The sequence below is a fragment of the Paraburkholderia sp. SECH2 genome, assembly GCF_030464795.1.
GTDB classification, from domain to species: Bacteria; Pseudomonadota; Gammaproteobacteria; order Burkholderiales; family Burkholderiaceae; genus Paraburkholderia; species Paraburkholderia aspalathi.
In genome coordinates this window covers 1-50,460 of the sequence record NZ_JALPRH010000038.1, presented here as the reverse complement: position 1 = coordinate 50,460, position 50,460 = coordinate 1, and the positions used below count along the sequence as shown (strand labels likewise).

At 61.8% G+C, this 50,460-nt stretch carries 47 protein-coding genes; 22 read left to right on the top strand and 25 right to left on the bottom strand.

What is annotated here, in order from left to right; all coding sequences use genetic code 11:
• Positions 1-76: 76 nt before the first annotated feature.
• Positions 77-271: a DUF2905 domain-containing protein gene (locus M0D66_RS35460; RefSeq protein ID WP_256455917.1), complete on the bottom strand. Its 195-nt coding sequence runs from the start codon at positions 269-271 to the stop codon at positions 77-79.
• Positions 272-293: 22 nt separating this feature from the next.
• The gene (locus tag M0D66_RS35455) at positions 294-1,484 is read right to left on the bottom strand and encodes a class I SAM-dependent methyltransferase (protein WP_266212719.1); all 1,191 of its coding nucleotides are present in this window, start codon (positions 1,482-1,484) and stop codon (positions 294-296) included.
• A 13-nt stretch (positions 1,485-1,497) separates the two neighbouring features.
• Between M0D66_RS35455 and M0D66_RS35450 the strand changes: the two genes are divergently transcribed.
• From M0D66_RS35450 to glmS, 5 genes are all read left to right on the top strand, one after another.
• On the top strand, positions 1,498-2,316 hold the full coding sequence (locus tag M0D66_RS35450) for an SDR family oxidoreductase (RefSeq protein ID WP_266212718.1): 819 nt from the start codon (positions 1,498-1,500) through the stop codon (positions 2,314-2,316).
• A gap of 46 nt (positions 2,317-2,362) precedes the next feature.
• On the top strand, positions 2,363-2,758 hold the full coding sequence (locus M0D66_RS35445) for a dihydroneopterin aldolase (RefSeq protein ID WP_093641011.1): 396 nt from the start codon (positions 2,363-2,365) through the stop codon (positions 2,756-2,758).
• Between the two features lie 3 nt (positions 2,759-2,761).
• Positions 2,762-3,760 (top strand): tRNA 2-thiocytidine(32) synthetase TtcA, encoded by a 999-nt coding sequence (gene ttcA, locus M0D66_RS35440; protein ID WP_266212717.1) that lies wholly within the window; start codon positions 2,762-2,764, stop codon positions 3,758-3,760.
• A gap of 134 nt (positions 3,761-3,894) precedes the next feature.
• Entirely contained in the window at positions 3,895-5,256 is a 1,362-nt protein-coding gene (gene glmU / locus M0D66_RS35435) for a bifunctional UDP-N-acetylglucosamine diphosphorylase/glucosamine-1-phosphate N-acetyltransferase GlmU (protein ID WP_256455921.1), read from the top strand.
• A 60-nt stretch (positions 5,257-5,316) separates the two neighbouring features.
• Positions 5,317-7,134: a glutamine--fructose-6-phosphate transaminase (isomerizing) gene (glmS, locus tag M0D66_RS35430; protein WP_266212716.1), complete on the top strand. Its 1,818-nt coding sequence runs from the start codon at positions 5,317-5,319 to the stop codon at positions 7,132-7,134.
• Positions 7,135-7,208: 74 nt separating this feature from the next.
• Here the strand turns inward: glmS and M0D66_RS35425 are convergent, their stop codons facing one another.
• The 3 genes from M0D66_RS35425 to M0D66_RS35415 form a co-directional block, all read right to left on the bottom strand.
• A complete protein-coding gene (locus M0D66_RS35425; protein ID WP_266212715.1) occupies positions 7,209-7,805 on the bottom strand; it encodes a hypothetical protein in 597 nt (198 codons plus the stop codon).
• Positions 7,806-7,903: 98 nt separating this feature from the next.
• Positions 7,904-8,164 (bottom strand): DUF6723 family protein, encoded by a 261-nt coding sequence (locus M0D66_RS35420; protein WP_093641155.1) that lies wholly within the window; start codon positions 8,162-8,164, stop codon positions 7,904-7,906.
• A 217-nt stretch (positions 8,165-8,381) separates the two neighbouring features.
• A complete protein-coding gene (locus tag M0D66_RS35415; protein WP_211706184.1) occupies positions 8,382-9,029 on the bottom strand; it encodes a glutathione S-transferase family protein in 648 nt (215 codons plus the stop codon).
• A gap of 101 nt (positions 9,030-9,130) precedes the next feature.
• Between M0D66_RS35415 and M0D66_RS35410 the strand changes: the two genes are divergently transcribed.
• From M0D66_RS35410 to M0D66_RS35395, 4 genes are all read left to right on the top strand, one after another.
• A complete protein-coding gene (locus M0D66_RS35410; protein ID WP_266212714.1) occupies positions 9,131-10,114 on the top strand; it encodes a YafY family protein in 984 nt (327 codons plus the stop codon).
• 193 nt (positions 10,115-10,307) lie between these two features.
• Positions 10,308-10,934, top strand: a complete 627-nt coding sequence (locus M0D66_RS35405; RefSeq protein WP_093641032.1) for a lytic transglycosylase domain-containing protein — start codon at positions 10,308-10,310, stop codon at positions 10,932-10,934.
• A 173-nt stretch (positions 10,935-11,107) separates the two neighbouring features.
• Positions 11,108-11,794 carry a DUF2242 domain-containing protein gene (locus M0D66_RS35400; protein WP_093641035.1) on the top strand — a complete coding sequence of 229 codons (687 nt, stop codon included), beginning with the start codon at positions 11,108-11,110 and terminating at the stop codon, positions 11,792-11,794.
• 777 nt (positions 11,795-12,571) lie between these two features.
• A complete protein-coding gene (locus M0D66_RS35395; protein WP_093641038.1) occupies positions 12,572-12,823 on the top strand; it encodes a hypothetical protein in 252 nt (83 codons plus the stop codon).
• Positions 12,824-12,859: 36 nt separating this feature from the next.
• Here M0D66_RS35395 and M0D66_RS35390 read toward each other — a convergent pair whose 3' ends face one another.
• The gene (locus M0D66_RS35390) at positions 12,860-13,795 is read right to left on the bottom strand and encodes a DMT family transporter (protein WP_266212713.1); all 936 of its coding nucleotides are present in this window, start codon (positions 13,793-13,795) and stop codon (positions 12,860-12,862) included.
• Between the two features lie 280 nt (positions 13,796-14,075).
• Here M0D66_RS35390 and M0D66_RS35385 point away from each other — a divergent pair, with 280 nt between their 5' ends.
• The 4 genes from M0D66_RS35385 (at position 14,076) to M0D66_RS35370 (ending at position 17,327) form a co-directional block, all read left to right on the top strand.
• Positions 14,076-14,768: a MipA/OmpV family protein gene (locus M0D66_RS35385; RefSeq protein WP_266212712.1), complete on the top strand. Its 693-nt coding sequence runs from the start codon at positions 14,076-14,078 to the stop codon at positions 14,766-14,768.
• Between the two features lie 81 nt (positions 14,769-14,849).
• Positions 14,850-16,028 (top strand): SDR family oxidoreductase, encoded by a 1,179-nt coding sequence (locus M0D66_RS35380; protein WP_266212711.1) that lies wholly within the window; start codon positions 14,850-14,852, stop codon positions 16,026-16,028.
• A 107-nt stretch (positions 16,029-16,135) separates the two neighbouring features.
• The gene (locus tag M0D66_RS35375) at positions 16,136-16,888 is read left to right on the top strand and encodes an IclR family transcriptional regulator C-terminal domain-containing protein (RefSeq protein ID WP_093641050.1); all 753 of its coding nucleotides are present in this window, start codon (positions 16,136-16,138) and stop codon (positions 16,886-16,888) included.
• Between the two features lie 226 nt (positions 16,889-17,114).
• Positions 17,115-17,327 carry a hypothetical protein gene (locus M0D66_RS35370; RefSeq protein WP_054040885.1) on the top strand — a complete coding sequence of 71 codons (213 nt, stop codon included), beginning with the start codon at positions 17,115-17,117 and terminating at the stop codon, positions 17,325-17,327.
• A 154-nt stretch (positions 17,328-17,481) separates the two neighbouring features.
• Here M0D66_RS35370 and M0D66_RS35365 read toward each other — a convergent pair whose 3' ends face one another.
• Positions 17,482-17,760 carry a hypothetical protein gene (locus M0D66_RS35365; RefSeq protein ID WP_091798267.1) on the bottom strand — a complete coding sequence of 93 codons (279 nt, stop codon included), beginning with the start codon at positions 17,758-17,760 and terminating at the stop codon, positions 17,482-17,484.
• Between the two features lie 124 nt (positions 17,761-17,884).
• The gene (locus M0D66_RS35360; protein WP_200653054.1) at positions 17,885-18,655 is read right to left on the bottom strand and encodes a Mut7-C RNAse domain-containing protein; all 771 of its coding nucleotides are present in this window, start codon (positions 18,653-18,655) and stop codon (positions 17,885-17,887) included.
• 94 nt (positions 18,656-18,749) lie between these two features.
• On the opposite strand from M0D66_RS35360, the gene M0D66_RS35355 reads away from it, so the two are divergent.
• Positions 18,750-19,619 carry an NAD(P)-dependent oxidoreductase gene (locus M0D66_RS35355; protein WP_200620583.1) on the top strand — a complete coding sequence of 290 codons (870 nt, stop codon included), beginning with the start codon at positions 18,750-18,752 and terminating at the stop codon, positions 19,617-19,619.
• 162 nt (positions 19,620-19,781) lie between these two features.
• On the top strand, positions 19,782-20,417 hold the full coding sequence (locus M0D66_RS35350; RefSeq protein WP_200661105.1) for a LysE family translocator: 636 nt from the start codon (positions 19,782-19,784) through the stop codon (positions 20,415-20,417).
• 287 nt (positions 20,418-20,704) lie between these two features.
• On the opposite strand, the gene M0D66_RS35345 is transcribed toward M0D66_RS35350, so the two are convergent.
• The 6 genes from M0D66_RS35345 to M0D66_RS35320 form a co-directional block, all read right to left on the bottom strand.
• A complete protein-coding gene (locus M0D66_RS35345) occupies positions 20,705-21,529 on the bottom strand; it encodes an OmpW family protein (protein WP_093641061.1) in 825 nt (274 codons plus the stop codon).
• Between the two features lie 172 nt (positions 21,530-21,701).
• On the bottom strand, positions 21,702-22,952 hold the full coding sequence (locus M0D66_RS35340) for a DUF2957 domain-containing protein (protein ID WP_093641064.1): 1,251 nt from the start codon (positions 22,950-22,952) through the stop codon (positions 21,702-21,704).
• Positions 22,953-23,052: 100 nt separating this feature from the next.
• Entirely contained in the window at positions 23,053-24,480 is a 1,428-nt protein-coding gene (locus tag M0D66_RS35335; protein ID WP_093641068.1) for a DUF2957 domain-containing protein, read from the bottom strand.
• A gap of 488 nt (positions 24,481-24,968) precedes the next feature.
• Entirely contained in the window at positions 24,969-25,916 is a 948-nt protein-coding gene (argC, locus tag M0D66_RS35330; RefSeq protein WP_093641072.1) for an N-acetyl-gamma-glutamyl-phosphate reductase, read from the bottom strand.
• Positions 25,917-26,206: 290 nt separating this feature from the next.
• Positions 26,207-26,779 (bottom strand): flavodoxin family protein, encoded by a 573-nt coding sequence (locus M0D66_RS35325; protein ID WP_093641076.1) that lies wholly within the window; start codon positions 26,777-26,779, stop codon positions 26,207-26,209.
• A gap of 275 nt (positions 26,780-27,054) precedes the next feature.
• The gene (locus M0D66_RS35320) at positions 27,055-27,657 is read right to left on the bottom strand and encodes a YbhB/YbcL family Raf kinase inhibitor-like protein (RefSeq protein ID WP_200620579.1); all 603 of its coding nucleotides are present in this window, start codon (positions 27,655-27,657) and stop codon (positions 27,055-27,057) included.
• Positions 27,658-27,919: 262 nt separating this feature from the next.
• On the opposite strand from M0D66_RS35320, the gene M0D66_RS35315 reads away from it, so the two are divergent.
• Positions 27,920-28,609 (top strand): response regulator, encoded by a 690-nt coding sequence (locus M0D66_RS35315; protein ID WP_200653057.1) that lies wholly within the window; start codon positions 27,920-27,922, stop codon positions 28,607-28,609.
• A 112-nt stretch (positions 28,610-28,721) separates the two neighbouring features.
• On the opposite strand, the gene M0D66_RS35310 is transcribed toward M0D66_RS35315, so the two are convergent.
• Positions 28,722-29,408, bottom strand: coding sequence for an orotate phosphoribosyltransferase (locus tag M0D66_RS35310; protein WP_054043249.1), 687 nt, complete (start codon positions 29,406-29,408; stop codon positions 28,722-28,724).
• Positions 29,409-29,810: 402 nt separating this feature from the next.
• Between M0D66_RS35310 and M0D66_RS35305 the strand changes: the two genes are divergently transcribed.
• Together M0D66_RS35305 and M0D66_RS35300 are read left to right on the top strand one after the other, a co-directional pair.
• Positions 29,811-31,043, top strand: a complete 1,233-nt coding sequence (locus M0D66_RS35305; RefSeq protein WP_266212709.1) for an MFS transporter — start codon at positions 29,811-29,813, stop codon at positions 31,041-31,043.
• Between the two features lie 335 nt (positions 31,044-31,378).
• On the top strand, positions 31,379-33,649 hold the full coding sequence (locus tag M0D66_RS35300; protein ID WP_266212708.1) for an NADP-dependent malic enzyme: 2,271 nt from the start codon (positions 31,379-31,381) through the stop codon (positions 33,647-33,649).
• 676 nt (positions 33,650-34,325) lie between these two features.
• Here the strand turns inward: M0D66_RS35300 and M0D66_RS35295 are convergent.
• A complete protein-coding gene (locus M0D66_RS35295) occupies positions 34,326-37,925 on the bottom strand; it encodes an indolepyruvate ferredoxin oxidoreductase family protein (protein WP_266212707.1) in 3,600 nt (1,199 codons plus the stop codon).
• A gap of 356 nt (positions 37,926-38,281) precedes the next feature.
• Here M0D66_RS35295 and M0D66_RS35290 point away from each other — a divergent pair, with 356 nt between their 5' ends.
• Positions 38,282-38,488, top strand: a complete 207-nt coding sequence (locus M0D66_RS35290) for a hypothetical protein (RefSeq protein WP_211706194.1) — start codon at positions 38,282-38,284, stop codon at positions 38,486-38,488.
• 145 nt (positions 38,489-38,633) lie between these two features.
• On the opposite strand, the gene hppD is transcribed toward M0D66_RS35290, so the two are convergent.
• Positions 38,634-39,731, bottom strand: a complete 1,098-nt coding sequence (gene hppD, locus M0D66_RS35285; RefSeq protein ID WP_093641104.1) for a 4-hydroxyphenylpyruvate dioxygenase — start codon at positions 39,729-39,731, stop codon at positions 38,634-38,636.
• A 158-nt stretch (positions 39,732-39,889) separates the two neighbouring features.
• Between hppD and M0D66_RS35280 the strand changes: the two genes are divergently transcribed.
• Positions 39,890-40,387 (top strand): Lrp/AsnC family transcriptional regulator, encoded by a 498-nt coding sequence (locus M0D66_RS35280; protein WP_054043236.1) that lies wholly within the window; start codon positions 39,890-39,892, stop codon positions 40,385-40,387.
• Positions 40,388-40,469: 82 nt separating this feature from the next.
• Here M0D66_RS35280 and M0D66_RS35275 read toward each other — a convergent pair whose 3' ends face one another.
• The 8 genes from M0D66_RS35275 to paaA all read right to left on the bottom strand — a co-directional run bounded on the left by M0D66_RS35275 (position 40,470) and on the right by paaA (position 46,793).
• On the bottom strand, positions 40,470-41,138 hold the full coding sequence (locus tag M0D66_RS35275) for a GNAT family N-acetyltransferase (RefSeq protein WP_093641109.1): 669 nt from the start codon (positions 41,136-41,138) through the stop codon (positions 40,470-40,472).
• A gap of 242 nt (positions 41,139-41,380) precedes the next feature.
• On the bottom strand, positions 41,381-41,989 hold the full coding sequence (locus tag M0D66_RS35270; protein WP_093641112.1) for a TetR/AcrR family transcriptional regulator: 609 nt from the start codon (positions 41,987-41,989) through the stop codon (positions 41,381-41,383).
• Between the two features lie 14 nt (positions 41,990-42,003).
• Positions 42,004-42,816 carry a DUF1835 domain-containing protein gene (locus tag M0D66_RS35265; protein ID WP_211703922.1) on the bottom strand — a complete coding sequence of 271 codons (813 nt, stop codon included), beginning with the start codon at positions 42,814-42,816 and terminating at the stop codon, positions 42,004-42,006.
• 154 nt (positions 42,817-42,970) lie between these two features.
• Positions 42,971-44,059, bottom strand: a complete 1,089-nt coding sequence (gene paaE, locus M0D66_RS35260; protein ID WP_175053923.1) for a 1,2-phenylacetyl-CoA epoxidase subunit PaaE — start codon at positions 44,057-44,059, stop codon at positions 42,971-42,973.
• 1 nt (position 44,060) lies between these two features.
• The gene (paaD, locus tag M0D66_RS35255; protein WP_211703923.1) at positions 44,061-44,603 is read right to left on the bottom strand and encodes a 1,2-phenylacetyl-CoA epoxidase subunit PaaD; all 543 of its coding nucleotides are present in this window, start codon (positions 44,601-44,603) and stop codon (positions 44,061-44,063) included.
• 55 nt (positions 44,604-44,658) lie between these two features.
• The gene (gene paaC, locus M0D66_RS35250; protein WP_093641123.1) at positions 44,659-45,462 is read right to left on the bottom strand and encodes a 1,2-phenylacetyl-CoA epoxidase subunit PaaC; all 804 of its coding nucleotides are present in this window, start codon (positions 45,460-45,462) and stop codon (positions 44,659-44,661) included.
• Between the two features lie 8 nt (positions 45,463-45,470).
• The gene (gene paaB / locus M0D66_RS35245; protein WP_007179854.1) at positions 45,471-45,755 is read right to left on the bottom strand and encodes a 1,2-phenylacetyl-CoA epoxidase subunit PaaB; all 285 of its coding nucleotides are present in this window, start codon (positions 45,753-45,755) and stop codon (positions 45,471-45,473) included.
• A 39-nt stretch (positions 45,756-45,794) separates the two neighbouring features.
• Positions 45,795-46,793: a 1,2-phenylacetyl-CoA epoxidase subunit PaaA gene (gene paaA, locus M0D66_RS35240; protein ID WP_256455938.1), complete on the bottom strand. Its 999-nt coding sequence runs from the start codon at positions 46,791-46,793 to the stop codon at positions 45,795-45,797.
• Between the two features lie 216 nt (positions 46,794-47,009).
• Here paaA and M0D66_RS35235 point away from each other — a divergent pair, with 216 nt between their 5' ends.
• Together M0D66_RS35235 and M0D66_RS35230 are read left to right on the top strand one after the other, a co-directional pair.
• Positions 47,010-48,635 (top strand): NAD(P)/FAD-dependent oxidoreductase, encoded by a 1,626-nt coding sequence (locus M0D66_RS35235; RefSeq protein WP_200653065.1) that lies wholly within the window; start codon positions 47,010-47,012, stop codon positions 48,633-48,635.
• Positions 48,636-48,968: 333 nt separating this feature from the next.
• Positions 48,969-50,237 (top strand): SGNH/GDSL hydrolase family protein, encoded by a 1,269-nt coding sequence (locus tag M0D66_RS35230; protein ID WP_266212706.1) that lies wholly within the window; start codon positions 48,969-48,971, stop codon positions 50,235-50,237.
• Positions 50,238-50,460 lie beyond the last annotated feature (223 nt).

The following is a 50,460-nucleotide window of genomic DNA, read 5'->3' as shown; positions in this document are numbered from 1 at the left end:
ATTCAAGGAAAGGCACCAAAGCCAGATCAAGGAAAGGCCAACGCCCTAAGAACACAGACAAAAAGCGCCGCGAAGGCTACAACACCCTCGCGATCAGCGACAAAACCATCGAAAGAACAAGCGTCGACATAAACGGAAACGGATACTCCCGCCCGAAGAGGCGCAAAGTGACATCCCCAGGCATCCGCCCAATCCCAACCTTCTTGAGCCACGGCCAGCAGGCCGACAACACCGCCACCGCAACAAACGTAGTCAACAGCCAGCGGATCATCGCCAACCCCTAAGGCAAAAAATCACAACGTATGTGACCGGTCGCCGCTCGAAAACGCCTGCAGCGTGTCATCCAGCCCGCGCGAAAACGCGATCACCTTGAACAGCTCACCCATCTCCGCCTCGGACAACAACTTCTGGACCGCATTCGCCGCCGGCAAAAACTTCGCCGTGTCCGAAGGATCGAGCGCCGATAACGTCTCGGTAATCCCCGCGTTCAACAAGAACCGCGCTTGCGAAGTGAAGCCCAACAAATCGGCGCCAGCCTCGACACCGGCTTCGGCAATGCCGGTAAATTCCACGTGCGCGGTAATGTCCTGCAATCCCGGATAAACAAACGGATCACCATGCGCCCGGTGCCGGTAATGGCACATCAACGTGCCCTGCGCACGCTGCTCATGGTAGTACTCGTGGCGCGGAAAACCATAATCGATGAAGAACGCCGCGCCACGCGCAAGCATCGTGCAAATGGTCCGCGTGAATGCCCGGGCGGCGTCGTGCGTTTCGGTCACGTAGTCGTCGCCGGCAGTCTCAATCTCAGCCAGAAGCGCAATGTCCGCAGCCTCCGATACCAACCGGTCGTCGAACGCAAAGGCCTCGTCGCGCCACGTCACGCCGCGTTCATGCCAGGCGCCGTCGGTAAATGCGAACAGCCGCACCGGCATCGCGTCCAATACCTCATTGCCGATCACCACGCCTTCGAATTGCTCCGGCAATGCGTCCAGCCAGCGCACTTTCGCGGCCAGCGCCGGTGCCGCGGCTTCGATCGTCTCGCGTTGGCGTTCGCGCAATTCACCGGACAAATCCACGATCGAGTAGCTGTCGAATTCGACGCCCAGCGCGTCGAGCGCATTCAGCAAGCCGGCGGCGAGTTTGCCCGTGCCGGCGCCGAATTCCATCAGATCGCGCGTGCCGCTCGCCTCCAGGGCCTCGGCGAGCGGGCGCGCCAGCGTCGCGGCGAAGAGAGGCGACATTTCCGGCGCGGTGACGAAGTCGCTGCCGTCGTCACCGCGCAGGCCGAATTTGCGGGCGCCGCCGCTGTAATAGCCGAGTCCCGGCGCGTAAAGCGCGCGCTCCATGTAGCGGTCGAATGGCAGCCAGCCGCCGGCTGCTTCGAGCTCCGCGCGGACCTGTGCGACCAGCGCTTCGGACTGCGCAAGCGCGCTCGGGCCGGGAGCAGGTAAACTATCGGGTTGGTGAGCTTTCGGATTCATCCCCGCATTGTAAATGACCGCCTCTATGGACAACGCCGCCGCCCGCGCGCCTGAAACGCCGCGCATCGTGCTGATTACCGGCGCCGCCCGCCGCATCGGGCGCTCGCTCGCGCTCGGCTTCGCCGCGCGTGGCTGGGACGTGGCGGTCCATTACGGCGCGTCGCGGGAGGAGGCTGACGAAGTAGTCGCGGAAATCGTCGCCCTAGGCCGCCGGGCGGTGGCTTTGCACGCTGAATTGGGCGACGAGGGCCAGGTCGAGCAGCTTCTGCCCGCCTGTATGGCCACGCTGGGTCGCCCGTCGTGTATTGTCAACAACGCCTCGCGCTTTGAGGAAGACACGGCGCAGAACGTCGGTTACGACCTGCTGCTGAAGCTGACCGCGATGAATCTCGGTGCGCCGCTCGTGCTGGCGCGTATGCTGTTCGAGGCCACGCCGGAAGCCGCGCGCACCGATGAAAGCCAGCGCGGCGTGGTCATCAATGTGCTGGACCAGAAGCTGTACAACATGAACCCGGACTACCTGTCCTACACGCTGTCGAAGGCAGCGTTGCAGACAGCGACGGTCGCGCTGGCGCAAGCCTTGGCGCCGAAAGTGCGCGTGGTCGGGCTTGCCCCTGGTCTGACGATGCAATCCGGCGATCAAACGCCGGCCGGTTTTGAAGAAGCTCACCGTGCCACACCTTTGGGCCGCGCGTCGCGGCCGGAGGATATTGTCGCCGCCGCGTTGTATCTCGCCGATGCAGCGGGCGTCACCGGAACGACGCTGGTGGTCGACGGCGGGCAGCACCTCGTGCCGCTGCCGCGCGACGTTATGTTTTTGACGGGCGCCTGAAGCGCCCACTTGAGTGCTCCGCACTCTTTTTTCGACTGGAACGAACATGTTTGCCGCTCTTTCGCATCCCCGGCTCGCCGATTGCCGCCGGCTCTTTCTGCGCAATTACGAAGTGCACATCAACATCGGCGTGCACGACTTCGAAAAGCGCGGCGAACAGCGCGTCGTGATTAACGTCGAACTGTTCGTGCCGCTCGCGCTGTCCACGCCGGTTCAGGACAAATTGAACGAAGTGGTCGACTACGACTTCATGCGCTCGACCATCGCGCGCCGCGTCGATCAAGGTCATATCCACCTGCAGGAAACCCTCTGCGATGACCTCGTCAAGGCGCTCCTCGATCATCCGCAGGTGCGCGCCGTGTGCGTGTCGACCGAAAAGCCGGACGTTTATCCCGACTGCGACGCCGTGGGCGTCGAAGTCTTCCGTATCAAAGAGGATTGAGCCATGAATGCTCAGGAAATCCTGAACGACACCGCGGCCCCAGGGGCCGCACAAGCTGCGCAGGCCTCGGCGGTAAAAGCGCCGCTCACGCGCCGCGAGCAGAAAGAAGCCTACGAGAACAACAAGCTGTTCAAGCGGCTCGCGCGCCAGGTCGGTGAGGCGATCGGCGACTTCAACATGATCGAGGAAGGCGACAAGGTGATGGCGTGCCTGTCGGGCGGCAAGGACAGCTACGCGATGCTCGAAATCCTGATGCGGCTGCGCGAACGCGCGCCGATCAACTTCGACATCGTCGCGGTGAATCTCGACCAGAAGCAGCCGGGCTTCCCGGAGCATGTGCTGCCCGAATACCTGAAGCAACTCGACATTCCGTTTCACATCGAGAACCAGGACACCTACAGCATCGTCAAGCGGCTGGTGCCGGAAGGCAAGACCACCTGCTCGCTGTGCTCGCGGCTGCGTCGCGGCATTCTGTATCGCGTGGCAGGCGAGCTCGGCGCGACCAAGATCGCGCTCGGCCATCATCGCGACGACATTCTTCAAACGCTGTTGCTGAACATGTTCTACGGCGGCAAGCTGAAGGGCATGCCGCCCAAGCTGCAATCGGACGACGGCAAGAATATCGTGATCCGTCCGCTCGCCTACGTGAAGGAAACCGATCTGGAAAAGTACGCGGAGCTGCGCGAATTTCCGATCATTCCGTGCAACCTGTGCGGCAGCCAGCCGAACCTGAAACGCACGGAAATGAAGGCGCTGATCCGCGATTGGGAGAAGCGCTTCCCGGGCCGCATCGAGAACATGTTCAACGCGTTGTCGAACATCGTGCCGTCGCATCTGATGGATCACAAGCTGTTCCCGTTCGCCGGCCTGCGTGCAAGCGGCGAGGCCGATCCGCAAGGCGATATCGCCTTCGACGAAGAGCCGTGTTCGACCGATTCCGGTGACGGCGCAACCTTCAACGGATCGAAGCCGATCTCGATCGTTCAGTTCGACGATATGTAATCAGGCCGTGAAGTGCCCTGAAATCAAAGGTTTCCGGGAGTTTCAGCAAGGTAATAAGGCCGCGTGAGCGGCCTTATTCGTTATGGCCTGCATGATAGAATCGTCGGCTCCAAACTTGTCTGATTGCCGACGCCATGAACATCGTGATTTTGGCGGCAGGCACCGGTAAGCGCATGCGGTCCGCGCTTCCCAAGGTGCTCCATCCCCTGGCCGGCCGGCCGCTCCTCGCTCATGTCATCGACACTGCTCGTGCGCTCAAGCCCACGCGTCTGGTCGTGGTGGTCGGTCATGGCGCCGAAGCCGTGCGCCAGGCGGTAGCCGCGCCGGACGTCCAGTTCGCCGCGCAGGAGCAGCAACTCGGCACGGGCCACGCGGTGCAACAGGCGCTGCCGCTGCTCGATCCGTCCGAACCTACGCTTGTGCTGTACGGCGATGTGCCGCTTACGCGCGCCAGCACGCTGCAGACGCTGACCGATCGCGCGGGCCGAGGCGGCTACGGCGTTCTCACCGTCACGCTTGACGACCCCAGCGGTTACGGGCGCATCGTGCGCGATCAGCACGGCAAGGTGTCGCGCATCGTCGAACAGAAAGACGCCACGCCCGAGCAGCTCAAGATCGCCGAGATCAACACCGGCATCATCGTCGCGCCGACCGAGCGTCTTGGCGGCTGGCTCGCTGCGTTGAAGAACGACAACGCGCAAGGCGAGTTTTATCTGACCGACGCGGTCGAGATGGCGATCGAAGCCGGACTCGAAGTCGTCACCACGCAGCCTGACGAAGAGTGGGAAACGCTCGGCGTGAATAGCAAGCAGCAGCTTGCCGAACTCGAACGGATTCATCAGCACAATGTCGCCGAGACCTTGTTGGTGGCCGGCGTAACGCTTGCCGATCCGGCTCGAATCGACGTGCGCGGCACGCTCGAATGCGGCCGCGACGTCTCGATCGACGTGAACTGCGTGTTCGAAGGCCGCGTCACGTTGGCTGACAACGTGACGGTCGGGCCGAACTGCGTGATCCGCAATGCGACGATCGGCGCCGGAACGCGCGTCGATGCGTTCACGCATATCGAAGGCGCTGAAGTCGGTGCAAACGTCGTGCTCGGCCCTTATGCGCGGCTACGTCCGGGCACGTCGTTGCAGGACGAGTCGCACGTCGGCAACTTCGTCGAGGTGAAGAACTCGGTGCTCGGTCATGGCTCGAAGGCGAACCATCTGACGTATATCGGCGATGCGGATGTCGGGGCGCGCGTGAATATCGGCGCGGGTACCATCACCTGTAACTACGACGGCGCGAACAAATTCCGTACGGTCATTGAAGACGACGTGTTTGTCGGTTCGGACACGCAACTCGTTGCGCCCGTGCGCGTCAAGCGCGGCGTGACGATCGCCGCGGGCACCACGGTCTGGAAGGATGTCGAAGAAGACATGCTGGTCCTGAACGATAAGACTCAAACAAGCAAGTCGGGCTATGTACGCCCGACCAAGAAGAAAGGTTGATGGGCGTGACGCGCACGTGAAGCGCGCTCCCTGAAACCCAGCACTGAAAAGGAATAAGCCATGTGTGGCATTGTCGGCGCGGTTGCGCAACTTAACATCGTTCCCGTCCTGATCGAAGGGCTGCGTCGTCTCGAGTATCGCGGCTACGATTCGTGCGGCGTGGCGGTACTCGGTAATGACGGGCCGCGTCGTGCGCGTAGTGTCGCGCGCGTGGCGGATCTGGACGAGCAGGTGAAGGAGAGCCACCTCGAAGGCATCACGGGTATCGCGCATACGCGCTGGGCGACACACGGCGCGCCGGTGACCGACAACGCCCACCCGATCTTCTCGAAAGACGCCCTCGCGTTGGTACACAACGGCATCATCGAGAACTACGAGTCGCTGCGTGAAATGCTGCGGGGTAAGGGTTATGTGTTTGTCTCGCAGACCGACACGGAGGTTATCGCTCACCTGATTCATAGCCTGTATCGCGGCGATCTGTTTGCCGCGGTGCGCGAAGCGGTTGGGCAATTGCACGGCGCCTACGCGATCGCGGTGCTGCATAAGGATCAGCCGCATACGGTGGTCGGCGCGCGGCAGGGTTCGCCGCTAGTGGTGGGGCTCGGCAACGGTGAGAACTTCCTCGCGTCAGATGCGCTGGCGCTTGCCGGCAGCACCGAACGTTTCATCTTCCTCGAGGAAGGCGACGTCTGCGAACTGTCGCTCGAGGGCGTACGTATCACCGATCGTGACGGTTATGACGCGCAGCGCGAAGTGCGCCAGGTCGCGGCGTATGGCGGCGCGGTCGAACTCGGCCCGTATCGCCACTTCATGCAGAAGGAAATTTTCGAGCAGCCGCGTGCGATTACGGACACGATCCCGCAAGGCGATTCGTTCGACGCGGCGCTATTCGGCGAGGGTGCCGGCAAGGTGTTCGCCGACATCGACAACCTGCTGATTCTCGCGTGCGGCACGAGCTATTACTCGGGATTGACCGCGAAGTACTGGCTCGAGTCGGTCGCGAAGATCCCGACCCAAGTGGAAATTGCCAGCGAGTATCGCTATCGCGAGTCGGTGCCGAATCCGAAGTCGTTGGTGGTGGTGATCTCGCAGTCGGGCGAAACGGCCGATACGCTGGCGGCGCTCAAGCATGCGCAGTCGTTGGGCCATAAACATACGCTGGCGGTGTGCAATGTCGGCACAAGCGCGATGGTGCGCCAGACGGAATTGTCGTTCCTCACCCATGCGGGTCGCGAGATCGGTGTGGCGTCGACCAAGGCATTCACGACGCAACTGGTCGCGCTGTTCGTGCTCGCCGCGACGCTTGGGAAGCTGCGTGGGCAGGTGAGTGCGGAACAGGAAGCCGTGTATCTGAAGCAGTTGCGCCACTTGCCTGCGGCGTTGAATAGCGTGCTGGCGCTGGAGCCGCAGATCATCGCGTGGTCGGAAGAGTTTTCGCGCAAGGAGCATGCGTTGTTCCTCGGGCGCGGGCTGCATTACCCGATCGCGCTCGAGGGCGCGTTGAAGCTCAAGGAGATTTCCTATATCCACGCGGAAGCGTATCCGGCCGGCGAGTTGAAGCATGGGCCGCTGGCGCTCGTGACTGAGGCGATGCCGGTGGTGACGGTGGCGCCGAATGACGCGCTGCTGGAGAAGCTGAAGTCGAATATCCAGGAAGTGCGTGCGCGAGGCGGTGAGCTTTATGTGTTCGCGGATGCGGATACGAAAATCGTCAATGACGAAGGCCTGCATGTGATCCGGATGCCGGAGCACTATGGCTTGCTGTCACCGATCCTGCATGTGGTGCCGCTGCAGTTGCTGGCGTATCACACGGCTTGTGCGCGAGGCACGGATGTGGATAAGCCGCGAAACCTGGCGAAGTCGGTGACGGTGGAGTGAGGGTGAAAGTCTAGCCTCACGCCAGAAAAACCGGTCGCCCGAAGGCGGCCGGTTTTTTGCCTCAACAGCTCACCTCACTTCCTCACCACCTCCACCGCAGCCGCCGACACAAACTCCGCGCGCACACTGTCCCCGACTTTCAACTGATCGAGCGGAATACTCTCCGCCGCCCTCAGTACTTGCTGATGCTTTGGCCCACGCAGCGTCACCATCCGGCTTTTGCGATCGATCTTCATCACCGTCGCGACAACCTGCACCCTATGCGCCGACGATGCGTACCCCGCTGAGGCAGGTATCGCCACGGTCGTCTCGATGCGTTCACGCACGCCTTTGGTGGTCACCTTGTCGACTTGAAGCAACAGTGCCTGCTGGTATGCAACGTTCAGTTTGTCGCCGACCCGCAGTTTCCTGACGTCGGCCAACTGGGGGTTGACGTCGACATCCGCAAGATTGCCGTGCGGACCGCGTAGCGTGACGCTGTTGGTGGCCGGATAGATCGCTAAGACATGGACCTGGGCGTGAACGACCTCGGCTTTGCCTAGCGCGGTCTGACCGGCATCGGCATCGGCGTCCGACGTCTGAGCGAAGCCGGATTGACAGAAAGCGGCCATCAGCAAAGCGGCACTTCCCACAACAGCGGCCGATGAGCCCATTTTGCGCAGACGAAGCATCCGTTGCTCCCGAAGTGATCACCTCAATTGACGATCCCGAGTAACTAACCCAAGCAACCCGCCAAAGGGACCAAAGCGCACCTGCCACGCGCCCGCGCTTACAACTCCGGACGCGCCAGGTCGCTGGTCACGATGTGCTCGCCATACACCTGCGCCGCCGCGACGGCTTCCAGCTTGGTCGCGTAAGGTCCGAGTTCCGGCGCGCCGTCGAATGGGAACAGCACGCGGCCATCGGTGGTTCGAACTACTTTCAACACGCCGAAAAAACGCCGGTAGCCGGCGAGTTTCGACGTCGCCGACACTTCGAAATCCTCCTCCGACGTCGCGGGGACGCTGGGAATGAATACGGTCTTGCTCATACCTGAAAACATCTCTTGTTCAATGGGCCGACGCCTGCTGAAAAGGTCAAGGCGCGCCCGGTTGTCCCGGGAAGACATTCACCGGAGGCCTTCATTGTCTCAAATCCCGGCGCATCGAGCCGGATGCCGGATCAGCAGGCCGCTCAGCTGGCCAACAGGTCAGGCGCCAGCACCGCTGATCGCCGCGCGCAGCATTCCCGGCAACCCGCTCGCAACATCAAGCCCCTTTGACCGCCGCTTCATGCTCGGCCGCCAGCGCAGCATCCCGCTCGCTCACCTTCACGAAGCTCGGCCGCGAGCAGACGCGCTGGGTGTACTCGAGCACGGCCGACGTCTCAGGCACCAGCTTGAACATCATCCCCCAATGCAGCGCGATGCCCCACAAAATATCCGCGGCCGACATCTTGTCGCCGAGCAAATAAGGCGACGCCTGCAACTGGCTCGTCACGGTCCCAAGCATTGAATCGAAATCGCCGTACGGCGACGTGGCGAGCGGCGCCGGTTCTCGCTTCATCGCCTTGTCGACCAGCCCCGGTTCGTAGCAGGCCGCGTAGTACACCAGCCAGCGCAGATACGGCCCGCGCGACGGATCATTGAGCGCCGGTGCGAGGCCCGCTTCGGGAAACAGGTCGGCCAGATAGATAAAGATGGCGACCTGTTCGGTGATCAGCGCGTCGCCGTGAAGAATCGCCGGCACTTTGCCGAGCGGATTGATCGCAAGATACGGCGCCTTGCGCTGCTCGCCGGCCTTCATGTTCAGCACCTTCAGCTGATACGGAGCGCCGAGTTCCTCGAGCAGCGTCAGTGCGCTGACGGAGCGGCATTGCGGCGAGTGGAACAGCGTGATCGTGCGGTCGGTGGTCATGGGGGAGCCTTTTGAGTGAGCGTCTCGTTGGAAAAGCCAGCGTCCATCTGGCGCCGGGCGTCCCCATCCTAAGCGCGCATACCTGTCAGTTTGTGTCAGGTATGACTACACTTGTCCGCATGAGAGCCAGCCGCCTCCTTTCCATCCTGATGACCCTGCAAGCGCGCGGACGCGTGACCGCGCAGTCGCTCGCTGACGAATGCGCGGTCTCCCTGCGCACGATCTATCGGGACATCGACGCCTTGAGCGCCGCGGGCGTCCCCGTCCAGAGCGAACGTGGTGCGGAAGGCGGCTATCGTCTGCTCGACGGATACCGTACGCGTCTGAACGGTCTGTCGTCGCAGGAAGCAGAGGCATTGTTCCTCGCCGGCTTGCCGGGGCCGGTGCAGGCGCTTGGGCTCGGCGCCGTCATGGCCGGCGCGCAAACCAAGTTGCTTGCCGCGCTGCCGGTCGAATTGCGTTCGACCGCGGAGCGCATGCGCTCGCGTTTTCACCTCGACGCTCCAGCATGGTTTTCCGACGCGGACCAGCCCGCGAATCTGCCGTTGATCGCGAGCGCGGTGTGGGAACAGCGTCCGCTGCAGATTCGCTATCAGAGCTGGAAGGCCGAAAAATTTCGGCGGATCGAACCGCTCGGCATCGTGCTGAAAAGCGGCGCGTGGTACGTGGTCGGGAGGGTCGGCGCGGACATCCGCATCTACCGTATTTCGCGCATCCTCGAATTGAGCATGCTGGACGAGACTTTCGAGCGGCCACCCGCCTTTGATCTGGCGGCTTACTGGCAAGACAGCACGCAGCGTCTGTCCGAAGAGATGCATGCGAGCGAGGCAACGCTGCGCCTGTCACCATGGGGCATGCAGATGCTCGAAGCCTTCACGTCGCCGTTCGCACGCTCAGCCGCGAAAATCGGCGAGCCGGATCCGTCCGACGGCTGGTGCACGGTCACGTTGCCGGTCGGTTCGATAAGACAGGCATGCGCGGAGTTGCTGCGCTTCGGCGCTGAGGCCGACGTACTGGCGCCGCCCGAATTGCGCGCCCGTTTCGCGGAAGTGGCCGCCGCCTTGCATCGCCGCTACGCGCAATGAGCGCGTCGGTTCACAGCCTGCTGTAGTTTCACCGGGTGCACTGCTGCGCAACTGGGTGGCCCGACCTGCGCTCGCAAAGCACTTGCGGACGCACCAGCCAGCCACCTTTCCTCAGACGAATTTTGGCCTTTTGGTGCCTCTTTTGGGGGCAGAGCTATAATGCGCACATCCCCTTTCTTTTCCGTCCTCCGTTATGAGCCGGTTACTTTGCCTGATCGTGCTTTCGCTCGGCCTGATGCAAACCGCAACGGCCGATGAAAACAATGACCGCATGTCCGCGTATCTGACGCAGAAATTCGGTCTGGCAAAGGAAAAGGCTCAAAAGATTTCGGACGCGGTTCAGTCCGCTGCTTCGAAATACTCACTGCCGCCAGCACTGTTGCTGGCGATCATCTCGATCGAATCCCGCTTCAAGGAAAAGGCCAAGGGCGCCAACGGCGCGACCGGGCTGATGCAGGTGGTGCCGGGCGCCCATCGGGGGATGTTGAGGAACGTCAAGGACCTCACCGAGCCGACCACCAACATCGAGGTAGGCTCGGCGATCCTGTACGGCTACATGCGTTCGGCCAACGGCGACATGAACGCCGCGCTCAAGAGTTACGGCGGATCGCAGGCGTACGCGAAGAAGGTAAGCTTGCGCGTCGAAGATTTCGCCGACGTCGCCGGGGCGCAGAACATCGCATCGCACGCAGGCGCGCAAACCAGCATGTGCGAAGCCGACCGTTGCCCGACGCCGGACAACTGGGCCGACGCTTTTACGATACCGGCCGGCAACGCCGCTGTGGCGCTGCCTGGCGCATCGCCTGCCATGCTGCACTGAGCGGCAGCTCCGTCGTATTCTCCTCGTTGTCATACTCCCGCGCCTGAAGGCGTGGAATTGAGCCGTCACGCTGTGTGAGGCGGCGCAGCGCTGCGCACTTTTTACGCACACCTTGGCAACCGCTCTACAATGCATTCCCATTCGAGCTCACGCAGCGCCTCTTCCGATCGATCATGTTCACCTCGTTTTCCAAAGCCACTGCCGCCACGCTTCTCGGCCTGCTGACACTTGCCGCTTGCAGCAGCGCCCCGCAACCGAAATTCCAGCAGGAATTATTCGAAACGGGCGCGAGCCCTTACGCCCGAAATTTCAATTCGAGCGTCACGGATACCTGTGAGGCTGCACGTCGCGCACTGCTGAGTCAGGGCTATCTGACGACGCTGACGCGTACCGATACCGTCGATGGAACGAAAAATTTCCAGCCGACCGGTGATACGCACGTCGTCGTCGAGTTCCATGTGGTGTGTACGCCGGGGGAAGAGGCGAGCGATACGAGCATCGTCTACGTCAATGCTGTGCAAAACGGCTTTGCGCTGAAGAAAAGCGATACGTCGGCGAGCGTCGGACTAAGCGTGCTGGGTTCGCTGTCGCTGCCGATCCGCTCGAACAGCGATGCGATGGTCAAGATTTCAAGCGAGACCATTCCGTCGGGCAAGTTTTACGATCGTTTCTTCGGCCTTGTCGATCACTATCTGCAAACGGTGGTGCGCACGCAGCCGGTCGTGAACAATCGCATCGAAACGCGCCTGTTGCCGTTGCCGGTCGAAGCGACAGTTCCAGCGCCGCTTCCCGACTTGCCTGATGCGATTGACAAAGCAGCTGCCGTGCAACCTGCAAGCGGACCGAGCATCGCGCCTTGATGCATATACCGATGCAACGGGTTTCGGCTGATCAAGCGCTGATCAGCCTTTGAACTCATCACGCTGCGCTACTTATCCTATGTCTTTTACTTCATACGTATACATATGTAGTAATAGTTAACAAGGGTTAACCCCGTCTGTGGATAACTATCAAATCCCCCGTCACATCAACGTCATGCGAAACCCATAACCCTGCGGAACACGACGGTAGAAAAACTACAAAGCTGGGATAACTTTGACAGGGCTTGCCCGGCGGCGCGTCTTATCAAGATTTCGCACACAGGCTGTCCGATGCGCTTTCCCGAAGTTATTCATAGGCAATTGTGGATAACTTGCCGATCCGGGCCTCGGCTGCCGGGTGGCGCCCCGGTTTTTTCGTCAACGTCATACGCTCGCCAGCGTACAGACCGCGCTTCCCCGCGCGCGCACATTGAAGCTGGAAGGTACAAAGATTGCGTCTATGTTTTTGCAAGCGCAACTGTTGCTATTTAGTCAAAATCATTTCAGCAACGCCCTATCCAGGCATAGAGTTAAAGTGTTTTCTGAGGTTATTGGTGCAGTGCGGGGGTGTGCAATGAAACGCAGAACAGCACGACAATTAGTCCGTCTTCTCTCGGACATCAGGCATGCCAGCCACTGCACGACGTTGCGGGCGGCGGCCACTAATCGGGCCATATCTCTCGCATCCACCGAGCATGATGAGGAAGGCGCCGAAAACGACGAAAGCAACGACGCCACGCGTGAGGCCAGCCAGGACAAGCCGGCCCGGAGCGGATCATGAGAGCCGCAAGCGAACAGTCGCTACGTTTTCTGGTCGAGAAATGGCTGGCGCCGGGGCCTTTGGTGCCGGTTCACGTGACCGAATTCAGCCGCACCCGTCTGGGCGGCAGGCGTTATGTGCGGGTCGAGACTTCTCAGGAAGGTGGATCGCGCGGTCTCTTTTTCTTTCGACACGACGACGGCTGCTGGTGTGTGTTTCCGCCCACTGCTGATACACCCAAACTCTTCGCGCTGCCGCGTGCTGCCTAGCGGCCGAGGCGGTCACTCGCGCGACTGGCCAAGCCCTCACGCCTCGTGAGGCAAGCGATCACGCTCACTTCCGCGTCGCGGCGCGGGCATCACCTGACACACGATCAAACCCGCGAGCATCAGCGCGCATCCGAATAGCGCGCGCGTCGTCAGCGTTTCGCCGAGCACGAGCCACCCCGCGAGCGCGGCGAACACACCCTCCATACTGAAGATCACCGCAGCATGCGCCGGCGCCGCGTACTTTTGCGCCACCACTTGAATCGTATAGGCGACGCCCACCGACAGCGCACCGCCGTACAGAATCGTCGGCGCGGCGCGCTCGATCACAGCGAGACTGACCGGCTCGATCACGAGACCGATGGCCAGACACACGAGCCCGCAAGTCACGAACTGCACGAGCGCCAGCATGAGTGTGTCGTGTCGCAGCGCGAAGCGGCCGACCAGCATCATCTGCACGGAAATCACCAGCGCGCCGGCCAGCTGATACCAGTCGCCGTACAGAATCGAGAAGTGCTCGTTGACGCTCAGAAAGTACATGCCGATCGCCGCCAGCGTCGCACCGAGCCACGTGCCGAATCCCGTCCGATGACGAAACAGCACGCCCAGCAGCGGCACGAGCACCACATACAACGAACTGATGAAGCCGGCGTTGGCGACCTTCGTATATTGCAGGCCGATCTGCTGAAACGAAATCGACGCCGAGAGCACGACGCCAAGCAGCACGCCGGCACCGAGCAGTTCGCGTGCGCCGCCGGGTTCGCGCTTCGTTAGTTCTGCCAGTGCGGAGCGCCGCACGCAGACGATCATCGTCAGCACGACCAGCGCGCCGAGCAGGAAGCGCAGTCCGGTAAACAGGAACGGTCCGATCGCATCGAGGCTCAAGCGTTGTGCGACGAATGCGGAGCCCCAGATCATCGCCGCGATCAGCATCAGCAGATTCGCGCGAAGGTGTTGGCGTGTGTCAGGTTTCAAAGGCGGTTTTTCGAGTTCGGTTGTTCTAACAAGGCGTCGTATCAGGCACAGATTCTATCCGCGCGCATGCGTGCGGGATACGCAGCGGACATTCGCGAACACTTGAACACAATTGTGCACACATTTCCCCAACTTCAGGACAGACGCGCCGAAGCAGCATCCCTAGACTGCGGCTTCCGTCCCAAAAAAAGTCCTGACCGTGCGCAAACGCTTCGCTTGTCTGTGTGTTCCGCTGTTTGCCCTGACCTGCTCGTCGACGGTCTACGCCGAGAATTTCTACATGTTTTCGCTCGCTGGCGGCGTGGCGCCGCGCTATCAGGGCAGCCGCGACTACCGTCCGTTCATCGCGCCGCTCATTGCCGCCGAGTTTAGCAACGGCATCTTTCTGAGCCCGATGGACGGCCTCGGCTACAAGCGCACCTTTGCTAACGGCATGTTCGCCTCGGCAGCGCTGAGCTACGACTTCGGTCGCACCGATCGCAATCGCGCCGATTTGCCCGGCTCCGACTACCTGAAGGGCATGGGCCGGATTCCCGGTTCGGTGATGCTGTCCGTGCAGGTCGGGGCGCATCTGTTCGGTCCGTCGACCATCAGCATCACGTTGGACCAGCCGGTGACGAACACGAGTCACGGGACGAGCGGGCACGTCGATCTGACCGTGCCGGTGCTGCAAAGCGTCGACAACGAAATCAGCATCAAAGGCAGCGTGCATGCCGGCAGCGGCCGCTACACGCAGACCTTCTTTGGAGTCACCGATGCGCAAGCGGCCGCGAGCCGTTTTCAGCCGTATGCGGTGAAAGGCGGATTCGACAGCGCGAAGGTGTCGGCTGCGTGGACGTACATGTTTTCGCCGCGCTGGTCGGTGCATACCGAAGGCGGCGTGACGCGGCTGTTGGGTGCGTCGGCGAACAGCCCGATCGTGCAGTCGAAGAACAACTACTTCGCGATCTCGGCGCTGACGTATCGGTATTGATGCGCTGGCTGATGCGCCTGTTGTTGATTGGTTGTCCGGATCGACGCTTTGACGATCTCACGTTCCCGCAAGGAGCTCGCGATGTTTGCATGGCAAACCCCTTTGTCCAACGCCTGGCAGGACAGCCTGGTATCGTCGGCGCGCGCGCAGGCGATGGGCGTCGACAGTGTGCTGCTGACCGGTGCGACCGGCTTTATCGGCGGTAATTTGCTGGTGACCCTGATCAACGCCGGCCTGATCGAGCGCATGGTGTGTCTGGTGCGCGGCGTCAGCGTGGCCGACGCGCTCGCGCGGCTGCGCGCTTCGGCGGTGCGTTGCGGGCTGCCGCATGCTCGCGCTCAGCGAATCACTGATAAGAACGTGATGGTCGGCGAACTCGGCAGCGCGTTTTCGGAAATCGATCTGGCGCGGCTCGGCAAGGCATCGCACGTGATCAACTGTGCGGGGCTCGCGTCGTTCTCGACGCATCCGCAAGTACTCGATACAAATGTGCACGATACCTTGCGCTTTGCGTCGCGTTTTGTCGGCAGCAAAACGCTGCGGCGCTTTCTGCACGTGAGCACGGCGATGGCGTGCGGCACGCAATGCGGTGCGAACGTGCAGGAATCTCCATTCGGCTATGGCGAGACGCGCCATCTCGTGCCGTACACGCAAAGCAAACGCGAAGTCGAACGTCTGTTGCGCAGCATGTATCCACGTTTGCCGTTGGTGGTGGTGCGGCCGTCGAGCGTGGTCGGCCACACGGTGCTCGGCACGTTGCCGTCGGCGAGCCTGTTCTGGGTGTTTCGCGTGGTGCACGGCGCGCGACGCTTCACGGCGCGGGCGATGAACCGCATCGACGTCGTGTCCGCCGACGACTGCGCGCGTGCACTCGCGCTGTTGGCGATGAAGCCGTCGCTGGCTTTCGATACGTATCACGTGTCGGCGGGCTCGGAGGCGCCAACCATCGGTCAGATCATCAGCGCCATGGACGAAGCCACCGGCACCTCGGGTAGCCGCTATTCGATGTGCCGCGTGCGCGACTTCGGCAAGATCGCACGCGAAGTGGTGGGGCGCGACCGTTGCGGTAGCGGCCGCCTGATCGAGCACGCGCTGCGTTTGTACGCCGGTTTTGCGGAGCTGGACTACGCGTTCGACAACCGCCGTCTGCGCGACGAGATCGGTTTCGAGCCGCTGCCCTTCACGGACTACGTAAGCGAATGCGTGCGGACCTCGCGCGGAGTGGGGATCGCCGAGCAGATGCGCTGGGACTTCAAATGAGCTTTCAGCCGGCCGCACGGCGAGCGAGTCGCGCGATAATCGCGCAACGGCCAACCGACTCAAAACATCACTGATCCGCCGGGCAGGCCGACTTTCAGGCAGACGCAATGGACGAGAAAGACTGGATCGCCGGCGCCGCGAAGGCGCTGGCGATCATCGAAGCATTCGACGAAGAGCATGCGCGCATGACGCCGACCATGGTGGCCGCCCGCGCCGGGCTCTCGCGCACGGCGGCGCGCCGCTATCTGCTGACGCTGCGCGAACTCGGCTACGTGGATACCGACGGTAAGCTGTTCTGGCTCGCGCCGCGCGTATTGCGGCTCGGTCAGTCGTATCTGGATTCAGCGCGTTTGCCGCGCACAGTGCAGCCGTTTCTTCAGCGCATCACCGCGACAGTGCAGGAAACCGCGCTGGTCGCGATTCTCGACGAACACGACGTGGTCTACGTTGCGCGCAACGGCGTCAATCGCGCGATGGCGGTCGGCTTCGTGCTCGGCTCGCGGGCGAGTGCGCCGCTGTCCTCGGCGGGTTTGATCCTGCTGGCCTTCCAGCCGCCGGAAAGTATCGAACAATGGTTGGCGTCCTATCCGATCAAGGTATTCACGCCCCATACGTATTCGACCACGGAGCGCTTGCGCGAAGTGCTGGGTGAAATCCGCCGCGATGGTTATGTCGTCACCGATCAACAACTGGAGTTGGGCATGCGCGGCGTTGCGGTGCCGTTGCGTGACCGGCATGGCTCGGTCGTGGCGGCGATCAGCGTGAGCATGCCGATGGGCCAGGAGTCGGCGAATGCGGCGCTGCATCGGGTGCTGCCGACCCTTCAGGAAACCGCCAGTTTGCTGCGGAATCTGGTCTAGAAGGAGACCTAGGTAATCTCCCTAATGCGGCATGCTTAATGAGTGAAAGCTTACCGAAAGCAAGCTGTCTCGCGGAAAATACATATCGAGTTTTGCGCATGACAAACCGCCTACGCTGCGTAATACTCTCCCGCGGGGAGCGGTAAGGCACCTTAAGCCTTGTCAGCTTCACCGTTCTGCTATTTCATTCACATTGACTCAGTCGTCCAGGTTTGGGGAACAACACATGAAAAAATTCATCGTCTCGCTCGCAGCCGCATCGATCGCGCTGGTCTCCGTTCAAGCTTTCGCACAGGCATCGGACGCAGCAGCGCCGGCCGCTGCAGCTAGCGCGCCGAAGAAGCACCACATCAAGAAGCTGAAGACGCACGGCAAGCGCGCTCCGGTTTCGGCAGCAGCTTCGGCAGCCGGCACGAACGACAAGGGCGCGGCAAACTAAGCTCACGCTTGGTTTCACCGGGCGAACCCTGCCGGTTCTCCTGTGCGCGCCGCTTGTCGGCGAGTACAGCGCAGTTCCGGTTAAATGTCGCCAGCAAAAAGGCCAGAGCTTCTGCTCTGGCCTTTTTGCATTGGACGGCGGTTTCGTGCGGTGTTTAGCCCGCGAGGCCGCGCTTGATGACCTCGTTCAGCAGCCCGCTCATGCCTTCCGGATGCGTGGCGGCCCGTTCTTTCAGTTCTGTGACCAGATCGCCATTCAGCTTGCAGGCGAACGCGACGAGGCCTTGCGCCTGATCGAGCTTGCGCTGTTCGCGACGGTCGAGCTTCGGTTCGGCGGCAGCGGCTTTGCCGAAGCGGTCGGCCGTCGACAGTTTCATTGCGTTGTTCAGCTTGAGTGCCTTGTTCTTTTCAAGGTCGGTCTTTTTCATCGCCATACGGAAGGCCTCTGCCAGATAAGTAAACCCGCATTGTACGCATCGCGCCGCGCGCCGAGCGAGCGGCGCCGAATCCGCACCCGAGCGGCGTTGGCGCGGTGCTCAGTCGTTGTAGCGTCTGATCTCATTGAGCTGCGCTCAGATCGGGCGGTTCCGGCGCGCCGGCCACGCTGTCCATCAGCGCCCGCATGCGTTGCCAGTGCGTGCCTTCCCAGAACACGCGCCGGCACACATCGCAGGTGACGAACTGGTTATGCCGTTCCAGCACGCCATCTGGCGCCCGATCGCCGACTTCATCTTTGGCGATACGCCGCAATGGCGCATTGCACATCAGACACAAACGGAACGGCTGCGCGCTGCCGGCCAGATCGAGCCGTTCAAACACTTCGCGCAACTGTTCACGCGGCCGCAGTGTGCGGACGTAGCAGCCATGCGTGATGGTGCGGCGTTTTAATAGCTCCCGATCGCGCGTCAGGACGATGCGCTGTTGTGCTGCGGCAAGCGCTTCGATATCGGCGTCGGGATAGTGGTTGTCGTACAGCGTGTCGAAGCCCGCGAGCCGCAGCAGCGGGGCGAGACCGCCAAGATGGGCATCAGCAATGAAGCGCACCACGCGCAGCGGATATTCGCGCACGCGCAATAGCGGCTGGATGTCGAGCGCTTCAAACTTTGGATAAACGGCGATGCGATCGCCGTCGGCGAGCGGATGATTGAAACCGACCGACTCACCGTTCACCAGAATCAGTTCGACCTCGGTATGCGGCACGCCGAGCACTTCGATCATATGTTTCGCGGTCGCACCGCGCGCGCAGGCGCAACTGAACGTGCGCCGGCGCAGGGGCCGGGCGAGAAAATCGTTCAGCTCCTCATAGAAGCGGAATGTCGCGGTGACCATCGCATCAGTATCGCACCGTGTTTAATTGCGCGCTGTCCTGCACGTGTCGCATGGGTGTGCTTTACTTCCAGTTCTTTAGAAGACGGAGCGACAGATGGACATCGGTTTTATCGGTCTCGGCGAGATGGGCGCCGCGATGGTTGCAAACATTTTGAAAGCCGGGCATCAGGTGCGCGTGTGGAACCGCTCGCCAGAACGCGCGCAACCGCTCGCCGACGCAGGTGCGCGGATCGTCGCGACGCCGGCTGAAGCGTTTGCGGGCGACGCCGTGTTCTCGATGCTCGCCGACGATGCCGCGCTGCGCGAAGTCATCACCGCGTCGCTGCTGGAACACGCCCCGCGTGGCCTGATCCACGTGAACATGGCGACGATCTCGGTGGCGCTGGCCGAGGAGCTGGCGACGGCGCATGCGTCGCGCGGCATCCATTACGTTGCCGCACCGGTGATGGGGCGCCCCGATGTCGCGGCTGCGGGCAAGCTGACGATCGTGGCGGGCGGCCCGGCCGAGTCGATCGACCGCGTGCAGCCGATTTTCGACGCCATCGGCCAGAAAACCTGGCGCATCGGTTCGCTGCCGCAACAGGCGAACGTGATGAAACTCGCGGCTAACTTCATGCTGGGCGCGGCTGTCGAGACGCTCGGCGAGGCAGCCACGCTCGTGACCGGCCACGGCCTGGCGATGCAGGATTTCCTCGATGTCATCACGAGCGGCCTGTTCCCGGGACCGGTCTATTCGGGCTACGGCAAGTTGATCGCGGAGCAGCGCTACGAGCCGGCCCTGTTCAAGGCGCGCCTTGGATTGAAGGACCTGCGCCTTGCGCTGGCAGCCGCGGACGCGGTCAACACGCCGCTGCCGATTGCGAGTGTCGTACGTGACAGCCTGATCGAAGCAGTAGCGCATGGCGACGGCGAGAAGGACTTCGCGGTGCTGGGCCAGGTGGCGGCACGGCGGGCAGGGCGCTGAGCGGGGTGCGTGGGGCGGGCGTGCGCTTGACGGCGCACGCCGGCTTTCATAGCGGAACCGGAGCCCGGGTTCGGCCACTCGGCGGCTGGGCCGGGCGCGCGCCGCCGCGGATTCGCACGGGCGGGCATAATAGCCGTCCGATTCCTATTCGCCATGATCCCAATGAGTCTGCATACTTGGTGGCTGTTCGCCGCTACTGTTTTCGTCGTTTCTGCGATCCCCGGTCCGAACATGCTGCTCGTGATGACGCACGGCGCCCAGCACGGGCTGCGCCGTTCCAGCGCGACCATGGCCGGCTGCCTGTCGGCGCTGGTGCTGATGCTGGCGGTGTCGGCGGCGGGCCTCGGCGTCTTTCTCGCGGCGTGGCCGACGATGTTCAACGCACTGCGGATGATCGGCGCGGCCTACCTCGTCTATCTGGGCATCAAGGCGTGGCGGGCGCCGGCTGATGAAGGCGCTGCCGGCGCGGTCGACGAACTTTCCGCCAAACCGGCGCGCTCGCGCCTCACGTTGTTTCGCAACGGCTTCCTGGTGGCGAGCAGCAACCCGAAAGCCATCCTGTTCGCCGCCGCGTTGCTGCCGCAATTCATCGACGCCGCGCAGCCCAAGCTGCCGCAGTTCGGTGTGCTCGTCGCGACTTTCGCGGTCATCGAGGTGAGCTGGTACCTGGTGTACGCCGGTTTCGGCACGCGAATCGGCGCCCGACTGAAGAGCCGTAGCGTCGCGAGGATGTTCAATCGTCTGACGGGTGGCGTGTTTGTCGGCTTCGGCGCGATGATGGCGCTGGTGCGTCACTAGGCGAGCGGCCGCGACAGGTGCGCGGCACCCAACGCCGCTCGCTCTCAAAGCGTTGTAAGAATTGTTGCACTCGTACAACGCCGAGGGTCAACCCTAATTTGTATGTTGCGACGCACCAAACCATTTGCTATAGTTTGTCTTGTCTCCTCCATGTCTCCTCTGATATGGATTCAGCCCGCCGGCTTAGGCGGGCTTTTTTTTGCCCTGAATTTCCCGCGTCCCCCAGAAAAGACAAAGCCGGCTGACCCCTCCGCGGGGCCGCCGGCTTTGTCGCATCCGCGTCGAACTCAGAACTTGTAGGAGACGGCCAGGAACGAAATGATCGGATCGGCTTTCAGCTCTGCCTTCGAGACACCCAATTCCGTGCCGTCCGCCGCCTTGATGATGACCGACGAGGTGGTCTTCAGCGGAATGTACGTGACCGATGCGACGAGACCCCAGTGGTCGGTGATGTTGTACGAGAGGCCCGCATTAAACACCGGCTGCCAGGACGAAGATGCCTTCGCCGACACCTGCGTCTGTCCGGGCTTGCCCGCGCCGGCTGCCAGCACCGAGCCGAGATTGTTCTGCGTCGCGGTCACGAAGTTCGGGCTCAACTGAACGTCGGAGAACCAGTTATACGACACGCCGATACCCACGAACGGCCTGAAATGGGCCGTCGGCGCATTGAAGTAATACTGGAACAGCAGCGCCGGGCTCCACTGGCGCACGCTCTTCACGATCGGATTGGCCTGCGGATCGCCCAGATCCTGCTGACCGAGTGCGCCTGCAGGCCCCGGCGGCTTGACGGTGCCGTGCCCGTAGAGCTTGAAAACCGGCGGTACGCCAGCCACTGTCGAGACGGCGATGTGATCGGTGAGGTAGTGGCTGAATACGAGGCCGACGGTGTTGGCACTACTGGTCGACAATCCTGTGCCGGCAGAGGTGAACGAGCTCGGCAGACGCAGCGGCGTATTGATCGGCGTCGGCGCGACGTTGGTGGTCAGCGGCGTGCTCGAATCCTGCGGCATGACGTGGAACCAGCCGAGCACGGCGACGTTGTCGCCCGCGTGTTGCGCGTGCGCACTGGCCGACAGGCAGATGGCCAGTAGCGCGAAATAGATTTTTTTCATGTTGTTCCTCCTGAGGCGCGCGTTGCGTTCGGCGCGCGCGGCGAGCGACGGCGGCCTGGCGGCCCAACCGGTGCGCTGGATACTGGGTGGACGCCGGCTGCCGCGCTATTGCTGTGCGCAGCAGCCGGGACGCGAACGCCTCGCTGCGTGCCGGCGGCGCGTGCTGCGTCCATTACTGGACGAAGGCGCCGATCGTGAAGTACGGCGAGGCCGCGTTGGTCAGATCGAGGTAGCCGAACACGCCACCCGTGAAGATCATCTTTCCGGTCGGCGTGGTGCCTGTCGAGGCGCCCACTTGCGTCGTCGTGACAACACCCGGCACGGTCTGCGTGAAGGCCAGATTCAGCGCCGTCGCAAGCGATGCTTGCGATGCGTTGAACGGATCGAGCAGCGTGGCCTCGGTGCCTTCGAGCGCCGTGGTGCGATAGTCGAACTGGCTATCCACACCGATGTACTCACCGTTTTGCGAGTTCACCGCGATCGAGGTTTGCGGCGCCAGAATCGAGATGCCCGATTCGTCGTCCGCGTACGGACCGAGTTCGCCATTCACCGGCGTCGTCACCGACGAGTTCGCTGCGCCGGTTCGCACCAGGATCGGCACCACCTGATTGCGCAGCTTGCCGACGATCATGTAGCCGCGCGCCTTCGGCGTGGTGGCGAGCGTCGGTTTGGCCTGGCCCACGAACTTGTCGGTTTCGAATGCGCCGCTGCCGTCGGAGGACTGCACGAAGTTCGTACCCGGCTGCTGGCACGAGCCCGCGTTGACACCGGAGTTGTCGCACTCGGTCCACGTGCCGTCCGCATTGATCGTGATCTTCGTATCGACCGCGACAGGCGCGAAGTTCTGTGACGGAACCTGGTGATAGCCGAGCTGGTTGTAGGTGCCGACCACGTTCGCAAGGTTCGTTTCAATCGACGAGAAACCGATGAACGGGTAGTACGGGAACTTGGTGTCGGGTACTGCGCCTACGCCGAGAATCCCGCCGAACGAAATTTCCGCACCCGGAATCGTGCCGCCCGCCACGCCTTCGCCAACGAAAATACGCGCCGGACGATTCGGATCGAGACTGGCGCCGTTCAGGCGGAAGGCGCACTGGTTGAGCTTCTGCGTCGGCAGCAGAGTTTCCTGGGTCAGCGTGCCGCTGGCGGTCTGGCCGGCGCGCGTCGGTGCGACGGTGCCGGTGGTCGCCGGAATCGGCGATTCGATGTAGCTGATCTGCCAGGTCATCTTGGTCGTGTCCATCTGCAGCTTGACCAGTTCGCCGTCACCGCCGCCGCCCGTGAACACCGTGCCGTAATCGAGCGAAGCAGGACACAGGCGAACTTCCGTCACCGGTCCGTCTCCGTTACCGCCACCACCACCACTGCACGCCCCCAGCAACGGTGCTGCAAGAGCGAGCACCGAAAGGATTCTCCATTTCATACCGCCTCCAGAATTTTCTCGTTGTGTGTGGCCGGCTCCCAGTCCAGCCACCTATTGCTCTATTTATGCATCGTGTTGCGAACTACCGGTCCTTCGTTCGTTACTTGCTGATCTGCGCTCCGATGCCGAAGTAGGGGGCGCTGGAAGCAGTGCTGCTGAGTTGCGAGGTCGGCGCTACGCCGCCGTTCACCGTGCCCTGAATCTCGATCGCGTACAGTCCGCCGGAGGCGATCGCGAAGCCGGTTTGTCCGTTTGCCTGCTGGACGCCAACCAGTCCCGGGCTCGGCAAACCGTAGCCCAGCCCGAAGCCGTCTTCTGCTGCGGAAGTCGACGGATTGATGAAGGTGCCCACGCCACCCTGAATCAACGTCGCGGTGGACTTGAAGTTCGAGTCCGCGCCGACGTAGCCGCCATTGAAGCCGCCGGATGCGAGCGGCGTGGCCGCGGCGAGCATGGCGATGCCGGATTCGTCGTCGACCTTGGCATCGAGGTGCAGTGGCGCGGTGCCGAGATTCACGAGACCCGTGCGGACAACCAACGGTACCGTTGCGCCGTTGATCTGACCGAGGATCATGTGCGCCGGAGCCACGGAACCGCTAGTCCCGGTAGGCAGCGTCAGTTGAGTCCCGATCTGCGGCGTGTTCTGACTGTCGAAGTAGCCGCTGCTGTTGAGCGTCCAGGCGGTGCCGGTCGTCAGGCAGCCACTTGCACTCGGATGAAACGCCGCGTTGGCCGCATTGGAGCCGGTGCAATTGCCGCTTGCGTCGAAAGTCTCAACCGTATTGGTGGCCGTTGCCGCGTAAGAGCCCGACGGCACGAGATGGTAGAGCAGGCCGTTGTAGGTGCCGGGCAACTTCGTGATGTCCGTTGTCGTGGCGGCAAACCCGAGGAACGGATAGAAATCGAAATGCCGAGCGGGAACGGCGCCGATGTTCTCGAGGCCGGGCAACGGGGCAATAGTCAGGCCGTCGTACTCGACGTCCGCGCCCGGGATTCCGCCGCCGGCCACGCCCAGGCCGACGAGGATCATCGGCGGATTCGGGTTGTTGGTGAAATCGGGTGTTGTGTAGGGCTGACCGTCGCCAACGCCAGTGCCTGTGCCTGCGCCGAGGATGAACGCGCAGCGCGTCTGTTCGGCGGTCGGCAGTGCACCGGTCGGCGGGTGGATCACGGCGCCCTTGATCTGCGTACCCGCGCGCGTCGGTGTGACCTGACCCGTGCGCAACGGAATCGGCGACTCGAGCCACTTCAGCGTGTACGTCATCGCCGTCGCATCGATATTCACCTGCACCACTTCGCCGCTACCCGCGCCACCCAGGAACGTGGTCTTCACGATGTCAGCAGTGGCCGGACATAACGCCGTCGTACCAGCGTTCGAAGTCGGCGGACCTTGCACGCCGCAGCTCGAGCCCGAGCATTGCGGTGCGTTGATCGGACCGGGGTTGTCCGCCTTGCCACCGCCGCAGGCGATAAGAAGTGGGGCCGTGGCAATGGCCATCGCCAGGCCTCGAGTAATGGCGTGCGACATACTGCTGTCTCCCTTCCTGTAATTGTGCGAACTAATTTCGCTGCGCGATTAATGCCTGTCAATTGAATGAGCCGTCTAAAAAGACCGATTCAAACAGCGAAATGTTTGCCGGGTACATGCCATGTGGGACTTGGCAGCCCTTTTAAACAAAAAAGGTTTTTTGGGTTCAGCGGCGACATCGTTGCTTCGCGGCACACCCTTGCCAGGCAAGCGTTGCAGCAAAATGGCTCTATGATCTTCGAACGACCGTTCGCCAAAAAATCCGGAGTTTCCCTATGCGGCAAACTATGCTGTGCGGGTCAATTTCGGGAATGAATTACCGGCGGTTGGTAAACATTCCGATTTTTCTTTTTAAAGTAATGCGGGCTACTACTGATTAACTTTAAAGAGGGATTCTGAAGGCAGGTTTTTAAAACAAAAAAGCCGGTCTGTTAAGACCGGCTTTTTTGTGGGTTGACGGCGAATTGCCGTCGGTGTCTCAAACCTGTTTAGCGTTTCAAGCCTGCTTCTTCGTCGGCGCCGATCGCGAGGTTCATGCACTGGATTGCCGCACCCGATGCGCCCTTGCCCAGGTTATCGAGGCGTGCGACCGTCACAAAGCGCTCTTCATTGCCGAACACGAACAGGTCGACACGGTTGGTGTCGTTGTTCGCCTGTACGTCGAAGAAGCCGCTGTCGAGGTTTGCTTCCGCGTCGAACGGCGCGACGTTCACGAATGCCTCGCCCGCGTAGTACTCGGCGAACAGCGCCTGTACGTCTTGCGGCGTGGCCTTCTTGGCCAATTGGCTCGGCGAGAAGAAAGTGGTGACCGCGAGACCCTTGTAGAAGTCGCCGACGATCGGCGTGAACACCGGCGCCGACTTCAGGCCCGTATGTGCCGCCATTTCCGGCAGATGCTTGTGCGTAAGGCCGAGCGCGTAGGGGCGCGGGCTCTTCAGCTTGTCGTTACCGCCGGCTTCGTAGTCGGCGATCATCTTCTTGCCGCCGCCGCTGTAACCGGTGATCGAGTAAGCGTGCGCAGCGAATTCCGGCGCCACGACGCCTGCTTCGACGAGCGGACGCATGGCCAGCACGAAGGCCGATGCATGGCAGCCCGGCACGGCGATGCGTTTCGCGGTGCGCAGACGCTCGCGTTGCGCGTGGGCCAGTTCGGGCAGGCCGTAGGCCCAGTCCGCCGATGTGCGGAAGGCCGTGCTCGCATCGATCAGCACGGTGTGGTCGTTGTCGACGAGGGACGCCGACTCGCGTGAGGCGACATCCGGCAGGCACAGGAACGTGACGTCCGATGCGTTGATGAGACGACGGCGCTCTTCGAGATCCTTGCGCTTCGCTTCTTCGATACGCAGGATCTCTACGTCGGCGCGTTGCGACAGGTATTCGAAAATCTTCAGGCCGGTCGTGCCTTCCTGTCCGTCGACAAAAACTTTCGTGCTCATCTCAATCTCACTGGCTTGCTGGAAACGGGGCGCGACACCGCGCCGGAACGCTATTTTAAGACCTGATAGCGGTGGGTGCGCGAAACGGGGGCGAAAAAACGACGATGCGCGCCGAAAATGACATCGGCGTGACCGGTTACGCGACAGATGCAAGCCGATGCTGGTGGATTCGGGGCAGATTGACGGCGCTTGTCAGGCTGCGCGCAGCACGCGTTCTGACGAGCGCCGCGGCCAACTCGAGGGCGTGCGACCTAACCGCGGCTTCCCGGCGCAAGCCTTCGAACGCTGCCTTATCGAACTCCAGCGTTCCACCGCGCCGTCACGTCGGCAACGCGCTTACCGAACATCCGCGCAGTTTCCAGATCGCCGGGAGGCGGCGCTTCTTCCGGCGACGCATCCGCAGGGGATTGCGCCAGCAGGCCGGTAAAGCCGCCCACATAGTTCAGGTCGTTGCGGGTCGCCGCCTTGGTGTTCGATGGCATCATGCCGGTGCCCACCCAGATCATGCTGTGCTGCATTGCCAGCGTGACGAAGTACTGGATCGTCGAAAACTTGTCGCCGTTCATGGTCGCCGAGTTGGTGAAGCCGGCAGCGATCTTGTCCTTCCACGTCTGGCCGAACCAGGGTTTCGAGCTCGCGTCGGCGAATTTCTTGAAGTCAGCGGACGGGCCGCCCATGTAGGTCGGTGCGCCGAAGATGATGGCGTCGGCGGCCGCCAGTTCTGTCCAGCCCGCGTCGTCGATCTCGCCGACCGGCATGAGTTTCGCGTCCGCGCCGGCTTCGAGCGTGCCGGCCAGCACGGCTTCGGCGACTTTCTTCGTGTGGCCGTAGCCGCTGTGATAAACGATGACGATTTTCGACATAACACTCTCCGGCAAGGTGAAAAAGCAGAGGTAGGTACCGCAACTGTGCGCGCATGCAGCGACGCGACATCGACAAGCATCGCCTGCGTCGCCCTGTTGCACATTAGCGTGCCCGGATGACAGAAATTCCGCAGCGGCGGCAATGTGATACAAGCCGAGCGCCCATCGGCGTGTCGACCCAAGGCGCGACTTGCCCGAGCTTGGCACTCGGCGCCGTGTGAGCCGCGTTTCGGCGCGCAGGCGATGCAGTTCAAGTCAGATGTAGACGTCTGCAGCTACCGTCCGTAACTCACCACCATTCGCGCGCTGCCGAGCGTGGCGGTGCCGATTTCGTGATCGAACATGAGCGCCGGGCGCCCTTGAGCGAGGCGCAGGTCCGCGCTGCTCAGCGCATAAACGGTGACGACATAGCGATGAGGTTTTCCGGGTGGCGGGCAGGGGCCGCCGTAGCCGTCGATATCGAAATCGTTGCGTGCTTCGACCGCGCCGAGTTTCTTCAGGAAGCCCGACGAACTGGCGTTTTCCGGCAAGCTGTCGACGGTAGCCGGAATCGCCGCCACGGCCCAGTGCCACCAGCCTCGGCCAGGCGCGTCCGGGTCGAATACCGTGACCGCAAAGCTGCGCGTTCCAGCCGGCGCATCGTGCCACGTCAATTGCGGCGAGCGATTGCCGCCTTTGCAGTCGTCCTGATCGAAAACCTGAGCCGCGTCCACGGTACCGCCCGCGCGGAAGCTTGCGCTGGTCAGCGTGAACACACCCTCGGCAGATGCGTCAGGACAATGCGCCGCGAATAGCGCGAGACTCAGCATCGCGCAGGTGAGGAACGGCATACGGCGGAATGGCGAAGCAAGCGAAACAACCAGGCAACGCGAGCGCATGTGCCGGTTCTCCTGTCAGGGCGCGAGGGTTGTCCTCGCGAGGATTATTGTCCCTATTTTGTGCCCCAGGGTCGAATCAAGTCTAACATTCGCTTTGCGACGGATCATTGTTGCTGGCGACGGGCTTGGCGGACGCGAAATCGGCTATAGTCCGAGGAAATATTCGCGCGAATATAGGCGCGTGCCCGATCGGTTCAAGTACCAAGAATAGAAAGGCATGTCAGAAGTTTTGGAGAGTGGTTTATCTGTCGAGGGGAGGGCAATGCAAGATCCAGTCAGGGTCGTGGTCGCCGACGACCATCCGGTGATTCTGTTCGGCGCCGAACAAGCTTTGCTCAAGTTTCCAGGCCTGCAGGTCGTCGCGCGCGCGCGACAGTCAACCGAACTGGTGAAGGTGCTGCAAACCGTTGCGTGCGATGTGCTTGTCACGGATCTGGCCATGCCAGGCGGCCAGTACGGTGACGGTTTGCCGTTGATCGGTTATCTGCGCCGCAATTTTCCCGACCTTCCCATCGTTGTGCTGACGATGCTGGAAAACGCCGCGTTGCTCAAACGCTTGAGCGAGCTCGGCGTGACGTCGGTCGTCAACAAATCGGACGACCTAAGCCACATTGGGCTCGCGGTGCAGCACGTCAGCCGCAACCTGGAATACATGAGCCCGTCGGTCAAGGCGTCGCTCGATACGCTGCGCATGAATGCCGGCGGCAAGAACGAAGATGTGATGCTGTCGCGGCGCGAACTCGAGGTGGTGCGCCTGTTCGTGTCCGGCATGACGATCAAGGAGATTGCGGAGCAGCTCAACCGCAGCATCAAGACGATCAGCACGCAGAAGAACACGGCGATGCGCAAGCTCGGCATCGATCGCGATTCGGAGTTGTTCCAGTACGCGCAGAGCAACGGCTTGCTGAATCTCTCGTCGCATTCGGTCGGCGATACCGGGAGCACATCCTAGTCGCGCTCAACTCTTCGCCCGGTTGGGCGAGATCGATGCGAGATCAATGAAAAAGGCCGCCTGTCTCATCGTCAGGCGGCCTTTTCATTCCATCCGGGTCAAGCAGTTGCGCTTACTGCGGCGTTGCGTTGGCGCCGCCGTGTGCCGCGGACCATTCGGCCGGTGCGTGCAGGAATTTTTCTACTTCGTCGAGCGTCTTGCTGTCGAAGTAGTTGTTGGCCTTGGCGACCCGCAACACATCCCACCACGTGGCAAGCGCGTGCAGATCGACGTCGATGTCTTTCAGCACCGACACGCTTTCCTTGAAGATGTTGTAGTGGAACAGCACGAAGCAATGGTTCACCGTTGCGCCGGCAGTGCGCAGCGCGTTGATGAAGTTGATCTTGCTGCGGCTGTCCGTGGTCAGGTCTTCGACCAGCAGGACGCGTTGACCTTCGGTGAGCAGACCTTCGATCTGCGCATTGCGGCCGAAACCCTTTGGCTTCTTGCGCACGTATTGCATCGGCACCATCAGGCGGTCGGACAGCCATGCCGCGAACGGGATGCCGGCGGTTTCGCCACCGGCCACCGCGTCGATCTGCTCATAGCCGACGTCGCGCAGAATGGTGGCCTCGGCCATTTCCATCAGGCCGCGACGCACGCGCGGATACGAAATCAGCTTGCGGCAGTCGATATAAACCGGGCTCGCCCAGCCGGACGTGAAAATGTACGGTTTCTCCGCGTTGAAGTGCACTGCTTGCACTTCCAGCAGCATCTTGGCGGTCGTGTCGGAGATCGTCTGGCGATCGAAGCCTGTCATGGGCGGATCCTTGGGTGTGAGCGAGGAGAAGCGGGCGCGAAGCCCGGTGGCGCAGCAAGCTGGGTATACCGCGCCATGATGGGCGGCGCCTTGATAGGCAAATACGCAACTGGTCAGTGGAGTGCAGGCCAGTTTTTGCTGCGCGCGTAGCCCGACATTTTACCCGAAATGGGCCCTCCCGAGGAGGCCGTCGTGCGTGCCGGCAGCGAATGACGGTCATAACGGCCGCGCTGAACAGGGCGTGCGCGGTTCGTCGAGAGCCGTATTGCTGCTGCTTTCCGGGCTGTTTTTCGGCCCGCTTTTTGGCTTGCTTGTGAGCGGTCTGGCGCGCCTTTACACTCACGCGAATTTGCTGGGCGGTCTTGCCGGCTTGCCGCCTCCACGTCCTACGGAATGCTTTCAATGACTGTCGCTTCTTCTGCCACCGAGACCCGTGAACCTGCCCGGAGCGGCTATGCCGGCCGCGCGCTGATCGCGTCGGTGCTCGGTTACGCGATGGACGGCTTCGATCTGCTGATCCTCGGTTTCATGCTGCCGGTAATTGCCGCGGATCTGCATCTGAGTTCCGCGCAAGCCGGTTCGCTCGTCACCTGGACGCTGATCGGCGCGGTAGCCGGCGGCCTGATCTTCGGCGTCTTGAGCGACTATTTCGGCCGCGTGCGAATGTTGACGTGGACGATTCTGATCTTCGCCGTCTTCACCGGACTGTGCGCGCTGGCGCAGGGTTATACCGACCTTCTGGCGTATCGGACCATTGCAGGCATTGGCCTCGGCGGCGAGTTCGGTATCGGTATGACGCTGGTGGCCGAAGCGTGGCCGGCGTCGCAGCGGGCGCGCGTCTCCTCCTATGTCGGGCTGGGATGGCAACTCGGGGTGCTGGCGGCGGCGTTGCTGACGCCTTTGCTGCTTCCTGTAATCGGCTGGCGCGGCATGTTTGCGCTTGGATTGCTGCCTGCCGTGGTGTCGTTCGTCGTGCGGCGTCGCGTTGAGGAGCCGGCGCTGTTCACCGAGCGTGTCGCACGTGGAATGCGCAAGCTGCCGCTGAAATTGCTGGTGGCCGACGGACGCACTACGCGCGCCAGCGTCGGCGTCGCGATTCTCTGTTCAGTACAGAACTTCGGCTATTACGGGCTGATGATCTGGCTTCCGAGCTATCTGTCGAAGACGTTCGGTTATTCGCTGACCAAGTCCGGCGTGTGGACCGCCGTGACGGTGCTCGGCATGGCGTGCGGCATCTGGCTGTTCGGCATGGCGGCCGACCGTTTCGGCCGCAAGCCGACGTTCCTGTTCTACCAGGTGGGCGCGGTGGTGATGGTATTCGTCTATGCCCATCTGACCTCGCCGATGGCGCTGCTGATCGGCGGCGCGGCGATGGGCGTGTTCGTCAACGGGATGATCGGCGGCTATGGCGCACTGATCTCCGAGCTTTATCCGACCGATGCGCGCGCCACTGCGCAGAACGTGCTGTTCAACGTCGGCCGTGCGGTCGGCGGTTTTGGGCCGGTGGTCGTAGGCACACTGGCCGCACGCTATTCGTTCGGCGCCGCGCTCGCTTTGCTCGCGTCGATCTATCTGCTCGATATCTTCGCGACACTCATTCTGATCCCGGAACGACGCGGCGCCGAACTCGAATGACACGTGCGTGACTCACGCCTGACCCATGCTTGACCTCGGCATGCGGTACGTGCGGCCATCCGCTCAATGGCCGTCGGATGCGGCGCTGCAGCATTGCTGGCCGGTGTTTCGCCGATGGCGAGCCATGTTAACCACTCAGTGCATCGACGCATTCGGGGTGTACACTAACCGACCCGCGTAGCACTCCGCACCGTCTTGCCCTCCGCCGAGGTTCGACGCCGCGCCCAACCGGCGCATGCGAAAACCGCCGCAGTCGATTATCCATTCGATAGACGTACGCGACGCCAACGGTGCAGTGTGCCGGGCCCAATTACTTACGTCTCGCAGGCTAAAAAATGGACGAACAACTTAAGCAAAGCGCTCTCGCCTACCACCAGTTTCCGAAGCCCGGCAAGATTTCGGTTACGCCCACCAAGCCACTGTCGAACCAGCTCGACCTGTCGCTCGCGTACTCGCCGGGCGTCGCCGCGGCCTGTATGGCGATCTACGAAGACCCGCTCGACGCGCAGAAGTACACCTCGCGCGGCAACCTCGTCGGCGTGATCACGAACGGTACGGCCGTGCTCGGTCTAGGCAATATCGGCCCGCTCGCCGCGAAGCCGGTAATGGAAGGCAAGGGTTGTCTGTTCAAGAAGTTCGCCGGCATCGACGTGTTCGACATCGAACTCAACGAGTCCGACCCGGACAAGCTGGTCGAAGCGATCGCGATGCTCGAGCCCACGCTGGGCGGTATCAATCTCGAAGACATCAAGGCGCCTGAGTGCTTCTACATCGAAAAGAAGCTGCGTGAGCGCATGAAGATTCCGGTCTTCCACGACGATCAGCACGGCACCGCGATCATCGCTTCGGCGGCAATCCTGAATGGCCTGAAAGTGGTCGGCAAGAAGCTCGACGAAGTGAAGCTGGTGTGTTCGGGCGCGGGCGCAGCGGCAATCGCGTGTCTGGATCTGCTGGTGAATCTGGGCCTGTCGAAAAAGAACGTGCTGGTCACGGACTCGAAGGGCGTGATCTACGAAGGCCGCGGCAATCTGGATCCGTCGAAGGAACGTTACGCGGCGAACACCGAAGCGCGCACGCTGGCTGACGCGATTCGCGGCGCCGACGTGTTCCTCGGTTGCTCGAGCGCCGGTGTGCTGAAGCCGGAAATGGTCGTCGAAATGGGCACCCAGCCGCTGATTCTGGCGCTGGCGAATCCGGAGCCGGAAATCCGCCCGGAAGAAGCGAAGAAGGTGCGTCCGGACTGCATCATCGCAACGGGCCGTTCGGACTACCCGAACCAGGTCAACAACGTGCTGTGCTTCCCGTTCATCTTCCGCGGCGCGCTGGATGTCGGCGCAACTACGATCACGGAAGAAATGAAGCTCGCATGCGTGCGCGCGATTGCGGAGCTGGCGGAAGAAACCGACCAGGGCGATGAAGTCGCTAAGGCGTACGAGGGCCACTCGCTCGAATTCGGCCCGGAATACCTGATTCCGAAGCCGTTCGATCCGCGCCTGATCATCAAGATCGCGCCGGCTGTCGCGCAAGCCGCGATGGATTCGGGCGTCGCAACCCGTCCGATCAAGGACATGGACGCTTATCGCGAAGAACTCGGCACCACCGTGTACCGCACCGGCATGGTGATGCGTCCGGTGTTCGCTGCTGCGAAGTCGGAGCCGGCGCGTATCGTGTTCGCCGAAGGTGAAGACGAGCGTGTGCTGCGCGCCGCGCAATTCGTGCTGCTGGAAAAGATCGCCAAGCCGATTCTGGTGGGCCGTCCGTCGGTGATCGAGATGCGTCTGAAGAAGATGGGTTCGAAGCTGAAGTGCGGCGAAGACTTCGAGGTTGTCGATCCGGAAGACGATCCGCGCTATCAGCAATGCTGGCAGGCGTATCACGAACTCGGCGCCCGCGAAGGCGTGACGCCGGACGTCGCGAAGGCCGCGATGCGCAAGTTCAACACGCTGATCGGCGCGATCCTCGTGCGCCTGGGCCAGGCCGATGGCATGATTTGCGGGATGATCGGCCAGTACCACGCGCATCTGAAGTTCATCGAACAGGTGCTGGGTAAGGCAGACAACGTGCAGAACTTCGCTGCCATGAACCTGCTGATGTTGCCGGGCCGCAATCTGTTCATCTGCGATACGTACGTGAACGAAACGCCGACCGCCGAACAGCTCGCCGACATGACGATGCTGGCTTCGCGCGAAATCGAAAAGTTTGGCATCACGCCGAAGGTTGCGTTGCTGTCGAATTCGAATTTCGGCAGCGCGCCGTCTTCGTCGTCGCAACGTATGGCGGCAGCTCGCAAGCTGATCGCTGAACGTGCGCCTTCGCTCGAGATCGACGGTGAGATGCACGGCGACGCGGCGTTGTCGGAAGCAGTCCGCAAGGCTGCGTTCCCGGGTACGACGCTGACCGGCGAAGCAAACCTGCTGATCATGCCGAACGTGGAAGCGGCAAACATCACGTACAACCTGCTGAAGATGATCGGTGGGGAAGGCGTGACGGTGGGTCCGTTCCTGTTGGGCGCTGAGAAGCCGGTGCATATCCTGACGCCGGCTGCGACGGTTCGTCGGATCATCAACATGACGGCGGTGGCTTCGGCAAACGCACGCAAGGGGTGAACACGCAGTAATGCGGATAGGTTGATGGTTGAAGCTGCGCCGCGCGGATTGCGGCGTTTGCGGTAAGCCTGTGAGAACGCCACGGAAGTTGATTCCGTGGCGTTTTTTTATGTGTGCGTTTTTATGCTGATGGCCGTTGGTCTGAGAAATTCTTAGGCATCGAAGTGGGTTTTAAGAATGCTCCGATTCGATTCGCTGTGACACTTTTGTAAAGTTACTTCTGAGGCGCGGCACTACGCGGTGGCAACGGAACAGTCGGCTGGTCAATCCTTTGCATCGAGTCTGACGTTGCGCTTCCTCTTGTGTTGAGAAGTTTGTAGTGGCGGTAACAGTAGTTCTGATGGTGAAGACAGTAGTACCAATGGGTTGCAGTACCGGTAGTTAGTGTGTGTTGTTGTAGTTGGTGGTTGATGTAGCAGTTGATGTAGCAGTTGAAGTTGGTAGTTGGTAGTTGAAGTAGCAGTGGGAAGTTGCAGTAGCAGTTCGTAGTTGCAGTAGTTGTTCGTTTTTTGGTTGTTTGTTTTTGGTTGGTTGTTGTTGTGTTGTTGGAAGGAGCAGTACCGCTTGTTCTTGTACACACGCGTCACGTGTCGAAACAGGCAAAAAAAGGCGACTGTCCGCGAGGACAGCCGCCTTTTCCATTTCAGGCCTATGTCAGCCGGTCAAGCCGGCAAGATCACGCCGCGTGCTGCGACTTCCCAGCTTCCGGCGAACGCCAGCGCGTCAGCAAATCGTTCCATTTGACCCGCACACCCTTCAGATTGTTTTCCTTCACGTGCCCGTAGCCGCGGATGCCGTCCGGCAGATTCGCCAGTTCGACCGCCAGTTCACGCTTCTGCACGGTTAGGCCACCGATCAACTCGCGCACCAGTGCTTCATACTCGACGATCAGAGCACGCTCCGTGCGACGCTCTTCCGTCTTGCCGAACACGTCGAGCGCCGTCCCGCGCAGGAACTTGAGTTTTGCGAGCACGTGCATGGCGCTGAACACCCAAGGGCCATACTTCTTTTTCACCAGATGACCTTGTGTGTCTTTCTTCGAGAACGTCGGCGGCGCGAGGTGAATGTGCAGCTTCCAGTCGCCTTCGAAATTCGCCTTCAGTTTTTCGATGAACGCGGGGTCGCTGTAGAGCCGTGCGACTTCGTACTCGTCCTTGTAGGCCATCAGCTTGTGCAGATTCTTCGCGACTGCTTCGGTCAACGGTAACTGGCCGTCGATCGAATCGAGTGCTGATTCCGCCACGCGCACTTGCGACACCAATGCGCGATAACGATCCGCATAAGCAGCGTCCTGGTACGCGGCAAGATAGTCAGCGCGCCTGTCGATCAGCGTGTCGAGCGCCTTCGGTGTGTGCAGCGAGATGATCTTGCTGCTCGTCGTTTCCGCCGCGGCACCGCGTCCTTGCGAGTGCGCGAGCGTGCGCACCGAAGCCAGATCGTGCGCGGCACGACGGCCCCATTCGAATGCCGCACGGTTCTTCTCGACCTGCACGTTGTTCAGCTCGATTGCGCGCATCAGCGATTGATACGTCAACGGTACCCAGCCGCGTTGCCATGCGTAGCCGAGCACGAACGGATTCGTGTAGATCGCATCGCCGAGTAGCGCGACGGCGAAGTGATTAGCATCGACCATATCGACGCCGTCGTCGCCCGCACCGGCACGCACGTCCGCTTCGGTGCTGCTGCCGGGGAAGCGCCAGTTCGGGTTTTTGATGAGCTCAGCAGTCGGCGTGTGCGCGCTATTGAGCACGACGCGGGTGCGGCCCACCTGCATCCGCGAAACGCATTCGTCGCTGGCGGTCACGATCGCGTCGCAGCCGATCACGAGACTGGCTTCGCCCATTGCGATGCGGGTCGCGTGAATGTCGCCTGGGTTCCGGGCGATCTGCACGTGGCTCATCACGGCGCCGCCCTTTTGCGCGAGGCCGGTGACGTCGAGTACCGTGACGCCCTTGTTTTCCAGATGCGCCGCCATGCCGAGCAGGGCGCCGATCGTTACGACACCCGTGCCGCCGACGCCCGTTACCAGTACCCCATAAGGGCGCTCGATCGACGGTAGTTCGGGTTCCGGCACCGGCGGCATCGCGTCGCCGACAATGCCGGAAGCCGCCTTCGGCTTGCGCAACTGACCCCCTTCGACGGATACGAAGCTCGGACAGAACCCGTTCACGCACGAGAAGTCCTTGTTGCAAGTCGACTGATTGATCTGGCGCTTGGTGCCGTACTCGGTATCGAGCGGCTCGACCGACAAGCAATTCGACTTCACCGAGCAATCGCCGCAGCCTTCACACACCGCTTCGTTGATCACGACACGGCGCGCCGGATCCGGATACGTGCCGCGTTTCCTGCGGCGGCGTTTCTCCGTCGCGCAGGTCTGGTCGTAGATCAGGATCGTGGTGCCGGAAATCTCGCGAAGCTGACGCTGAACTTCATCGAGTTTGTCGCGATGGTGAATGTCGATGCCGGGGGCGAGACCGACGTTCGCGTTGTACTTCTCCGGTTCATCGGTGACGATCACGATCTTCGTCGCGCCTTCGGCGGCGAGTTGATGCGTAATCTGCGGCACGGTCAGCACGCCGTCGACCGGTTGGCCGCCCGTCATCGCGACCGCGTCGTTATAGAGAATCTTGTAGGTAATGTTCGCCTTCGAGGCGATCGCCGCGCGAATCGCGAGCAGACCCGAGTGGAAGTAGGTGCCGTCCCCGAGGTTGGCGAACACGTGCTTATCGTTGGTGAACGGCGCCTGGCCGATCCACGCGACGCCTTCGCCGCCCATCTGGCTGAAGGTGCTGGTGCTGCGGTCCATCCACACGGTCATGTAGTGGCAGCCGATGCCGGCCATCGCACGCGAACCTTCCGGCACGTTCGTCGATGTGTTGTGCGGGCAGCCGGAACAGAACCACGGCTTGCGCTCGGCTTCGACGCGCGGACGCGCCAGCGCTTTTTCCTTTGCTTCGATGACCGCGATGCGTGCCGCGATGCGCGCACGCACGTCGGACGGCAGGTCGAACTTGTCGAGCCGCGTGGCGATCGCCTTGGCGATGATCGCCGGCGAGAGTTCATAGTGTGCCGGCAGCAGCCAGTTGCCCATCGGCACGGACCATTCGCCACCCGCGCCGTCCTTCTCGTCGAACTTGCCGAACACGCGCGGACGCTGCGCATCGGGCCAGTTGTACAGTTCTTCCTTGATCGCGTATTCGAGAATCTGGCGCTTTTCTTCCACCACCAGAATTTCATCGAGACCGCGTGCGAAGGCTTGCGCACCTTGCGCCTCGAGCGGCCATACACAGCCGACCTTGTACAGGCGGATACCGATGCGTGAGCAGGTTTCGTCGTCGAGACCGAGATCGGTCAGCGCCTGACGCACGTCGAGATATGCCTTGCCGCCGGTCATGATGCCGAAGCGGGCATGCGGCGAATCGATTTCGACGCGGTCCAGTTTGTTCGCGCGCACGTAGGCGAGCGCCGCGTACCACTTGTAGTCGAGAAGACGCGCTTCCTGCACCAGCGGCGGATCTGGCCAGCGGATGTTCAGGCCGCCTTCGGGCATGGCGAAGTCGTCCGGCAGAATGATTTTCGTGCGGTGCGGATCGATGTCGACCGAAGCCGACGATTCGACCACATCGGTCACGCATTTCATCGCGACCCACAGGCCGGAGTAGCGGCTCATCGCCCAGCCGTGCAAGCCGAAATCCAGATATTCCTGCACGTTCGATGGGAACAGCACCGGCAGGCCGCATGCCTTGAAGATGTGTTCCGACTGGTGTGCGAGTGTCGAGGACTTGGCGGCGTGGTCATCACCAGCGAGCACGAGAACGCCGCCGTGTTGCGCCGAGCCGGCCGAATTGCCGTGCTTGAAGACGTCACCGGAACGGTCGACGCCCGGGCCTTTGCCGTACCACATCGAGAACACGCCATCGTACTTGGCGCTCGGGTACAGATTGACCTGCTGTGAACCCCACACGGAAGTCGCTGCGAGGTCTTCGTTGACGCCGGGCTGGAACACGACCTGGTGCGCGGCGAGATGTTGCTTCGCTTTCCACAAGGATTGGTCGAGTCCGCCGAGTGGCGATCCGCGGTAACCGGAGATGAAGCCGGCGGTATTGAGCCCGGCCGCCCGGTCGCGTTCCTGCTGCAGCATCGGCAGACGGACCAGCGCCTGGATGCCGCTCATGTACGCGCGGCCGCGTTCGAGGGTGTATTTGTCGTCGAGCGTGACGGAAGATAGCGCGGCTTCGAGCGAGGCTCGCTGACCTGCGTCTAGCGGGGCATTCATTATGTGTACTCCTCCAACCAGTTTGGGATCACCAAAACTTTTTTGGCCGCGGCATCTTGTGAACGCTTGGGGCCGGGGTCGCCATATTGACGTGTTTTAAGTGATGGTAGCACTGGTGAAAACCCGCCGCAGCGCGCCAGAAATACGACATCACGACATCGCAGCGCGGGACTTGCGCTGAACGCGTCGGGTGACTTACCGCAGTGCAATCCCCCTGTAACAAGCTGTAAAAACTACAAATGTGGGGAACCGCAGTTGAAATGTCTGTCTAACACCCCACCTGCGAGCAATGTCTGCGCAACGCTCCGCATTCGGTGGAGCTTCAGGACAGCAGGGCAGTTAGAAAAGGAGTACGCATGAACACTAGAAACATCCAGACCTTCCTGATGGTTTCGGCAGCATTCTTTGCCATGAGCGCGCCGGTGCGCTCGAGTACAGCCTCGAACAGCGCAGGGACGCTGTCGAACGCGATCACCAGCACGGCGCAGGTCGCGCCGGCACGCATTGCGGTGGAGCGCATTGCACGATCCACAAAGGCCGACGAGGAAGACCAGAATTCGTGATGCATCGCTGAAGCGGCGTATCGGTTGAAAATTGGCCGTCGTCTGGGCTTCGGACCGCGGCATAAACGACGAAGGGCGAGGATCGCAAGATCTTCGCCCTTTTTTATGTCTCCCAGATTCCGCGTGGCTAGTTAGCCGTTAGTCGTCAGGCCTTGTCCTGAACTACGCCACGACGGATCTGATCCAGCTCGATCGATTCGAACAGCGCCTTGAAGTTGCCCTCGCCGAATCCCTGATTGCCCTTGCGTTGGATGATCTCGAAGAAGATCGGCCCGATCTGGTTTTCGGTGAAGATCTGCAGCAGCAAATCGTCGGGTGCGCCGTCGATCAGGATCTTGCGCTTACGCAATTCGTCGAGCGGCTCGCCGTGGTTCGGCACGCGGCGATCAACGAGTTCATAGTACGTGTCGATCGTATCGAGCAGCGAGATGTTCGCCGCGCGCAAACCGTCCACCGTGCGGTAGATGTCGTTGCTGCCCAGCGCGATGTGCTGGATGCCTTCGCCGTGGTACTGGTCCAGATACTCCTGGATCTGACCGGCTACGTCTGACCCTTCCTCATTGATCGGAATGCGGATTTTGCCGCACGGCGAGGTCATTGCCTTCGATTTCACGCCGGTCACTTTGCCTTCGATGTCGAAGTAACGCACTTCCCGGAAATTAAACAGACGCTCATAGAACTCCGCCCATTCCTGCATGCGGCCGCGATGGACGTTGTGCGTCAGGTGGTCGATGTAGGTCAGACCGTGGCCGACAGGGTTTGGATTCGCGCCCGGAATCGGTTCGAAGTCGACGTCGTAAATATCGATGTTGCCGATCGTGCTCGGCTCAGCACCGTTCTTGCCGCGCCAGCGGTCGACAAAATAGATCAGCGAGTCGCCGATGCCCTTGATTGCCGGGATGTTCAGTTCCATCGGGCCGGTCTTGTTGTCGAAGCCCCAGGCGCCTTTTTCCAGAGCCTGCTGGTAAGCCTTCGCCGCGTCCTGCACACGGAACGCGATGGCGCAGATCGACGGGCCATGCAGGCGCGTGAAACGTTGCGCGAACGAATCCTGTTCCCCGTTGACGATGAAGTTGATTTCGCCCTGGCGATACAGCGTCACGTCTTTGTGACGATGCCGGGCGACGGCGGTGAAGCCCATCTGTTCGAACAGCTTGCCGAGCGCCTTCGGATCCGGTGCGGTGTATTCGATGAATTCGAAGCCGTCCGTGCCGACCGGGTTTTCCCAAGTTGAAACCTGCATTGTCTGTCTCCATTGAGCGCCGGCGCGGGGTGTGCGAGTTAGCGCGACTGAATGACGCAAGTGTAAAGGCCGGCTGGCGACGAAAACTTGCGAACTTAATCGCGTGCCGATACGCTTGGGCTATTTTCTAGCTTAATTTTGAAGAAGGACGGCAGAAAGTGGCCAAAATAGAGATAGACGCCATCGACAGGCGCATTCTGGCGATCCTTCAGGAGAATGGCCGGCTGTCGAATCAGGAGATCGCGGAGCGGATCAACCTGTCGCCGAGCCCGTGTCTACGGCGTATCCGTCGGCTGGAAGAGAGTGGGGTGATTCGCGGCTATGTCGCATTGCTCGATGCGCAAAAGCTTGGACTCGATCTGCTCGCCTACGTCAACGTGCGGCTGGAAAAGCGCAGCGGTCCGGGACTCAGTCCGCGCGGCGACACTACGCATGCCGATCTGTTTCGCGCGGCAGTGCAGACGTGGCCGGAAGTGGTCGCATGTCACGCGATGACGGGCGACATGGATTATCTGCTGCGCGTGCAGGTGGAGGATATGGCGCACTTTTCACGCTTCGTGCAGGACCAGTTGCTGCACCATCCCTCTGTCATCGACGTGAAGACGAGCTTTTCGCTCGAGAAGTTCAAGGAGACGACAGCGCTGCCGATTTTGTGAGCGCCGACCGTGGTCAGTCGACGAACAAACAAAAAGGGCGGCCAGAAGGCCGCCCTTTGTTCTTCGCCGAAGCGCAGACCGCTTAAGCGGCCTCTGCTGCCGGCATGAACGACTCGAACAACTTCGACGCCTGACGTGCCTGGCGCTTGAGTGCGTAGTCGAACACGGCGGCTTGCTCCTGCAGCATTTCGGCGATGATGCTCGTCTGATCCGCCGGCGACAGCGTCAGATAGGCATCTGCCTCGCCGTACGCGTATTCGATCTTCATGCCGGCCTTCTTCGCGATGTGCATCATGGTCGAATTGCGCGACAGGCAATGCATGTAAAGCGTGGTGACGTGCGTATTGCGGCTGCGGATGGCGGCGCGCTCGAAGAGCTTCGAGCCAATACCTTGCCCGCGGACGCTTTCCAGCACTGACACGCCGAATTCAGCGGTGCGCTTGTCGCCTTCGGCCGGCAGATACGCCAGATGGCCGACGCCGGTGAGCTGCAACTGACTGTCGAACACGCCGAAGACCGTGTCGCGCGTGAAATCGATCGCGCGGACGTAGTTTTCAATGACGTGGTTCGGTACGACCTGGCCGAAGCGCAGAAGGCGGTCGTCTTCGCCGAGCGCGAGGAAGTGGGTCAGCAGTCGTTCGCGATCGATGGCGGTGAGCTCACGGACCAGAGCAGGCGCACGACCGCCTGGCTGCAATGGACGATCGTGTGCAACGATCGGCTCAGCGGCGCGGGGTGTAATCATGTTCATGGTCGGGTTCTCCTTTTAATCGAGCGGCATGGTGCACCGCAAAAACGATTTTAGCGGATATGCCGATTCCGAACTAGGGAAAACCCGTATCAAAAACTGAGGGCAGTGTCTAGAAAGTTAGCGCCCTATTTTTAATGCATTGATTATTAAAGAAAAATAAATTGAACGAGCGTTCGTGACAAGTTGTCGCGCCTAGACAACTCGTGGCAATTATTTCCTCTGAGCAATGCTGCCGTGCGCAATCAGCCTTGGGCAGAACTTAGTCCGTGATCCACCATATCGACCACCTGCTCGGCGAATTCCCGGTAACCCATCCGGCCGTCCGGCTTGAGCCAGGTGAACGTCCAGTTGATCATGCCGAACACCATCATCGTGAGGGCGGTCTGGTTTTCGCGTGTGGCGCGCTCCGGATAGGCGCGCGCCAGTTGCCGCGCAAATGCCGCGACAACATCGCGCTGGCGGTTCAGGATGACTTCGCGCTGGGTATCGACCAGGTACTTGACGTCGTTCAGGAGCGCGACGTGCCGGCTGTGCGACGTCTCGTACTCGGAGAGAAACGCCCGGATCAGCTCGGCGAACGTGTCGCGCTCGGACAGCCCGCGGCGTTGGCTTGCGCCTTCCACCTCCGCGATGATCAGCATCAGCCGCTTCGTGTAGCGGTCCAGCAGATCGAACAGGATCGCTTCCTTGCTCGCGTAATAGTGGTACAGGCGCGCTTTCGAGGTACCGCTCGCGGCCGCGAGATCGGCCATCGAGGTGCTCGGGTAGCTGGTCTGGGCGAATTTCTCCGCTGCGAGTTCGAGAATCTGGTCGCGTTGGGTTTCGTGGTCGGGGGCTCGGGTGCGGGCCATGGTCGTCTATTTTATTAGTGTGGACAGGGGGCAAGCGCCGCAGACAGTTCCAGCGTGCGCCATGCGCTCGCGTCGCCACGCAGCTTGATGCGACGGGTCGCGGCCAGTTCGCGGAAGCGCCACAGCACGATGCTGTCGCTCACCAGATAAAAGAGTTCAGCGGTCATCAGTTCCGCTGCAACGTGCGCGGCGGGCTGCCAGTCGCCCGTCACGTGTTCGAGAATCAGCGCGTCCAGATCGGCGAAATTGCCGCTCGTGAACGTGTTGTCTCGCCAGCGGCGCGTCTCGCCGTTTGCGTGCTTGGCTTCCTGCCATTCGAGCGCGAGCCGGCTGATGCGCAGAACCGAAATCGGCGCTGCATCGTCCAGACGCCCCTGCAGGACAGTCGGCGCGAACATGCCGACGGACGTCGCGCGATCTTTGCGGCTATGCGCCCAGGCGCCCGGATCGGTGAGGTCGCGAATCGACAGGCGCACTTCGTTCAGCCGTTGCGGGCTATTGCGCAGGTGATAGCAGACGCGGCGCAGCATCAATTGATCGGCCGCGCTTTCGCCGTGCCAGACCACCAGATTCGCGTCGCCCCGCGCGATGTTCTCCAGCGCTGCTGCCTGCTCGCGGAATTCGCGAAGGAAATCACGCCTCGTGTCCGCGCTGACACGGTCCCAGAACTCGGCTCGCACGTCGGGCCCGTCGTCGATGCCGCGCAATGGACCGACCGCCAGATCGTCGCGCAGTGCGTGCACGCGATCGTCGCGGCTTGCCTCGGCTAGCGCGGCCCGCAGTGATTCGGCGGCGACATCGCCGTTGGTGAGGTGGATGGTGCTCATCGGCAGTGGCTTGGGCTGGCAAAAAACGCAAATGACGAAAGGGGCCGCTCATCGATCGGGACAGATGTCCGATCGCGAGCGGCCCCTAGTGTAAGCGCATCGCGGACCTGCTGAAAGCGTTGCGGGTGTCGCGTGGCCACCCGGCGCGCTAGACTCAACGTTCGTCGTAACTCACCACCACCCGATCGCTGATCGGATGGCATTGGCAGGTCAGCACGAAACCGTCGCGGATTTCGTGCTCTTCCAGGGTGTAGTTCTTTTCCATCTTCACTTCGCCTTCGAGCACCTTCGCGCGGCAGGTGCAGCAGACGCCGCCCTTGCACGCGTACGGCAACGCGAGGCCGGCACGCAAGCCGACGTCGAGCACGCTCACGCCCTGATACGGCAGGCGCAGCTTGCGCCTTTTCCCGTCGAGGACGATTTCGAGGTCGGCGGCCGGGGTGTCGTCGGTGATTTCGACCGGCGGCACGCCCGCTTGCGGCAGCGGCGAACCGAAGCGCTCCACATGCACTTTCTCCGAAGGCACACCCGCGGCTTTCAGCGCGGCCTCGGCCGCATCCATCATCGGGCCGGGCCCGCAGATGAAGGCTTCGTCGATGGCATCGGCCGGCAGCAGGTTGTCGATGAAGGCGGCGCACTTCTCCTGGTCGAGTACGCCGTTGAACAGCTCAACGTCCTGCAAGTCGTCCGACAGCACGTGATAGAGCACGAAGCGGTTCATGAAGCGGTTCTTCAGATCCTCGAGCTCTTCCGCGAACATGATCTGATCGACGCTGCGGTTGCCGTACACCAGCGTGAAGGTGCTGCGCGGCTCGATTTCCAGCGTGGTCTTGATGATCGCGAGCACCGGCGTGATGCCCGAGCCGCCGGAGAATGCGATGTACTGCTGGCCCTGGTCGGCATTGAGATGCGTGAAGAAGCGGCCGTCCGGCGTCATCACGTCGATGGTGTGGCCGGGTTGCAGCGTGTCGAATGCGAAGTTCGAGAAACGCCCGCCGCGCACGCGCTTGATGCCAATGCGCAGTTCGCCGTCGCGGTCGTAATCGGTGACGCCGACGCAGATCGAGTACGAACGGCGCGTTTCCTCACCGTCGATGTGCGTTTTCAGCGTGACGAACTGGCCCTGCGTGAAGCGATAGTGGTCGCGCAGTTCGACAGGGACTTCGAAGGCGACCGAGACCGCGTCAGCGGTTTCGGGCCGCACTTCGCGGATACGCAGCGGATGAAATTGCGGGGTAGCCATATCAGTATGGTTTGAAGTAGTCGAAGGGTTCGCGGCAGTCGATGCAGCGGTACAGGGCCTTGCAGGCCGTCGAGCCGAATTGCGCGAGACGCTCGGTGTGCGCCGAGCCGCAACGGGGGCACGACGGTGCCGGCAGTGCGCGCGGCACGAAACGCAGCACTTTTTCCTGCGGCGGCGCGGCTGAACCGCAATTGCCCGTGGGCGGCGCGATGCCATAGGCGCGCAATTTCTCGCGCGCTTCCGCGGTCATCCAGTCGGTGGTCCAGGCAGGCGCCAGCACGGTGGCGATCCGATACGGCTTCAGTTCGGCCGCATCGAGCGCATGCGCGACGTCTTCGGCGATCTGCGACATCGCCGGGCAACCGGAATAGGTCGGCGTGATCACGACTTCGAGCGTGCCGTCGGCGGCGCGGCGCACGTCGCGCAGAATGCCGAGTTCACGAATCGATACCACCGGGATCTCCGGATCAGGCACCGTTTCGAGCACGGCCCATGCGCGCTCGAGCGTGGCGTCGGCGGTGGGCATGGCAGTCGAAGTCGTCATCGTAAAGTTCCGTTGGGTTCCGGTTGAGCGCTCGGGTGCGTGCTCAGGTGCGTGCTTACCAGGTGGCGCCGGGATGCTGGCGCGCGAGGCTTTGCATTTCGGCCAGCACGAAGCCCATGTGCTCCGAGTGCTCGCCATGCTTGCCGGCCGTGATGTGCTTGACCGCTTCGGGGAGCTTGAGCGTGGCCTGGTCGAGCGTGGTCTGGACGTCTTCGAGCCATGCTGCCTCGAGATCCGACGTCAGCGGCCCGATGCCGGCGGCGGTGATGGTTTCTTCCACTGCGTCGGCGCTGAAAAACTCGCGTGTGTACGGCAGCAGATAGTCCAGCGCGGCCTGCGCGCGACGATGCGATTCGTCCGTGCCGTCGCCAAAACGAATCAGCCATTCGCTCGCGTGGTGCACGTGATAGCTGGTTTCCTTGATCGACTTCGAGGCGATCGCGGCAAGCTGTTCATCCTTCGACGTAGTGAGGGCAGTCCACAGATGCGCCATCAGCGTCGAATACAGGAAATTGCGCACGATCGTAACCGCATAGTCCTTCTCGGCTTGCGCGGTGCCAGCGAGCGGACCGTAATGTGGCAACTCGGCCAGCGTGTAGTTGGCGAACTCACGTTCCGCGCGGAAGTATGCGTAGTCGTCTTCCGTGCGGCTTTTGCCTGTGAGCTGCTGTTCCAGCGAGGCGGCGTGCGTGTACAGCAGGCGCGCCTGGCCGATCAGATCCAGACTCATGTTCGACAGAGCGATGTCCTCTTCGAGGATCGGGCCGTGACCGCACCACTCGGCGTTGCGCTGACCGAGGATCAGCGCGGTGTCCGCGAGGCGCAGCACGTACTGCAGATGTTGGGGCGTGATGGTCATGGCCGCGCTTACATGTGGTTGACTTCGTCGGGGAGCGTGTAGAACGTCGGGTGGCGGTAAATCTTGTCGCCAGCCGGTTCGAACAGCTCAGCCTTGTCTTCCGGCGCGGACGCCGTGATCGCCGATGACGGCACCACCCAGATGCTCACGCCTTCCTGGCGGCGCGTGTAGACGTCGCGCGCCATGCGCAGCGCCATCGGCGCGTCGGCGGCATGCAGGCTGCCGCAGTGTTTATGGTCGAGTCCCTGCTTGCTGCGCACGAAGACTTCCCAAATCGGCCATTCCTTGTTCATCGCTGATCTCCTGATACTTTGTCTTGCTTGTCGCCGCCCTTAGGCAGCCTGCTGTTGTGCGCGCTGGCGCTGCTTTTCGGCGTGGGCGAGGGCTGCTTCGCGCACCCAGGCGCCGTCGTCGTGTGCTTTGACGCGGGTTGCGAGGCGTTCGCGGTTACACGGGCCGTCGCCATTCACGACGCGCCAGAATTCTTCCCAGTCGATGTCGCCGTAGTCGTGCTGGCCGCGCGCTTCGTTCCACTTCAGGTCCGGGTCCGGCAGCGTGACGCCGAGCACCTTGGCCTGATCGACGGTTGCGTCGACGAATTTCTGGCGCAGATCGTCGTTCGAGATGCGCTTGATGCCCCATTTCGACGACTGATTGCTGTGGATCGAGTCTTTGTCGCTCGGGCCGAACATCATCAGCACCGGCCACCACCAGCGGTTTACGGCTTGCTGGACCAACTCGCGTTGCGCTTCGGTGCCGCTCATCATCGACATCAGCGCGTCGAAGCCCTGGCGCTGATGGAACGACTCTTCCTTGCAGATGCGGATCATCGCGCGGGCATAAGGGCCGTAAGTGCAGCGGCACAGCGGAATCTGATTCATGATCGCCGCGCCGTCCACCAGCCAGCCGATCACGCCGACGTCCGCCCACGTAGGCGTCGGGTAGTTGAAGATGCTCGAATATTTGGCTTTGCCCGAGTGCAATGCGGCGATCAGCTGATCGCGCGACACACCGAGCGTTTCGGCCGCGCTATATAGATAGAGGCCGTGGCCGGCTTCGTCCTGCACTTTGGCCAGCAGGATCGCCTTGCGCTTCAGGCTGGGCGCGCGGGAGATCCAGTTGCCTTCCGGCAGCATGCCGACGATTTCAGAATGCGCGTGCTGCGAGATTTGCCGGACCAGGGTCTTGCGGTAGGCCTCAGGCATCCAGTCCTGCGCTTCGATCTTGCCGTCGGCGGCCATGACCGCGTCGAATTGCGACTGCTCCGGCGAACTCGCTGCCGTGTCGAGCGGGGCGACATTGCCGGGGATATCCAGGGATTGCGTGTACATGGGGACGCTCTCAGCGGAAGTTGTCTGTGTGTGTGCAGTATAAACCAACCGACCGGTCGGTTAATAAATTTTTTGAGAAGAATGGCTCTTTTCGATAGGGATACCTTGGGTTCGTCGCCGAGGTGTTTCGCGAGCGTCGCCGCCCCGCGCCGACACATAACCTATAAAATTGCGAATTGGCCGCGATTTGCGGCCTTCATGCATCCCCCGGTACTCATGTTACGTCTAAGCGAAATTAAACTCCCGCTCGATCACCCCGAAAGCGTTCTCGAAGCCGCCGTCCGCGCGCGCCTCGCTGAACTCGGCGTGGGCGAGGACGGGCTCATCCGGTACACCGTGTTCCGCCGCGCGCACGACGCCCGCAAGCGCACCGACATCAAGCTCACCTACATCGTCGACGTCGAGGTGAAGGATGAAGCGGCCGCGCTTAAGCGGCTCGCCGACGTGCCCCACTGCGCTGTGACGCCGGACATGACGTACCGTTTTGTCGCCAAAGCGCCGGCGCAGATGACTTCCCCGCGCCCGGTTGTGATCGGCATGGGGCCGTGCGGCCTGTTTGCGGGGCTGATCCTCGCCCAGATGGGTTTTCGTCCGATCATTCTCGAGCGCGGCAAGGCCGTGCGCGAGCGCACCAAGGATACTTTCGGGTTGTGGCGCAAGTCGGTGCTCAATCCTGAATCGAATGTGCAGTTCGGTGAAGGCGGCGCGGGTACGTTCTCGGACGGCAAGCTTTACAGCCAGATCAAGGATCCGAAGCACTACGGCCGCAAGGTGCTCGATGAATTCGTCCGCGCGGGTGCGCCGGAAGACATTCTCTATCTGAGCCGGCCCCATATCGGCACGTTCCGCCTCGTCAGCATGGTCGAAAAGATGCGCGCGACCATTCACGAGCTGGGCGGCGAGGTGCGCTTCGAGACGCGGGTCGAGGATATCGAAATCGAGCAAGGCAAGGTGCGCGGGCTCAAGCTGTCGACGGGCGAGCATTTGCGCTGTGACCACGTGGTGCTGGCGGTCGGCCATAGCGCGCGCGATACCTTCCAGATGTTGAGCGACCGCGGCGTCTATATTGAGGCGAAGCCGTTTTCGCTCGGTTTTCGGATCGAACATCCGCAAGGCTTGATCGATCGCAGCCGTTTCGGCAAGTTCGCGGGCCACAAGCAACTGGGCGCCGCCGACTATAAGGTTGTGCACCACTGCAGCAATGGGCGCGCGGTTTATAGCTTCTGTATGTGTCCTGGCGGCACGGTGGTCGCGGCGACCTCGGAGCCGGGCCGCGTGGTGACCAACGGCATGAGCCAGTACTCACGGGCCGAGCGCAATGCCAACGCCGGGATTGTCGTCGGCATCACGCCGGAGGACTATCCGGGCGGCCCGCTCGCCGGCATTGCGTTCCAGCGCAAATGGGAAGAGCGGGCGTTCGAGCTGGGCGGCGGCAACTATATGGCGCCGGGCCAGCTGGTCGGCGACTTTATTGCCGGGCGGCCGTCTACTTCGCTGGGTTCGGTGGTGCCGTCCTATAAACCGGGCGTGCATCCCACGGATCTCAGCACGGCGCTGCCGGATTACGTGATCGAAGCGATCCGCGAAGCGTTGCCGCAGATGGATAAGAAGATTGCTGGTTTTGCCATGCACGACGCGGTGTTGACGGGTGTTGAGACGAGAACGTCGTCGCCGATTCGCGTGCGGCGCCGGGATGACTATCAGAGCATGAATGTCGAGGGCTTGTATCCGGCCGGTGAGGGCGCGGGGTATGCCGGCGGGATTTACTCGGCGGCCATCGACGGGATCGAAGTGGCCGAAGCGCTTGCGTTGAAGATGGTTGGGGTGTCGGCGGCGGCTTGATGAGTGATGGGTCTGTCTGTGCGAGTGCCGAATGGCTGAGGCGGTGGCGGGTTCATGTGGGCGGAGCGCTATGCATCGTCATGCGGAATGACTGTCTCGTGGAAATCGCGCCGTGAGTCCCGCTGAGGGCTCTCTAGTGCAGGGCGAGCTGAATACGTACGGTTGTGCGCGGTTCGCCAAATACCCATACCGCCGCTCGCGGTACATTCGGCGCCGCGGCCCTGCGACCAGGCGCGGGTGATCGCACGATGGCGGTCGCGCGGTCGCGGGGTCCGCCGCGACAGCGATGGCGATCGGGCACAATGCACGTTTCGCCTCGAACTGACCACCCGAATGACCATTCGCACTCTGGCTGCCGCATGTAGCGCGGCGCTGCTTTGCCAATTCGCCGTTTCCCCGACTGTTTTTGCCGCCGATGCCCCGACGCACTGGGTCACCGCATGGGCGACGGCATTGCAACCCATTCCCCAACGATCGGATTTGCCGCCTCTATATCGCGCCCCTGAGGTCGCCGGGCGAACGGTGCGCCAGATCGTCTATCCGACGCTGTCCGGTAAAACCGCACGAGTCCATCTCAGCAACGAGTACGGCAAGACGGCGCTCGTTATCGACGAGTTGCGCATTGCGCGCTCGGCCGGCGGCGCGGCAGCGCTGGGCAGTGGGGAGGCGCGCGTGACGTTCGGCGGCAAGAGCGCGGTGAGCGTACCGCCGGGTGGCGAATTGGACAGCGATCCGGTCGCAATCGACATCGCCGAGGGCGCACCTTACGCGATCAGTGCGTTCATGGGGCCGGAACAACGGATCGTGGCATGGCATCGGGTCTCGAATCAGCTGAATTACGTTTCTGCACCGGGCAATCACACTGCCGATACTTCCGCTGACTCGTTTCGCGGCCGGTTCACGCAATATGTGTGGGTGACGGGTTTGTCGGTGGATGCGCCGTCATCGGCCGCTGTTGCCGCGATCGGTGATTCGATCACCGACGGTATGCGCTCGAGCCTGAATCAGAACCGGCGCTGGCCGGACGCGCTGGCTCGCCGGTTCGCCAGCACTGGCGACCACTCGACGGCGATCGTTAATCTTGGCATCAGCGGCAATCGCTTGTTGAGCGACTCGCCCTGTTACGGCGACGCGCTTGTCCGGCGTTTCGACAAGGACGTGCTGGAGCGCCCGGGCGTCAAGACGGCGATTCTGCTGATCGGAATCAATGACATCAACTTCGCGGAGATGCCGGCGCGTAATGGACTCGACTGCGACTTTCCGCATACCTCGGTGACAGCCGCCGACCTGATCGCCGGCTACCAGCGAGTGATTGCCGACGCACGGCATCGTGGCGTGAAGGTGTTCGGCGCAACTTTGACGCCTGCATCGCTGCCGGCGCCGCGGGAGACTATCCGCTTGGCGGTCAACCAGTGGATTCGAAGCAGCCATGCTTTCGACGGTGTTGTCGATTTCGACGCTGCGCTACGCGACCCGGCGCAACCGAGTCGTCTGCAGCGCGCCTTTGACAGTGGTGACCATATTCATCCCAGCGACGCTGGGTACACCGCAATGGCCGAAGCGGTTCCGGTGGCTGCTGTAGTGAATTCAACCCGGAAGTGAGTCGCCAAAAAAAGATTTTCGTCAAACCCTTGTCACATGACTGATGTTCGCCTATAGTTCGCCTCCTCGTTTGCGAACGAGGGCCGCGGCGGAAACCAGCGGCCGTAGCGTCAACAAGGTTTTAAGCGAAAGCGGAAAAATATTGTTGACAAAGCGAAAAAGAGCCTTCATAATCTCGTTTCTCTGCTGCTGATGCAGCGACGCAGAACGAAGCGGTGCCGGG

Bases quoted from the DNA above. Each gene is read 5' to 3' on its own strand.
- M0D66_RS35460 (WP_256455917.1), bottom strand. From the start codon at position 271: ATGATCCGCTGGCTGTTGACTACGTTTGTTGCGGTGGCGGTGTTGTCG.
- M0D66_RS35455 (WP_266212719.1), bottom strand. From the start codon at position 1,484: ATGAATCCGAAAGCTCACCAACCCGATAGTTTACCTGCTCCCGGCCCG.
- M0D66_RS35450 (WP_266212718.1), top strand. From the start codon at position 1,498: ATGACCGCCTCTATGGACAACGCCGCCGCCCGCGCGCCTGAAACGCCG.
- M0D66_RS35445 (WP_093641011.1), top strand. From the start codon at position 2,363: ATGTTTGCCGCTCTTTCGCATCCCCGGCTCGCCGATTGCCGCCGGCTC.
- ttcA (WP_266212717.1), top strand. From the start codon at position 2,762: ATGAATGCTCAGGAAATCCTGAACGACACCGCGGCCCCAGGGGCCGCA.
- glmU (WP_256455921.1), top strand. From the start codon at position 3,895: ATGAACATCGTGATTTTGGCGGCAGGCACCGGTAAGCGCATGCGGTCC.
- glmS (WP_266212716.1), top strand. From the start codon at position 5,317: ATGTGTGGCATTGTCGGCGCGGTTGCGCAACTTAACATCGTTCCCGTC.
- M0D66_RS35425 (WP_266212715.1), bottom strand. From the start codon at position 7,805: ATGCTTCGTCTGCGCAAAATGGGCTCATCGGCCGCTGTTGTGGGAAGT.
- M0D66_RS35420 (WP_093641155.1), bottom strand. From the start codon at position 8,164: ATGAGCAAGACCGTATTCATTCCCAGCGTCCCCGCGACGTCGGAGGAG.
- M0D66_RS35415 (WP_211706184.1), bottom strand. From the start codon at position 9,029: ATGACCACCGACCGCACGATCACGCTGTTCCACTCGCCGCAATGCCGC.
- M0D66_RS35410 (WP_266212714.1), top strand. From the start codon at position 9,131: ATGACTACACTTGTCCGCATGAGAGCCAGCCGCCTCCTTTCCATCCTG.
- M0D66_RS35405 (WP_093641032.1), top strand. From the start codon at position 10,308: ATGAGCCGGTTACTTTGCCTGATCGTGCTTTCGCTCGGCCTGATGCAA.
- M0D66_RS35400 (WP_093641035.1), top strand. From the start codon at position 11,108: ATGTTCACCTCGTTTTCCAAAGCCACTGCCGCCACGCTTCTCGGCCTG.
- M0D66_RS35395 (WP_093641038.1), top strand. From the start codon at position 12,572: ATGAGAGCCGCAAGCGAACAGTCGCTACGTTTTCTGGTCGAGAAATGG.
- M0D66_RS35385 (WP_266212712.1), top strand. From the start codon at position 14,076: ATGTTTTCGCTCGCTGGCGGCGTGGCGCCGCGCTATCAGGGCAGCCGC.
- M0D66_RS35380 (WP_266212711.1), top strand. From the start codon at position 14,850: ATGTTTGCATGGCAAACCCCTTTGTCCAACGCCTGGCAGGACAGCCTG.
- M0D66_RS35375 (WP_093641050.1), top strand. From the start codon at position 16,136: ATGGACGAGAAAGACTGGATCGCCGGCGCCGCGAAGGCGCTGGCGATC.
- M0D66_RS35370 (WP_054040885.1), top strand. From the start codon at position 17,115: ATGAAAAAATTCATCGTCTCGCTCGCAGCCGCATCGATCGCGCTGGTC.
- M0D66_RS35365 (WP_091798267.1), bottom strand. From the start codon at position 17,760: ATGGCGATGAAAAAGACCGACCTTGAAAAGAACAAGGCACTCAAGCTG.
- M0D66_RS35360 (WP_200653054.1), bottom strand. From the start codon at position 18,655: ATGGTCACCGCGACATTCCGCTTCTATGAGGAGCTGAACGATTTTCTC.
- M0D66_RS35355 (WP_200620583.1), top strand. From the start codon at position 18,750: ATGGACATCGGTTTTATCGGTCTCGGCGAGATGGGCGCCGCGATGGTT.
- M0D66_RS35350 (WP_200661105.1), top strand. From the start codon at position 19,782: ATGAGTCTGCATACTTGGTGGCTGTTCGCCGCTACTGTTTTCGTCGTT.
- M0D66_RS35345 (WP_093641061.1), bottom strand. From the start codon at position 21,529: ATGAAAAAAATCTATTTCGCGCTACTGGCCATCTGCCTGTCGGCCAGT.
- M0D66_RS35340 (WP_093641064.1), bottom strand. From the start codon at position 22,952: ATGAAATGGAGAATCCTTTCGGTGCTCGCTCTTGCAGCACCGTTGCTG.
- M0D66_RS35335 (WP_093641068.1), bottom strand. From the start codon at position 24,480: ATGTCGCACGCCATTACTCGAGGCCTGGCGATGGCCATTGCCACGGCC.
- argC (WP_093641072.1), bottom strand. From the start codon at position 25,916: ATGAGCACGAAAGTTTTTGTCGACGGACAGGAAGGCACGACCGGCCTG.
- M0D66_RS35325 (WP_093641076.1), bottom strand. From the start codon at position 26,779: ATGTCGAAAATCGTCATCGTTTATCACAGCGGCTACGGCCACACGAAG.
- M0D66_RS35320 (WP_200620579.1), bottom strand. From the start codon at position 27,657: ATGCGCTCGCGTTGCCTGGTTGTTTCGCTTGCTTCGCCATTCCGCCGT.
- M0D66_RS35315 (WP_200653057.1), top strand. From the start codon at position 27,920: ATGCAAGATCCAGTCAGGGTCGTGGTCGCCGACGACCATCCGGTGATT.
- M0D66_RS35310 (WP_054043249.1), bottom strand. From the start codon at position 29,408: ATGACAGGCTTCGATCGCCAGACGATCTCCGACACGACCGCCAAGATG.
- M0D66_RS35305 (WP_266212709.1), top strand. From the start codon at position 29,811: ATGACTGTCGCTTCTTCTGCCACCGAGACCCGTGAACCTGCCCGGAGC.
- M0D66_RS35300 (WP_266212708.1), top strand. From the start codon at position 31,379: ATGGACGAACAACTTAAGCAAAGCGCTCTCGCCTACCACCAGTTTCCG.
- M0D66_RS35295 (WP_266212707.1), bottom strand. From the start codon at position 37,925: ATGAATGCCCCGCTAGACGCAGGTCAGCGAGCCTCGCTCGAAGCCGCG.
- M0D66_RS35290 (WP_211706194.1), top strand. From the start codon at position 38,282: ATGAACACTAGAAACATCCAGACCTTCCTGATGGTTTCGGCAGCATTC.
- hppD (WP_093641104.1), bottom strand. From the start codon at position 39,731: ATGCAGGTTTCAACTTGGGAAAACCCGGTCGGCACGGACGGCTTCGAA.
- M0D66_RS35275 (WP_093641109.1), bottom strand. From the start codon at position 41,138: ATGAACATGATTACACCCCGCGCCGCTGAGCCGATCGTTGCACACGAT.
- M0D66_RS35270 (WP_093641112.1), bottom strand. From the start codon at position 41,989: ATGGCCCGCACCCGAGCCCCCGACCACGAAACCCAACGCGACCAGATT.
- M0D66_RS35265 (WP_211703922.1), bottom strand. From the start codon at position 42,816: ATGAGCACCATCCACCTCACCAACGGCGATGTCGCCGCCGAATCACTG.
- paaE (WP_175053923.1), bottom strand. From the start codon at position 44,059: ATGGCTACCCCGCAATTTCATCCGCTGCGTATCCGCGAAGTGCGGCCC.
- paaD (WP_211703923.1), bottom strand. From the start codon at position 44,603: ATGACGACTTCGACTGCCATGCCCACCGCCGACGCCACGCTCGAGCGC.
- paaC (WP_093641123.1), bottom strand. From the start codon at position 45,462: ATGACCATCACGCCCCAACATCTGCAGTACGTGCTGCGCCTCGCGGAC.
- paaB (WP_007179854.1), bottom strand. From the start codon at position 45,755: ATGAACAAGGAATGGCCGATTTGGGAAGTCTTCGTGCGCAGCAAGCAG.
- paaA (WP_256455938.1), bottom strand. From the start codon at position 46,793: ATGTACACGCAATCCCTGGATATCCCCGGCAATGTCGCCCCGCTCGAC.
- M0D66_RS35235 (WP_200653065.1), top strand. From the start codon at position 47,010: ATGTTACGTCTAAGCGAAATTAAACTCCCGCTCGATCACCCCGAAAGC.
- M0D66_RS35230 (WP_266212706.1), top strand. From the start codon at position 48,969: ATGACCATTCGCACTCTGGCTGCCGCATGTAGCGCGGCGCTGCTTTGC.